Annotated in this window: 47 protein-coding genes (1 of these 47 running past the window's edge); 33 read left to right on the forward strand and 14 right to left on the reverse strand. The window is 65.8% G+C overall.

Features of this window, described 5'->3' with window-relative positions:
- The 3 genes from VM621_RS03070 to VM621_RS03080 all read left to right on the forward strand — a co-directional run.
- The coding region (locus VM621_RS03070; RefSeq protein WP_325467525.1) for a hypothetical protein at positions 1–448 on the forward strand (448 nt) is incomplete at its 5' end.
- Positions 449–1,042: 594 nt separating this feature from the next.
- Entirely contained in the window at positions 1,043–1,321 is a 279-nt protein-coding gene (locus VM621_RS03075) for a hypothetical protein (RefSeq protein WP_325467526.1), read from the forward strand.
- 324 nt (positions 1,322–1,645) lie between these two features.
- Positions 1,646–2,140: a hypothetical protein gene (locus VM621_RS03080; RefSeq protein WP_325467527.1), complete on the forward strand. Its 495-nt coding sequence runs from the start codon at positions 1,646–1,648 to the stop codon at positions 2,138–2,140.
- 156 nt (positions 2,141–2,296) lie between these two features.
- On the opposite strand, the gene VM621_RS03085 is transcribed toward VM621_RS03080, so the two are convergent.
- Positions 2,297–2,929, reverse strand: coding sequence for a hypothetical protein (locus VM621_RS03085; protein ID WP_325467528.1), 633 nt, complete (start codon positions 2,927–2,929; stop codon positions 2,297–2,299).
- A gap of 226 nt (positions 2,930–3,155) precedes the next feature.
- On the opposite strand from VM621_RS03085, the gene VM621_RS03090 reads away from it, so the two are divergent.
- The 3 genes from VM621_RS03090 (at position 3,156) to VM621_RS03100 (ending at position 14,769) form a co-directional block, all read left to right on the forward strand.
- Positions 3,156–4,508, forward strand: coding sequence for a TolC family outer membrane protein (locus VM621_RS03090; RefSeq protein ID WP_325467529.1), 1,353 nt, complete (start codon positions 3,156–3,158; stop codon positions 4,506–4,508).
- A 59-nt stretch (positions 4,509–4,567) separates the two neighbouring features.
- Positions 4,568–5,074 (forward strand): GNAT family N-acetyltransferase, encoded by a 507-nt coding sequence (locus VM621_RS03095; RefSeq protein WP_325467530.1) that lies wholly within the window; start codon positions 4,568–4,570, stop codon positions 5,072–5,074.
- 446 nt (positions 5,075–5,520) lie between these two features.
- Positions 5,521–14,769: an autotransporter-associated beta strand repeat-containing protein gene (locus VM621_RS03100; protein WP_325467531.1), complete on the forward strand. Its 9,249-nt coding sequence runs from the start codon at positions 5,521–5,523 to the stop codon at positions 14,767–14,769.
- 301 nt (positions 14,770–15,070) lie between these two features.
- Here the strand turns inward: VM621_RS03100 and VM621_RS03105 are convergent, their stop codons facing one another.
- The 5 genes from VM621_RS03105 to VM621_RS03125 form a co-directional block, all read right to left on the reverse strand.
- Complete coding sequence (locus VM621_RS03105; RefSeq protein WP_325467532.1) at positions 15,071–16,408, reverse strand: epoxide hydrolase; 1,338 nt, start codon at positions 16,406–16,408, stop codon at positions 15,071–15,073.
- Between the two features lie 175 nt (positions 16,409–16,583).
- Complete coding sequence (locus VM621_RS03110) at positions 16,584–18,830, reverse strand: alpha-galactosidase (RefSeq protein WP_325467533.1); 2,247 nt, start codon at positions 18,828–18,830, stop codon at positions 16,584–16,586.
- A gap of 20 nt (positions 18,831–18,850) precedes the next feature.
- On the reverse strand, positions 18,851–19,756 hold the full coding sequence (locus VM621_RS03115) for an aldose 1-epimerase (RefSeq protein ID WP_325467534.1): 906 nt from the start codon (positions 19,754–19,756) through the stop codon (positions 18,851–18,853).
- A complete protein-coding gene (locus tag VM621_RS03120) occupies positions 19,753–22,548 on the reverse strand; it encodes a TonB-dependent receptor (protein ID WP_325467535.1) in 2,796 nt (931 codons plus the stop codon). Before VM621_RS03120 ends, VM621_RS03115 begins: the two co-directional genes overlap by 4 nt.
- 173 nt (positions 22,549–22,721) lie before the next feature.
- Positions 22,722–23,432 carry a FadR/GntR family transcriptional regulator gene (locus tag VM621_RS03125; RefSeq protein ID WP_325467536.1) on the reverse strand — a complete coding sequence of 237 codons (711 nt, stop codon included), beginning with the start codon at positions 23,430–23,432 and terminating at the stop codon, positions 22,722–22,724.
- A gap of 169 nt (positions 23,433–23,601) precedes the next feature.
- On the opposite strand from VM621_RS03125, the gene VM621_RS03130 reads away from it, so the two are divergent.
- The 7 genes from VM621_RS03130 to VM621_RS03160 all read left to right on the forward strand — a co-directional run bounded on the left by VM621_RS03130 (position 23,602) and on the right by VM621_RS03160 (position 31,241).
- Complete coding sequence (locus VM621_RS03130; RefSeq protein ID WP_325467537.1) at positions 23,602–24,678, forward strand: nitronate monooxygenase; 1,077 nt, start codon at positions 23,602–23,604, stop codon at positions 24,676–24,678.
- Positions 24,679–24,901: 223 nt separating this feature from the next.
- A complete protein-coding gene (locus VM621_RS03135; RefSeq protein WP_325467538.1) occupies positions 24,902–25,915 on the forward strand; it encodes an HlyD family secretion protein in 1,014 nt (337 codons plus the stop codon).
- Entirely contained in the window at positions 25,912–27,447 is a 1,536-nt protein-coding gene (locus tag VM621_RS03140; protein ID WP_325467539.1) for a DHA2 family efflux MFS transporter permease subunit, read from the forward strand. Before VM621_RS03135 ends, VM621_RS03140 begins: the two co-directional genes overlap by 4 nt.
- Positions 27,437–28,894 carry an efflux transporter outer membrane subunit gene (locus tag VM621_RS03145; protein ID WP_325467540.1) on the forward strand — a complete coding sequence of 486 codons (1,458 nt, stop codon included), beginning with the start codon at positions 27,437–27,439 and terminating at the stop codon, positions 28,892–28,894. The genes VM621_RS03140 and VM621_RS03145 overlap by 11 nt, the downstream gene beginning before the upstream one ends.
- Positions 28,895–28,897: 3 nt before the next feature.
- Positions 28,898–29,479: a TetR/AcrR family transcriptional regulator gene (locus VM621_RS03150; protein WP_325467541.1), complete on the forward strand. Its 582-nt coding sequence runs from the start codon at positions 28,898–28,900 to the stop codon at positions 29,477–29,479.
- 29 nt (positions 29,480–29,508) lie between these two features.
- Positions 29,509–30,168 (forward strand): M24 family metallopeptidase, encoded by a 660-nt coding sequence (locus VM621_RS03155; RefSeq protein ID WP_325467542.1) that lies wholly within the window; start codon positions 29,509–29,511, stop codon positions 30,166–30,168.
- Between the two features lie 83 nt (positions 30,169–30,251).
- Positions 30,252–31,241, forward strand: a complete 990-nt coding sequence (locus VM621_RS03160; RefSeq protein ID WP_325467543.1) for a glycoside hydrolase family 43 protein — start codon at positions 30,252–30,254, stop codon at positions 31,239–31,241.
- Positions 31,242–31,550: 309 nt separating this feature from the next.
- Here the strand turns inward: VM621_RS03160 and VM621_RS03165 are convergent, their stop codons facing one another.
- A complete protein-coding gene (locus VM621_RS03165) occupies positions 31,551–32,966 on the reverse strand; it encodes a glycoside hydrolase family 19 protein (protein ID WP_325467544.1) in 1,416 nt (471 codons plus the stop codon).
- A 280-nt stretch (positions 32,967–33,246) separates the two neighbouring features.
- Between VM621_RS03165 and VM621_RS03170 the strand changes: the two genes are divergently transcribed.
- The 4 genes from VM621_RS03170 to VM621_RS03185 all read left to right on the forward strand — a co-directional run bounded on the left by VM621_RS03170 (position 33,247) and on the right by VM621_RS03185 (position 38,073).
- Entirely contained in the window at positions 33,247–33,831 is a 585-nt protein-coding gene (locus VM621_RS03170; RefSeq protein WP_325467545.1) for a TetR/AcrR family transcriptional regulator, read from the forward strand.
- A 176-nt stretch (positions 33,832–34,007) separates the two neighbouring features.
- Positions 34,008–34,502 carry a (2Fe-2S)-binding protein gene (locus tag VM621_RS03175; RefSeq protein ID WP_325467546.1) on the forward strand — a complete coding sequence of 165 codons (495 nt, stop codon included), beginning with the start codon at positions 34,008–34,010 and terminating at the stop codon, positions 34,500–34,502.
- A complete protein-coding gene (locus VM621_RS03180; RefSeq protein ID WP_325467547.1) occupies positions 34,499–36,772 on the forward strand; it encodes a xanthine dehydrogenase family protein molybdopterin-binding subunit in 2,274 nt (757 codons plus the stop codon). The genes VM621_RS03175 and VM621_RS03180 overlap by 4 nt, the downstream gene beginning before the upstream one ends.
- Positions 36,769–38,073 (forward strand): c-type cytochrome, encoded by a 1,305-nt coding sequence (locus VM621_RS03185; RefSeq protein ID WP_325467548.1) that lies wholly within the window; start codon positions 36,769–36,771, stop codon positions 38,071–38,073. The genes VM621_RS03180 and VM621_RS03185 overlap by 4 nt, the downstream gene beginning before the upstream one ends.
- Positions 38,074–38,084: 11 nt before the next feature.
- On the opposite strand, the gene VM621_RS03190 is transcribed toward VM621_RS03185, so the two are convergent.
- Both VM621_RS03190 and VM621_RS03195 read right to left on the reverse strand, forming a co-directional pair.
- Positions 38,085–39,005: a patatin-like phospholipase family protein gene (locus VM621_RS03190; protein ID WP_325467549.1), complete on the reverse strand. Its 921-nt coding sequence runs from the start codon at positions 39,003–39,005 to the stop codon at positions 38,085–38,087.
- A gap of 106 nt (positions 39,006–39,111) precedes the next feature.
- Entirely contained in the window at positions 39,112–40,137 is a 1,026-nt protein-coding gene (locus VM621_RS03195; RefSeq protein ID WP_325467550.1) for a class 1 fructose-bisphosphatase, read from the reverse strand.
- Between the two features lie 134 nt (positions 40,138–40,271).
- On the opposite strand from VM621_RS03195, the gene VM621_RS03200 reads away from it, so the two are divergent.
- From VM621_RS03200 to VM621_RS03230, 7 genes are all read left to right on the forward strand, one after another.
- Positions 40,272–40,457 (forward strand): hypothetical protein, encoded by a 186-nt coding sequence (locus VM621_RS03200; protein ID WP_325467551.1) that lies wholly within the window; start codon positions 40,272–40,274, stop codon positions 40,455–40,457.
- Positions 40,454–41,092, forward strand: coding sequence for a glutathione S-transferase family protein (locus tag VM621_RS03205; RefSeq protein WP_325467552.1), 639 nt, complete (start codon positions 40,454–40,456; stop codon positions 41,090–41,092). The genes VM621_RS03200 and VM621_RS03205 overlap by 4 nt, the downstream gene beginning before the upstream one ends.
- A gap of 69 nt (positions 41,093–41,161) precedes the next feature.
- Positions 41,162–41,866 (forward strand): YafY family protein, encoded by a 705-nt coding sequence (locus VM621_RS03210; protein WP_325467553.1) that lies wholly within the window; start codon positions 41,162–41,164, stop codon positions 41,864–41,866.
- A 45-nt stretch (positions 41,867–41,911) separates the two neighbouring features.
- A complete protein-coding gene (locus VM621_RS03215; protein WP_325467554.1) occupies positions 41,912–43,648 on the forward strand; it encodes a DUF885 domain-containing protein in 1,737 nt (578 codons plus the stop codon).
- Between the two features lie 278 nt (positions 43,649–43,926).
- Positions 43,927–44,328, forward strand: coding sequence for an MbcA/ParS/Xre antitoxin family protein (locus VM621_RS03220; protein WP_325467555.1), 402 nt, complete (start codon positions 43,927–43,929; stop codon positions 44,326–44,328).
- The gene (locus tag VM621_RS03225; protein ID WP_325467556.1) at positions 44,325–45,035 is read left to right on the forward strand and encodes an RES family NAD+ phosphorylase; all 711 of its coding nucleotides are present in this window, start codon (positions 44,325–44,327) and stop codon (positions 45,033–45,035) included. The genes VM621_RS03220 and VM621_RS03225 overlap by 4 nt, the downstream gene beginning before the upstream one ends.
- Positions 45,036–45,052: 17 nt before the next feature.
- A complete protein-coding gene (locus tag VM621_RS03230) occupies positions 45,053–45,760 on the forward strand; it encodes an SGNH/GDSL hydrolase family protein (RefSeq protein WP_325467557.1) in 708 nt (235 codons plus the stop codon).
- 284 nt (positions 45,761–46,044) lie between these two features.
- On the opposite strand, the gene VM621_RS03235 is transcribed toward VM621_RS03230, so the two are convergent.
- A complete protein-coding gene (locus tag VM621_RS03235; RefSeq protein WP_325467558.1) occupies positions 46,045–46,329 on the reverse strand; it encodes a hypothetical protein in 285 nt (94 codons plus the stop codon).
- A 34-nt stretch (positions 46,330–46,363) separates the two neighbouring features.
- Positions 46,364–47,251: a phenylalanine 4-monooxygenase gene (phhA, locus tag VM621_RS03240; RefSeq protein ID WP_325467559.1), complete on the reverse strand. Its 888-nt coding sequence runs from the start codon at positions 47,249–47,251 to the stop codon at positions 46,364–46,366.
- 143 nt (positions 47,252–47,394) lie between these two features.
- Here phhA and VM621_RS03245 point away from each other — a divergent pair, with 143 nt between their 5' ends.
- The 9 genes from VM621_RS03245 (at position 47,395) to VM621_RS03285 (ending at position 53,172) form a co-directional block, all read left to right on the forward strand.
- Positions 47,395–47,874, forward strand: coding sequence for an Lrp/AsnC family transcriptional regulator (locus VM621_RS03245; RefSeq protein ID WP_325467560.1), 480 nt, complete (start codon positions 47,395–47,397; stop codon positions 47,872–47,874).
- 83 nt (positions 47,875–47,957) lie between these two features.
- Positions 47,958–48,758 (forward strand): lysophospholipid acyltransferase family protein, encoded by an 801-nt coding sequence (locus VM621_RS03250; protein WP_325467561.1) that lies wholly within the window; start codon positions 47,958–47,960, stop codon positions 48,756–48,758.
- Positions 48,755–49,756, forward strand: a complete 1,002-nt coding sequence (locus tag VM621_RS03255) for a YheT family hydrolase (protein ID WP_325467562.1) — start codon at positions 48,755–48,757, stop codon at positions 49,754–49,756. The genes VM621_RS03250 and VM621_RS03255 overlap by 4 nt, the downstream gene beginning before the upstream one ends.
- A 52-nt stretch (positions 49,757–49,808) precedes the next feature.
- Positions 49,809–50,432, forward strand: a complete 624-nt coding sequence (locus tag VM621_RS03260) for a YbhB/YbcL family Raf kinase inhibitor-like protein (protein ID WP_325467563.1) — start codon at positions 49,809–49,811, stop codon at positions 50,430–50,432.
- A gap of 119 nt (positions 50,433–50,551) precedes the next feature.
- Positions 50,552–50,710 (forward strand): DUF1328 domain-containing protein, encoded by a 159-nt coding sequence (locus VM621_RS03265; protein WP_082878844.1) that lies wholly within the window; start codon positions 50,552–50,554, stop codon positions 50,708–50,710.
- 69 nt (positions 50,711–50,779) lie between these two features.
- Positions 50,780–51,169, forward strand: coding sequence for a hypothetical protein (locus tag VM621_RS03270; RefSeq protein WP_325467564.1), 390 nt, complete (start codon positions 50,780–50,782; stop codon positions 51,167–51,169).
- A 110-nt stretch (positions 51,170–51,279) separates the two neighbouring features.
- A complete protein-coding gene (locus VM621_RS03275) occupies positions 51,280–51,678 on the forward strand; it encodes an ABC transporter ATP-binding protein (RefSeq protein WP_325467565.1) in 399 nt (132 codons plus the stop codon).
- Position 51,679: 1 nt separating this feature from the next.
- Entirely contained in the window at positions 51,680–52,009 is a 330-nt protein-coding gene (locus VM621_RS03280) for a hypothetical protein (protein WP_325467566.1), read from the forward strand.
- Positions 52,006–53,172, forward strand: a complete 1,167-nt coding sequence (locus VM621_RS03285) for an AI-2E family transporter (protein ID WP_325467567.1) — start codon at positions 52,006–52,008, stop codon at positions 53,170–53,172. The genes VM621_RS03280 and VM621_RS03285 overlap by 4 nt, the downstream gene beginning before the upstream one ends.
- Before the next feature lie 10 nt (positions 53,173–53,182).
- On the opposite strand, the gene VM621_RS03290 is transcribed toward VM621_RS03285, so the two are convergent.
- The 3 genes in view from VM621_RS03290 to VM621_RS03300 are tightly spaced (at most 2 nt apart) and all read right to left on the reverse strand, a layout consistent with a single transcriptional unit that may run on beyond the window.
- A complete protein-coding gene (locus VM621_RS03290; protein WP_325467568.1) occupies positions 53,183–53,956 on the reverse strand; it encodes an SDR family NAD(P)-dependent oxidoreductase in 774 nt (257 codons plus the stop codon).
- The gene (locus VM621_RS03295; RefSeq protein WP_325467569.1) at positions 53,953–55,386 is read right to left on the reverse strand and encodes a TolC family protein; all 1,434 of its coding nucleotides are present in this window, start codon (positions 55,384–55,386) and stop codon (positions 53,953–53,955) included. The genes VM621_RS03290 and VM621_RS03295 overlap by 4 nt, the downstream gene beginning before the upstream one ends.
- 2 nt (positions 55,387–55,388) lie before the next feature.
- A protein-coding gene (locus tag VM621_RS03300; protein WP_325467570.1) for a multidrug efflux RND transporter permease subunit crosses the window boundary here: on the reverse strand, positions 55,389–57,671 show its 3' portion. 909 nt of this gene lie beyond the right edge of the window; only the last 2,283 of its 3,192 coding nucleotides appear in the window; its start codon lies off the right edge, out of view; the stop codon is at positions 55,389–55,391.

Here is a 57,671-nt window from a genome sequence, read left to right on the forward strand (position 1 = left end):
CGCCGCGCGCGAGGCCATGCACCCGGACGACCCCGGCCGGCACATCGCCTCGCCGCATCCGCTCGCGGTCACGAGCCCGCGGGCTACGGTACCCAAGGCGGGCGACGATCCGATCTACGCCGCGATCCGCGGGCAGCTACCAATGGACGTCTCCGACGACAAGGCGGCCGAGCCGGCCTTGCAGGCACGCCGCCTCGGCATCCATCACCCGAACCAGCTCGGCGACATCGATATCGAGGAGCGACGCATCGTCAGCGCCGGCATGTATGGCGGCCCGGTCATCGACTTGTCGATCGACACGCCCGCGCCACCGAAAGAGGAAAGCCTCGCCCAGGCGACGCAGCTCGACCAGCAGGCGGTGGCGATGCAACAGGAGAAGGACATGCAGATGCAAATGCAGATGCAGCAGGTGGCCATGCAGCAGTCGGGGCCGGTCATGAGCCTCTAGCGAACTCAGTCGATTCTGAGTTAGAAAATTCACGAGCCCCGACCGCGAACGCATCAAACAATGTCACGCAACACCTTCGGTTGCGACTACAGACAACCCACCATTGTTTTTGCTACGTTCGTTTCGTCGCCTGCGCTGCCGGTATCAACGTCCCGCAGGCGATCACCGCTTCAAGCGGCGAAACGCGAACCAAGGGTGCGACAACACCCTTGGTTCGCTAACCAGAACCAACTACACGAGAGTCGATCATGGCTAACACCGATCATACGGTACCCGCTCGCCCGCTGAATCCCCCAGGCGGCATCCCCATCGTTTACCGGGCCCTCTGCGAACCTCGCAGACACGGTTGAAGAACCACGGCGCAAGCCGTTTTCCTGAGCATTTTCTCGGCCGTGCCATCCGGCGCGTACCCGTGTGCTCCCCGAAAACGTTCTGACGCCGCCACACACGTCATCAATCCCGCCGCCCGGCGTCCGGTCACGGACAGCCGATGCACCCGCGAATCCGTTGATCCGCGGCACACCGTGCTGAGCTCGGCGTGCCGCACCTCGGGTCGCGAGCGGCGCCCAGAAGAGACAAACACCTATGAGCCCCATGAAGAACCGTCATGCCGACGGCACCGTCAGCTATCACGCCGATCCCGAAGCCACATCCCACCAGCTGTTGAACGAGGCCACGCAGTGGCTGCAATACGCGCGAGGTCTTGCCGGCCTGCTGGCGGACCTGATCCACGAAGCCGATGCGATGGACTGCCAACGGGTAGCTCTTGGCCTGGAAGCCATCGGTGCGCTGACCTATATGGGCATCCAGTGCACCGCCCAGGCGCACGTCCGCATGTGTTGGGAAGGGGGTGCCAAAGCGGGGGCGGACTGACTATCGGCAACCACCGGTCTGGCGCCCAGCTTCCGGAGGTCCGCCTCTTAGGAATAGGAGCCGTTGACTTGGGTGAACTCGAATCGCTAGTTTCTGCGAACAACCGTTACGGCTTCTTTGCACCTGACGACTAATACGCTGCGAAGGATTGTCCAAGCTCGTCGCTACCGTGACGTGGTTCGCAACGGCTACGACAATGCCACACGATACCGATGGCAGGGACAAGCCGGTGCATCTCGGCCAAGCGAGTCGCACACTGCTTTTAGTGCCGGAGCGGGCCAGAATGACGGCGTCCGCCGTCGAGGGAAAGGATCGACTGGAATCATGATGGCAGAAGAAGAGTTCAATGGCGCTGAGTACCTAACCCGATGGCGGCGGATTGCACGTCTACTTCTTCACGCGCGCTCCTTGGTACTGACGCAGGGGTCCGCCGTTATCGTGAAGTGGGACGGACACCGCGACACCGGGAGGATCTACACCGTCGTGTGGGAAGGGGACGCAGACACGGGCTCCCGTTTCAGAGCGGAAACCGACGACCTGGAGAAGGCACTCATTCAGGCATTTTCTCCGGACATAAGCAGCGAGTTCGAGGCAACGAGCTCAATCGCCGACCTCCTCGCCAAGATTGACAGCGCGGCGCGCCGACATCTCGTTGTCAGCATCAGGATGAGCCGAACTCAGGACGCTGTGAATGATCACTTGGTTATCCTCGGCCAAGGGAAGAGGGGATTGGTCTTCGATCACAAAAGCGAGAGCCTGGTTGCGGTGCTTAGAGAAGCCGTCGGATTCATTGAGAAGGAGCCGGTCGCGAAGAACTAAGCGAGCGCGGCGTCTCGAACGCTCGCCACTCCCTCCCGACGCAGCTGGGCCGAGAACACGTTGCAGGATGCGCGACGTTCGCATCAGAAGCTGACCGGAAAGGAGCCCGGATCACAGCGATCGGCCACCACTTCATGTACACGCCCGGGGAACCTCCTAGAAGTTCAGTCCCAAGGGGCGATTGCAGTTGTACTTCTCCGCCTCTGCTTTCACGTCGGCGGGGGAGAGATGTCGCTCGCTCAATTCGCTGGCGCTGATACTCTGCAAGACCTCGACGTCGATGCAGTGATGATCCGAGACCCCGAACAAACGTTGGGCGCTCCTTATGACTGCACCAACGCCCTGATTCATCGGATCAGTTAGTTCGATGCCGGGTGCGACTCTTGTACCCGAACCGGGCACGCCTCTGACGTCTCGGGAGTGCTGTGCGTCGAACAATCGCTGTTGGAAACCGCCCTCCCCGGCAGGAACCCGGCCCGCCACGTTGTGATCGGAGGCAGCAGGACTGGCGTTAGACGTCGTAAATAGTGGCGCGGGCGATGTGTTCGTACTAAGGACGTCTGGATACGCACCGGTGCGCGTCGTGCGTTGAAGCGATCGTCGCTTGGCCTTCGCCAATGGCACGCTGCGAGGAATGACGACCTCAGCACTGCGAGTCACAGACGGAACCAGACGCAGTTGAAGCATCGTCGCATCTGCATCCGCAGCGGGCGCCCCATCCATCCATAGCGAGGCCGGCCTTAGAACCACTATGAGCAGGCCAATGTGGCAGCCGATTGCCGTCGCCATGGCGAGGATCCGTCGCGCCGAAAGGCTAGCTCTATCCCTCGACTGACCGCCACTGTCCGCCTGTCAGCGTCCGCGGACACCGTCTGTTCTCCCTTCTTGGCCCGCGCCCGCGCGTTGTGAGCCCGTTTCAGGGCCGCCCTGGACCGCCGCGAAGCCCCTGACCAGTCCCCGGCACGGGAATTGCACCGAGGTCGGCAAGCTCAATGGGTGCTCAAGGGAAACACACATGCAAACACGGACCTTGTCGGCTGTCCTTGCCGGCCTGCTCACCATGACCGGCCTTCCCGCGGTGGCTCACGCGGAAGACCTCATGGACATCTATCGCGAAGCGGTCGCCAACGATCCGCTGCTCGCGAGCGCCGACGCGCGGCGCCTCGTCGTCGCCGAAGGGGTACCCCAGGCCCGTGCCGCGTTGCTACCGCAGCTGTCGGCGGGGCTGAGCCTGCAGCAGTTCCACCCGAGCTTCTCGAACGGCACGAACAGCGACGGCACGCCCAATACAGGCGGCGATGGTCACAGTCGCCAGCGCGACCTCACGTTGTCCCTCAACCAGACCGTGCTGGATCTTTCCAAGTTCGCCCGCGAACGGCAGGCGAAGCAGACCGAGGAAGCGCAGGAGGCGACGTACGAGGGCGAGCTGCAGGATCTCTATGTCCGCTCCACCAGCGCGTACTTCAACGTGCTCGTCGCGGACGATCAGGTCCAGGTGTTTCGCTCGTACGAGGATGCATACAAGCAGTCGTTCGATCAGGCGACCATCAAGTTCGATCAGGGCCTGGCGCCGGAGGCCGACCTGACCCAGTCGAAGGCCTATTACCTGCTGATCAAGTCCGAGCGCATCGATGCGGAGAACCGGCTGAAGGACGCGCGACGTGCGCTTCAGCAGTTGACCGGAAAGGAACCCGGCCAGTTGAAGACGCTCCGCGAAGACCTCCCCATGGAGGCACCGACGCCCGACAACGCGGCCGCCTGGGTCGACCAGGCGATGCGCCAGAACCCGTCGGTCATCGCCGCCAACCATCTGGTGAGTGCCGACGAGCACTCGATCAACGCCGCACGCAGCGGCCACCTGCCGACGCTCAACGCGGCCGTGGGTTACGACAAGGTCGGCGCGTGGTCGAACGCGGCGCGCGGCACGGCCGCCTACGGCCCGGGTAGCACGACGATCGGCCTGGTGCTTTCGGTGCCGCTCTTCAGCGGCGGCCTGACCCAGTCCCAGGTGCGCCAGGCGATCCATCAGCGCGATGAAGACCAGAGCGATCTCGAATCGGTCCGACGCCAGACGGCGCGCGATACGAACAATTACTTCAACCTCGTGGTCGCCGGGATCGGCCAGGTGAACGACGCGCGTGACGCGGTGGACGCCGCGAAGAAGTCGCTGGCCTCCCTGCGTGCCGGCTACGACATCGGCACGCAGAGCCTGACCAACGTGGTGGTGGCGATTGAAATCCTCGCCCAGATCCGTACGCAGTACACCGCGTTGCGCCACAACTTCATCCTCAACAAGCTCTTGCTCAAGCGCAGCGTCGGTGCGGCCGAGCTGAAGGATATCGAGGAGATCAACCGCCTGCTGCAGTAGGTGGTCGAGGCCGGGTCCGGCGCGCTACCCTTCACTTCCGCACCGGCAAGTCACCTTCCATGGCCATCGAAACGGATCGACTCGTCATCGACGAATTCGGACTCGGCGACGCACCCTTTATCCTCGAGCTGCTCAACGAACCCGACTTCATCAAGTACATCGCCGACAAAGGCGTTCGGGACGTCGCCGGTGCCGAGCTGTACCTGTCGGACGGTCCGCTGAAAAGCTATGCGAAGCACGGCTTCGGTCTGTACAAGGTCACGTTGAAGTCGGACGGTGCACCGATCGGCATGTGCGGACTGATCCGGCGCGACACGCTCGCGTTCCCCGACCTCGGCTATGCCTACCTGGCCAGCCACCACCGTCGCGGCTATGCCAGCGAAGCCGGGGCCGCCGTCCTCGGTCATGCCCGCGGGCGGCGGCAGGTAGAAAGGGTGGTCGCGATTACCTCGCTGGACAACGACGGGTCCATTCGCGTGCTCGAGAACCTCGGCTTCCGCGACGAAGGCGTTATCGACATACCGGGTTACGACACCCCGAGCCGCTACTTCGTCAACGATCCTTGATGCCTTCGGGCTTATCGACACGGATATTCGGCAAGAAGCCATCGGTCGCCTCCGCATCGACGGCTCACCGCATCGGCGAGTCGCTTCGTCACCGGAACGCGCGAAGCGACGCCGACAAGGCCGTTGAAACGGGTCTGCGACCCTATGGGCCTGCATCGCGCCAAGGCCAACCCTCGCATGTCGCTGCCGTATTTGTAGACAAATGCAGAAAACGCACAAACGCTGGAAAAGCGGCAAAAGAACACCCAAAAACCATCGCCGTATTTGTGCACGCGCCGCTCGGAGCGCTCGCATAGGCTGACCGCGCACGTCGGCCTCGTGCGTTGGGGGCCGGTCCGGCGTCTTTCAATCGGACGTCCTTAATTAGCGACCCAGGCAACTGGCGTCGTCGCTGAACTGCGGCCGGAATTCCTGGAACGGGAAGGGTCGGACTGACCGGGGGTGGTATGAAAAAGCGTCACGTAGGAAGCGTTCGTCGTCCGCTTGCCAAGGGCATCTATCTTGCGATTGCATCGGCACTGGCGCTGCCTCTGCTGAGTGACCCTGCCTATGCCGCCTGTACCCAGGCCGGAGCGATAGTCACCTGCTCGGGTGGCCCCTCGTTAGTCAACTACGTGATTCCGACGGACGGCGTCACGGTCAACGTGCAGTCGAACGGCTTCCTGGCCGTGCCGCTACTGCTCGGCGGAAGTGCGCTCACGCTTTCCGGCAACGGCATCACGCTGAACAACCAGGGCACGATCGATCCCTCGCTCGCCGGCGGACTCAGTCTCGGCGCCACGGGAGCGATCCTTGGCAACGCGACGGCGGGTGGCAACACCATCAACGTCAACAACAGCGGCACGATGAACGGTCTGTTCGATGCCACTTCGTTGCTCGGCATCGGCGGCCAGGCCCTGGTGGTGCAGAACGCCACCGGTGGTGTGACCAACATCAGGAACGACGGTACGTTTGGCGTATCGCTGCTCGGTCTGGGCACTATCACCACGGTGGCGGATGCACCGGCGATCCTTTCCTATGGTGGCGGCCAGACGAACTTCATCAACTCGGCGTCGCATACGATCACCGGGCGCATCGGTTTGGCCGCGTCGGGCACCCCAGGCGCCGGCAATACCTTCGTCAATGCGGGAACGATCAACGGCAGCCTTTACATGGGCGATACACCGACCGGCAACACGTTCACCGCGGTAAGCGGTTCGAGCGTGCTGAACGCCGGCGTGGGCGTAAACCTCAGCATTCTTTCGATCAATGTCAGCCTCGCCGGTGCAGGCCAGGTCGATGGCGGCCTGGGCGCGAACAACCGCTTGCTCTTGCAGAATGCCGCCACCGGCACAGGGTCGGGCACCGGCGGTGCCGTGTCGACGATCAACGCGGCGAACTACCTGCATTTCCAGCATCTGGTCGTGAACAGCGGCACCTGGAATCTGCAAGGTGCTGCTGTCACCGGCGACGCCACGATCAACGATGGCCTGGTCAATTTCGACAACGCCGGCGTATTCGGCAGCGGCCAGATGACGGTCAACGGCGGTGCGATAGCTGCGTCGACGGCGGGACTGTCGCTGGCGAACGCCGTCAACCTCAACGCAGGGCGACTCGAGCTGGCCGGCACGAACGCGTTCGGCCTTGCCGGAGTGCTCTCCGGCGCGGGCGGCCTCACGGTCACCGATACCGCCGTGGTGACACTGGGCGGAGCGAACCTCTTTACCGGCGGCGTGAACCTCAATGCCGGCGGGTTGCTGCTGGGCAATGCGGGTGCGTTGGGCACCGGCGCGCTGACGGTCGGTGGCAACGCCACGTTGAATACCACGGCGGCTTTCAACCTTGCCAACGCGATCGCCGTCAATGCGGGCAGCACGTTGACGCTCCCCGGCACGCAAGCGGTGACGTTGAACGGTGCGCTGTCGGGCGCCGGCAATGTGGTGAAAGCAGGTGCTGGCACGCTCACGCTCGGCGGTGTCGACAGCATGACCGGTGGTCTCTCGCTCACCGGCGGTTCCCTCGCCGTCGGTGCCGGTGGCCTGCTGTCGCCGACGCAAGCCCTGACGCTCGCCGCAGGCACCTCGCTCGATATCTCGGGCGCCGCCAGCAACCAGGCGGTCGGCTCACTGGCGGGCCTTGGCGGCGCGGTGAACCTCGGCACGAAGTCGTTGACGCTCGGTGGTCTGGGCAATACCGCCTACGCGGGGACGATCGCCGGCAGTGGCGGTCTGGTGAAGGTGGGCACCGGTGTGCAGACACTCACCGGGAACAGCACCTTCACCGGTGGCGTCGCCTTGAACGGTGGCGGTCTGCTCCTGGGCAACGCGAACGCGATCGGCAGCGGCGCGCTCAGCGTCGGCGGCGCGACGACGCTCGATGGCACCGCCCCTTTGACGCTGGCGAACGCCGTCAACCTCAATGCCGGTGGCTCGCTGAATCTGCTCGGCGGACAGCCGCTGGTGCTCGACGGCGTGGTCTCCGGTGTGGGCGGCCTGGTGAAGAACGGCGCATCGCTGCTCAGCTTGAATGGCGCGAATACGTTCGGCGGCGGCACCACCGTCAATGCGGGTGGCCTGCTCCTGGGCAACAGCGGCGCCCTTGGCAGCGGTGCGCTGACCGTCAACGGCGCGGTGACGCTGGACGGCACGGCGCCGTTGAGCCTGGCCAACGACATGAACCTCGGCACGGGCGCCGTGCTGAACGTGCTCGGCGGTCAACCGCTGACCTTCGGCGGCACGCTGGCGGGCACGGGCGGTCTGGTCAAGAGCGGCGCATCCACGCTGACCCTGACCGGCGCCAATACGTTTACCGGCGGTCTCAACATCGCGGCAGGCACGGTGGCACTGGGCGCGGGTGGGCAACTGGCGGCGACCGGGAACGTGACACTCGGCGCGCCGGGCGCCGGCTTCGATATGTCCGCCGCGGGTAACCAGACCATCGGCGCGTTGTCGGGTGTGGCGGGCAGCACGGTCAACCTCGGTGGCAATGGGCTCACCTTCGGCGATGCGACCAACCAGACCTTCGCCGGCGTCATCGCCGGCACGGGCTCGATCACCAAGACCGGCGCCGGCACCCAGACGCTCGGCGGCGCCAACACCTTCAGTGGCGGCGTGAACCTCGACCAGGGCGGCCTGCTACTCGCCAACGCGGGTGCGCTAGGCACCGGCACGCTTACCGTGAACGGCCCGGGCACCCTCGACAGCACGACGGCACTCAGCCTCGGTAACAACGTCGACCTTGCCTCCGGCGCGCTGAACCTGCTCGGCAGCCAGGCGGTGACGTTGAACGGTGTGGTGTCCGGTACCGGCAGCCTGATCAAGGACGGTGCTTCCGTCCTCACGTTGAACGGCGCGAATACCTTCAGCGGCGGCACGACAGTCAACGCCGGGGGCCTCGTCCTCGGCAACGCGAATGCCTTGGGCTCGGGCGCTCTCACCGTCGGCGGCGCCGTGACCCTGGACGGCTCCGCGCCACTCACCCTCGCCAACGTCGTGAACCTCGACGCCGGCAGCGCCCTGACCTTGCCGGGTGCGCAGGACATGACGCTCGGCGGTGTGATCTCGGGCCCCGGTAGTCTGACCAAGAACGGTGCTTCGCTACTCACATTGAACGGTGCGAACACCTTCTCCGGTGGCTTGAACGTCAATGGCGGCGGGTTGTTGCTCGGTAACAGCAATGCGATCGGCACGGGCGCGCTCAACGTGGGTGGCGCCGTCACCCTGGATGGAAGTGCCGCGCTCAGCCTCGGCAACGCGATCGACCTCGGCGGCGGTAGCGCGCTGAACGTTCTGGGTAGCCAGGATGTCGCCCTGGGCGGTGTCGTTTCAGGAACGGGCAGTCTCACCAAGAACGGTGCCTCGGTCCTTTCTCTCACCAACGCGAACACCTTCAGCGGCGGTGTGAACCTCAATGCCGGCAGCTTGTTATTGGGCAACGATGCCGCGCTCGGCACGGGGGCACTTGATGTCGGTGGCAGCGCCTCCCTGGATACGAGCGGCGCGCTGAATGTCTCCAATAACGTCGCTCTCGCCGCGGGTGCGAACCTCAGCGTGCTGGGCAGCCATGCGTTGACCCTGGCCGGCGCGCTCTCCGGCGCCGGCAGCCTCACCAAGAGCGGTGCCCAGACGCTGACGCTCGGCGGTGCGAACACATTCACCGGTGGCACCACGATCGATGCCGGTACGCTGGCTCTCGGCGCTGGCGCCAGTCTGGCCGCAGGCGGCGCGGTAACCCTGGCAGGGGCGGGTGCCGTACTCGACATCGCGAGCGCCGGCGTGCAGACCATTGGCACCCTGTCGGGCGTCGCGGGTAGCACGGTCGCCCTCGGTGGCAACACGTTGAACTTCGGCGGCGCCGGCAACGCGACATTCGACGGCGCCATCAGCGGCAACGGCGCGTTGGTGAAAGCAGGCGTCGGTGTGCAGACGCTCGGCGGTGCCAGCACGTTCAGTGGCGGCCTGACCTTGAACGCCGGCGGCCTCGTCGTCGGCAACGATGCCGCGCTCGGCACGGGCGCGTTGACCGTCGGCGGCACAACGACGCTCGATGCGAGCGGCCCGGTCACCCTGGCAAATACCCTCGTGCTCAACGCGGGCCTGACCGTGCTCGGCAGCAACGCGTTGACCCTCAACGGGGCCATCAGCGGCACCGGCGGTCTGACCAAGGACGGCCTCGCGACGCTGACTTTGAACGGTGCGAACACGTACACGGGCGGAACGAACATCAACGCCGGCACGCTCGCGCTCGGCGCGGGTGCCAGCCTCGCCGGCAGCGGCATCGTGAACCTGGCGACGGGGGCCACGTTCGATCTCTCGGCAGGTAACGGCACGCAGACCTTCGGCACCCTGACCGGTGGCGGTACGGTCAATCTCGGCGCGAATTCGATCACCGTCGGTGGTCCGACCAACGGCGTCTTCAGCGGATCGATCGCCGGCACCGGTGGCCTGATCAAGGAAGGGACCGGCACCGAAACACTCACCGGCAGCAATACCTATACCGGCGGCACGCTGATCAATGCGGGCACGCTGGCGCTCGGTGCAGGCGGTAGCCTTGCGGCCACGGGTGCGGTGAATCTCGCGGCACCGGGCACCGGATTCGATATCTCCGCCGGCGGCAACCAGTCGATCGGCGTGTTGAACGGTGTGGCCGGAAGTACGGTGACGCTCGGCGCGAACACGCTGACGCTCGGTGGCATCGGGAACGGCGCTTACGATGGCCTGATCGCCGGCACGGGTGCTCTGGTGAAGAACGGAGTCGGCGTACAGGAGCTCGGCGGCGCCAACACGTTCAGCGGTGGCGTCACGCTCAATGCCGGCGGCCTCTTGCTCGGCAACAATGGCGCTCTCGGCACAGGTGGTCTGGCGGTCAATGGAAACAGCACGCTGGATACGAGCGCGGCGCTCAACCTCGCCAACGCCATCGCGCTGAACAGCGGCAACCTCGACCTGCTCGCCAGCAACGCGCTGACGCTCGGTGGCGCGATATCCGGTGCGGGCGGCTTGGTCAAGGACGGCGCGGCAACGGTCACGCTCACGGCCGCGAACACCTACACCGGCGGGACCACGATCAACGCGGGCACCCTGGCCATCGGCGCGGGCGGCAGCCTTGCCTCGACCGGCGCGGTGAATTTCACCGGCACCGGCACCCTGGATATCTCGGCAGGTGGCAACCAGTCCATCGGTTCGCTGGCGGGTGTCGCCGGTAGCGCGGTTGCCCTCGGTGGCAGCATGCTCACCCTGGGCGGTGCGACCGACACCACGTTCAACGGAAGCATCGGCGGCAGCGGCGGATTGGTGAAGAACGGTGCCGGGGTGCAGACCCTCGGTGGCGCGAACAGCTTCACGGGCGGGGTCACGCTGAATGCGGGTGGCCTGGTTGTCGGCAACGACACCGCACTCGGAACGGGTGCGTTGACCGTGGGGGGCGCATCGACACTGGATGCCGCCAGTGCCGTCACGCTGGCGAACAACGTGGTGCTCGACGCCGGGCTGACGGTGCTCGGCAGCAATAACCTGACCCTCAACGGCAACCTCAGCGGTACCGGCAGCCTGACCAAGGACGGCGCGGCCACGCTGACGTTGAATGGCACGAACACCTATACCGGGGGCACCAACATCAACGCCGGCACGCTGGCGCTCGGCGCAGGCGCGAGCCTGTTCGCCAACGGTGTCGTGAACCTCGCCACGGGCGCGACGTTCGATCTCTCGGCCGGCAATGGCAACCAGACATTCGGCACACTCATCGGCAACGGCACGGTGAATCTCGGCAACAACTCGCTGACCGTGGGCGGGCCGACCAACGGCACCTTCAGTGGTTCGATCGCCGGCACGGGTGGTCTGATCAAGGTCGGTACCGGGACCGAGACACTCACCGGCACCAACACGTATACCGGTGGCACCACGATCGACGCGGGTACGCTGGCGATCGGTGCGGGGGGCAGCCTTGCTCCCACGGGCGCGGTGAACCTGACCGCGGCGGGCACCGGCTTCGATATCTCCGGCGGCGGCAACCAGGCCATCGGTGCACTGAACGGCGTCGCCGGAAGCACGGTGACCCTCGGTGCCAACGCGCTGACCTTGAACGGTATTGGCAATGCGAGCTTCGACGGCAGCATTGCCGGCTCCGGCTCGCTGGTGAAGAACGGCCCGGGCACGCAGGCACTGGGCGGCGCGAATACCTTCAGCGGTGGCGTGACGCTCAACGCCGGTGGCCTTATCGTCGGCAACAATGCGGCGCTCGGCACGGGTGCGCTGACTGTCGGCGGTGCGTCGACGCTCGATGCCGTCAGCGCCGTCACGCTGACCAACGCTATCGCGCTCGACGCGGGGCTCACCGTACTGGGCAGCAACGACCTGACGCTCGCCGGCGCGATCGCGGGTACCGGCAGCCTGACCAAGAACGGCGCGGCGACGCTCACCCTCACAGGCGCGGACACGTACACCGGCGGCACGAACATCAATGCCGGCACGCTGGCGATAGGCGCGGGCGGAAGCCTGGCGCCGACGGGGGCGGTAAACCTGACCGGCACCGGCGCTTTCGACATCTCGGCCGGTGGCAACCAGACCATCGGCACGCTTGCCGGTGTCGCCGGTAGCACGGTTGCCCTCGGTGCGAACTCGCTCACGCTGGGCGGCGCGACCGACACCACGTTCGATGGCAGCATCGCCGGCACCGGAGGCCTCGTGAAGAATGGTGCCGGCACGCTGGCACTGGGTGGTGCGAGCAGCTTCAGCGGCGGGGTGACGTTGAACGCCGGTGGCCTGAACGTCGGCAACGATGCGGCGCTCGGCACGGGCACCCTCACGGTCGGCGGCGCCGCTTCGCTGGATGCGAGTGTGGCGACCACCCTGGCGAACGACATCGCGCTCGACGCGAGCCTGACCCTGCCAGGCAGCAACGACCTCACGCTCGATGGTGCCATCAGCGGTGCCGGCGGCCTCGTCAAGCACGGTGTCGCCACGGTGGCGTTGAACGGCAACAACAGCTTCACCGGCGGCACCACGGTCGATGGCGGCACGCTGGTCGTCGGCAGCAACACGGCCCTGGGCACGGGCGGGCTCGCGATCGACGGCGCTACCCTGGAAGCCGGCACTGCGGTGACCCTCGGCAACGATGTCGCCATCGGCAGTAACGGGGCGACCGTGCAAGGTCCCGACGACCTCACCTTGAACGGCAGCCTCAGCGGTGCCGGCGGTCTCGACAAGGAAGGCGCGGGCACCCTCAGTCTGGGCGGCTCGCTTGCCGGCTTCAGCGGCGGACTCACCGTCAACGGCGGCATTCTCAACGCGAGCAATCCGTACACCGGAGGCATCGTCGTCGGCCCGAGCGGCACGTTGAACCTCGATGCTTCCGGCAACGCCGTCACGGTCACCGGACCCATCGGCGGTACGGTGAATGTCGGTGGCAACAGCAACATCGACGTCGCCTACGGCGAACTGCCCGGCGTGACCGGCACGGTCAACGGTACGGCGCCGGGTTCCACGCTGAATATCACCGGTAGCGGCGAAGCCAGCCTGCCGGGTGGCGTGTTCAACGGCATCACCCACCTCAACGTCGGCGCGGGTACCTTGTCGGTGAACAGCGGCACGTCGGTCACCTTCGCCGGTGGCAGCACGATCGGCGGCACGCTGGTGGTGAATGGCAACCTGGGTGGACCGGCCACGATCGGTAGCGGTGGTGGACTGGTCGGTGGCGGCACGATCGGCGGACCGGTGACCGTGAACGGTACGGTGGCACCGAGTGGCATCGGCGGCGCGAGCGGTGCCGCGGCCGGTACCGGCGTCGCGGGCACGACCTTGACCGTGGGCGGCCTGACGCTTGGCGCAGGATCCACCACGCAGGTTCGCACCACCGCGGGCGGGACCAGCGACAGCATCGATGTCAACGGCACCGCGAACCTCGGTGGCCAGCTGGTAGCCACGCCTTCGGCGGGAACCTATGGCCCGAGCACGAGCTACACCATCGTCAACGCCACTGGCGGTATCACCGGTACGTATGCCGGCGTCACCCAGAACACACTGCCGTTTCTCGATACGCGTGTGACGCAGCAGGGTAACCAGCTGATCCTCACGCTGAGCCAGGCCGGTTCCGGCAACGGTACCGGCGGCACGCCGTTCGACCAGTTCCCGGGCCTCGGCGGCAACCAGCAAAGCGTGGCGGCGGCGCTGCAGCACATCGCCACGTCGGGCGGTAATCCGCTGCCGACCCTGCTCGGCTACGCACGTGGCCTGCGAGCCGACCAGGCCGTCGCAGCCTTCGATTCGCTCACCGGCGAGACCTACGCCTCGGCCGCGAACGCCGAACTCAGCGGCCAGAGCCAGTACCAGGACACGCTGTTCTACCGGCTGAAGCTTCAGCGCGACACGGGCGAACAAGGCTCCGCGGTCTGGGCCGAACCGTATACGTCGAGCAGCGATTTCGATCGCAGCGCCGATGTCGCCCACACCGACTACCGCATCCACGGCGTCATCATCGGTGCCGACGCGGCGCTGACCCCGGACCTGCGCCTGGGTGTGCATGCCAACCTCGCCAATTCACGCACCGAGGTGGACCGCCGCGGCGATTACACCGACGTGGACCAGGCGTCGATCGGTCTGCACGCGCTCTACTTCAATCAGCAGCAGTGGTGGGTGGAAGGCTTGGCCTCGTATGGCTGGCAGAACGCCGACAGCAATCGTCGTATCGTCGTCGGCCCCTACCATCCACAGGCCACCGGCCGCTACGACGGCAAGACCACCAACGCGGCGCTGGAAGGCGGGTATCGTTTCGAACTGGGACGGGCCATGCATCTCGAGCCCTTCGTCGGCGCGTACTACACCAAGGTCAAGTACGACGCCTTCACCGAGAAGAACGCCGGCGACGCCGACCTGAGAGTGGGACGCAGCGATGCGAGCAGCCTGCAGTACGGCGCCGGTCTGCGACTGATCGGCGACGTCGACCTCGGCGTGGAGGGTACCCGCCTGCATCCCATCGTGCTGGTGCGCTACCTGCACAACACGAAGACCGATACGGCGACAGTGAACAACGCCTTCGCCAGCGAGCCGGCGGACAGCTTCCTCGTGCAGGGCTCGCGCCCGGTGAGGAACCACTGGCAGGCAGGCGTGGGCATGAGCTTCGACATCACGCCGAAGGCCAGCACTTACGTTTACTACAACGCGGATGTCGCGTCGCACAGCACCAGCAATGCGGTGAACCTCGGCGTTCGCTGGAACTTCTGACGGCAGGACAGCAGTAAGCAGGAAAGCAGGACAGCAGGACGCCGGGACGGCTGCCGCCGCGGCAATGTTGTGGGAGCCGCTTCAGCGGCGATAGAGGGTGCGATAACCTGGCTATCGCCGCTGAAGCGGCTCCCACATGTCGGCGCTTCTTGCTGCTCCCACCTGTCCGGGCTTCTTGCTGTTTCCCCATGACGGGGCTTCTTGCTGCTCCTACCTTTTCGGGCTTCTTGCTGCTCCTACCTTTCCGGGCTTCTTGCTGCTCCCACATGACGGGGCTTCCTGCAGCCGAGAAGCTTGCCGCCTAGCGAACCGACTTGAACGCGGCGCGCAGTTCCTCGGCGAACAACTGCGGCTGTTCCCAGGCGGCGAAGTGACCGCCCTTACCCACCTGATGGTAGTAGTACAGGCTCGGATACGCGGCCTTGCTCCAGCTTTCCGGCGCCTTGTAGATCTCGCGCGGGAACACGGTGATCGCCACGGGTACCTTGATCTCGTTGGTACGTTGGGTGACCGAGCTGAAGTTATTGTTGTTGTTTTCCCAGTAGAACCGCGACGAGGACGCGCCGGTATTGGTCAGCCAGTACAGCGTGATGTCGTTGAGCATCTCATCCCGCGTGAGGACTCGCTCGGGGTTGCCGTCGCTATCGCTCCACTGGCCGAACTTCTCGTACATCCAGGCTGCGAGACCGGAAGGCGAATCCGCCAGCGAATAGCCGATGGTCTGCGGACGCGTGACCATCATCGCGCCGTACGCGGCGTTGCGACCGAAGAAGCCGCTGAGCGACTGATAAGCCTCTTTCTCGTCGGGCCCGAGTTCGGCCGGTATCGGGTCGCCGGCGTTGATCCCTTTGACGAGGTTGCCGGGAATGGTCGCCGGCATATTGAGATGGATGGCCAGCAGACCCTTCGGTGCCTGGCGTGCCAGTGCATCGGAAATCACCGAGCCATGGTCGCCGCCCTGGGACACGTAGTGCTTGTAGCCGAGGCGCTTCATCAGTACGTCCCACGCCCGCGCGGTGCGTTCCGGATTCCAACCCAGCTCCGTGGGCTTTCCCGAGAATCCGTAGCCCGGGATCGAAGGAATGACCACGTCGAAGGCGTCTTCGGGCTTGCCGCCGTAGGCCACCGGGTCGGTGAGGGGGCCGATGGTCTTGAGGAACTCGAACGTGGAGCCGGGCCAGCCATGCGTCAGGATGACGGGCAGGGCATGCGGGTTCTTCGAGCGCACGTGGATGAACTGGATATCGACGCCGTCGATGGTGGTGACGAACTCCGGCAGTGCATTGAGCTGGGCCTCGGCCTTGCGCCAGTCGTAATCGGTGCCCCAGTACGTGACCAGCGCCTGCACGCGCGCGAGCTGCACGCCCTGCGATTCGTCCTTCACGACCTCCTTGTCCGGCCAGCGGGTTTCGGCGATGCGGCGGCGCAGGTCGTCGAGCTGTTCCTGTGGCACATGGACGTGGAAGGGACGGATGCTTTCGTCGACCTTGGTCGTACCGTTGGCGGTCGTCGCGGCGTCGATGGCATGCGCCGGCTGGGCGTAGACCGACGGTGCAAGTATCGCGAAGCCGAGGGCGAGGGCCAGGGTGCGCTTGGCGAAGGAGGCGTGGCGGGCGGCGGGGTGCTGTGCGGATGACATCGTCGTGCTCCTTTGATCTTCCATAGAGTGAGGGGCTGCGACGAGTGCATTGCCGCGGCGTGTCGACAGTCTATGGAGCGCATCCGAGCTCCCTCGTGTCCGCGACGAGGGATATTTGCAACACTACGTATCGACGACCGGTTCGTATACAAACCGGTACAAACGGCATCCGGCCTTATCGTTTCCCGTCGCGCTCGAACACGAGTCCCGCCGCCTGGAGGTCACCCTTCATGACGAGGTCGACACCGTGCTCCATCCAGTACGTACCGCTCGCCACCTCCGGCGTGCCCGGGGCGGCCGTGCCGTGGATGCTGCGATATCGATAGCGCGCCGTCGGGTCGAGACCACGCAGGCGCAGGGTCGGGAACGGTCGGGCTTCCTCGCCCTGTCGCTGGAACGCGAACAACACCGCCTGGCTGCCGTCACCGGCGACGGATTCCGTCGCGGACCACGGTGCGCGTCCCTGCGGGGACAGCAGGCGATAGAGCTCGCCCTTCTGCACCGTGCCGCGGATCGTCTTGTACTCGGCGATGTAGTGACGGGCCGTCGCCTCGTCCGCCGCCGTCCACTCGAGCAGGTTCGCACCGATGCCCAGGCCACCCTGCATGGATGAAAGGAAGCGGAAGTCGAGCGAGCTGGTGCGGTTGTTCACCCAGTTCGGCGAGCCGGTGACCCACGCCATCATGGTCGCCGGCGCATACGCCTGGCTGAAGCCGTCCTGGATGGACAGGCGATCGGAGGGGTCGGTGTTATCGGAGGGCCAGACTTCATCGGTGAGCGACATGATGCCGAGGTCGACGCGGGCACCGCCGCCGGAGCAGGACTCGATCTCGACCTTCGGGTGGCGCTTGCGCAGTTCGCGAACGATGGCGTAGAGGTTGTCGACGTAAGCGACGTAGACCTTCTGCTGTTCGTCCGGCGACATCTGCGGCCAGCCCGGCTCGGACCAGTTGCGGTTGTAGTCCCATTTCAGGAACTGGATATCGTTGTCCTTGAGCAGGCCGTCGAGCACCTCGAGCACATGGGCCTTCACGTCCTCGCGTGCGAGGTTGAGCACGAGCTGGTGGCGCCCCTCGCTGCGATCGCGGCCGGGGAAGTTCAGTACCCAATCGGGGTGCGCACGGTAGAGATCGCTATCGGCGTTGATCATCTCCGGCTCCACCCACAGGCCAAAGCTCATGCCGAGCCCGTGCACCTTGTCGATGAGCGGTTTCAGGCCGTTGGGAAACTTGGTGCGGTTGACCGCCCAGTCGCCGAGGCCGGCGTGGTCGCTATTGCGCGCGCCGAACCAGCCATCGTCCATGACGAAGCGTTCCACGCCGAGCGCGGCCGCCTTCTCGGCAAGGCGCATCTGGCCGGCTTCGTCGACCTCGAACTCCGTGGCCTCCCAGGAGTTGTAGAGCACGGGTCGTAACGGGGTGCGCGACCCTTCCGGAAGGACACGGTCGCGCTCGAAGCGGTGGAGCAGCCGCGACGCCTCGCCCATGCCTTCGCGCGTATAGCCCGCATAGAAAATGGGCGTGTCGAGCGCCTGGCCGGGCTGCAGCTTGTAGCCGAAGTCGAAGGGGTTATAGCCACCTATCACACGTACCTGGCCGAGGATGTCCTCGTCCACGCGAATGCTCCACGAGCCGCTCCAGGCGAGGGCACCGAACCAGACATCGCCGTGGGTCTCGCTCCATGGGCCATCGCGACCGATGGCGAACCAGGGATTGTTCTCGTCGCCCGTGCTGCCGCGGCGGCTCTCGAGCACGGTTGCGCCGGGTGCGATAGCGCGGGTCTGCAGGTGCCACTCACCGGCCCAGGTGCCGGTCAGGTAACGCAACGAGTAATCGCTGCCGCGTGGCAGGTTCCACGTCGCCGAGGCGGCGCTGTCGACCACCAACGACTGCTGGCCGGTGTTCTCGATGTGCGCGGAACGGCCGACGATGCCGGTCGCGGTATCGGCGGTGTAACGCAGGGTCACGCCGACCCCGGCCTGGGCGTCGCGCAGCAGGATGGAGAGCCCACCGTTCTCGACCCTGTAGCTGTCGTAGCGAAGCACGAGGTCGCGGTTGCCGTCGGCGAGGCGAACCTTCAGCGCCGGCGTGGCCGTCATGGCGCCGCCCCAGCCGGCGTACTCCTGCGGCGAAAGGCTGCCGGCGGGGTCGAACGACGAACGCTCCGGCGCCGGCATCGCCGGGCCGAGCGGATCGCTCGTGGGCAGGCGGGCGCCCCAGTAGAGCGTCTGCAGCTTGCCTTGCGCATCGACGCCCATGGCGTACGTGACATCCCCGGCATCCAGGCGGAATACCTTGTGTGCGGCGTCGTAGGTCGGTGAGGCGTTCGCCGTCGACGACGATCTTGTCGCCGCAGCCGCGGGCGTGAGCGCGACGCTGCCCGCAACGAGCAGGGTGAACCGGACGATCGTGGCGGGACGCATCAAGTCTTCAACCTCTCAGTTCATTGGGTGTCATCGGCGGGGACGGCTTCCACGCGGAATACAAAGGCGTGCTCGAGGCTCTCCCCCGGTGCGAGCAGGGTCATGCCATTCGCGGTCGGCCCTCCCGGAAGATGCACGGCATTGATCGGATGGTCCACCGGTTCGAAACAGAAGAAGTCTTTATCCGCCGGCGTATAGAGAACATAGGCGTCGACATCCGCTTCGACGTGCAGGCGCAGCGCGCGGCGGGGCCATTCGATAGTGGCCCGCCCGGTCCAGCCGGTAAAGGCGTGGTTGAGGCCGCTGGCGGGCAACGCGCGGTCCACGGAGAAGTCCCATGGCCCCGGCACCCCCTCGTGGCGGGTCGGCAGCGGATCGCGGCCGTCGTTGAGCCAGATCCCTGTCGCCGGTGCCAGCAACCGTGCCTCGCCGTGCAGCGGGAAGAACGGATGCAGGCCGAGACCGAACGGCAGCGGGGCATCGCCGGTGTTCGTGACATCCAGGCGTACCTCGAGCGCGTCGCCGTCGAGGCGATAGTGAAGGCCGGCGCGATACGAGTAGGCATCCCGCACCGTTTCGACCAGCTCCAGATGCGCCGCATCCGCGTCGTGCCGGCGGACGTGCCAGCGTCGCTGCCAGCCGCTACCGTGGATCGGGTAGGCGTCGTCGTCGCGGTTCAGCGGCAAGGCCACGCGCCGTTGCCCCACGAAAAAGCCGCCGTGGGCAATGCGATTGCTCCACGGCAGGAGGGGGTAACAGGCAAGTCGGTTCGGTTCGTAGCAACCGGGCGACCGCTCGGCATCACCGAGGCAGGGCCGCATCAGCGGTACCTCCTCGCTTCCGCCGAGCCAGTCGAAGCGTGCGATGCCACCGCCTGCCGAAGGCAGCAGGCACACACTCAACCGGTCATTGCACAACGGGATCACAGCGAAGCGCGCACACCGAGGAAGAAGGTACGGCCATTGGCCTCGGCATAGCTCTGGCGATCGTCGTACACCTGGTACTGGAAGATGTTCTCGTTCGTCAGGTTCGTCGCGTCCATGAACAGCGAGACGTGCTCGTTGAGCTTGTAGCTGGCGCTCAGGTCCAGCTGGCCATAAGCCTTCACCGACGTCGGCTGGCTCTGGTTGCCGGCGATCGAGGCGAGGTACTTGGCGCGCCAGTTGTATGCCACTCGCGCCTCCACCGGCCCCTTCTGGTAGTACAGGCTCGCATTGTAGGAGTTGCCGATGCCCGGCACCGCGAACTTGCCCGCATTGGCCAGCTTGTCTTCGCTGATGGTCGCGTTGCTGGTGACGTAGGTGTAGTTGGTCGCCACGCCCAGGCCGTCGAATGGCGCGGGCAATCTGGTGAACTGGTAGTTGAACGTGAACTCCGCGCCCTTGATCGTCGCCTCGTTGAGGTTGACCGGCTCGGTCAGCTGGAACGGAAAGCCCAGCAAGGTCGTCTGGGTGGTGATCAGGGTGCTGAAGTTGCTGACCTGCTTGCGGAACAGGTTCAACGCCGTATAGCTGGTGTCGTTGAAGTACCACTCGACGCCGGCGTCGTAGTTCTTCGACAGGTAAGGCTTCAGCTGCGTATTGCCGCGCGTTACCGTCTGGTCCTGCGGGCGGAAGCTGTACGACGCCGATGCGGCGAGGTTGCTGAGGTCCGGCCGGGTCAACGTCTTGTACGCCGCGGCGCGAAAGATCACGTTGTCGAGCAGGTTGAGCTTGAAGTTCGCCGACGGCAGCCACTCGTGGTAGTCGCCGTTCTGCGAGATCGGGCTCAACGTGCCGTACGTGGGAATCGCGTTGGTCGGATCGTTCGGGTTCACCGCAATGCCGACGATCGGCACCGAGTACGCGTACGAGGTCGTATTCGTCTTCGTATAGCGCATGCCGACGTTCAGGCTCCACGGCATGCCGCCATCGCCTTCGAGCGTGGCCATGCCGTAGGCGGAGGTGATCCGCTCCTTGATCCGGCTGTAGGTGTTCGGGTCCGGCAGCGAGGTGAAGCCGCCACCGTTGGCGTCGAGCTGCGCCTTGAACGCGGCCGCGTTGGGCAGCTGGTTGTAGGCGGCGGGCGTCGCCAGGTACGCGAAGAGCTTTTTCACGTCGTAGGTGACCCAGTCACGCGGGAAGCCGGGCGAGGCACCATCGACCAGGTTGCCGGCATGGAAGATGTGCGCGTCGACCGCGTCGGGCGGCACATCCACGACGTAGCCGCAGTACTCGGCGCAGCCGAAGCTGTTCGGCGTGTTGTACGTCACCTCGGTCTTGGTGCGGTTGGCGTTGGACAGGCCGAAGTCGATGCGCGAAAGGGTGCCGTCGAGGAAGCTCTTGCCCAGGTGCAACTGGTTCTCGAAGATCTTGTCGCTGACGTTCGGGCTCTGCGTACCCTGGTTGGTGACATGGGCATGCAGGTCCGAGACGTCTGTCGTCGGTAGCAGGCCGGTGTAGCTGCCCAGATGGTCGGCACCGTTGTTGGTCCAGGTCGGATTGACTCCGACGTTACGCGTACCGAGCACCACGAAGTAGCCATCCTGCGACTGCTTGTTCCATGCGCCCGAGGCCGCGCTGTCAAGATCCAGTTCCATCGACGGGTCGATCTGCCAGGTGATGTGGCTGCCGAACTGCGTGTTGAACGCGTCGCGCGGATTGGCTTCCTGGGCGTAGTCGTTCGACATGCCGCCCGATTGATTCATGACGAAGTTCTGCGCGGTACCGTTCGCACCGGGCGTGATCGATTGGATGATGCCGGTATTGGTGTAGGAGCCGAACGCGTTGTACGTCGAATCGACCTTGTACTCGGAGAACAGGCCGTCGAGCTTCACGGTCACGTCGTCCAGCGGCTTCCAGTCGATGGCTCCCGTGAACGAGGTGCGCGTACGCGTCTCGTTGATGACCTGACCCTGCAAGGTCTGCGGCAGCGACACGTTGGTATAGGACGGATTGATCCGCGAGAAGTCCTGGCTCTGCAGCCAGCCCAGGGTATCGATGGACTGCTCGACGTGGTCGCGCTTGTAGTAAACCGCGGAAGCCAGCCAGCCGAACGTATGGTCCGCGTTGGTGTTGCCGATGACGCCGGAGACCTTCGGTGTCGTCTTGCTCGCGAGGCCGCCGCCGATGCTGTCGTTGACACCGGCCGCACTACCCGACGCATGCCAGCCGTTGAAGTCGAACGGGCGCGCCGTGACGATGTTGACCGTGCCGCCGATGCCGCCTTCTTCCAGGTCCGGCGTGCTGGTCTTCTGCACGATGGCCTGCTGGATCACTTCGGAGGGCAGCACGTCGAAGTCGAACGCGCGGTCGCTGGCCGCGGTGGGCATCGTGCGGCCGTTGAGCAACACGTTGACGAAGTTCGGTCCGAAGCCGCGCACGGTGATCTGGTTGGATTCGCCGCCGCTGCGGTTGACCGATACGCCGGGCACGCGCTGGAGCGCGTCCGCCACGTTCTGGTCGGGGAACTTGCCGGCCTCTTCCGCCGACACCGAATCCACCGTATTCACCGCGTCGCGCTTGGTCGACTGCGAAAGGAACAGGGACTGCAACTGGCCGGTGACCGCCACGCCGTTGAGGTCGGTGACGACCTTGCCATCCGGCGTTCGCTGCGACTCCTGGCTGGCGGTGGCAGGCGCATCCTGCGCATGGACCGGCATGAGACCGCCGACGAAACAGATGCCGAGCATGCCCGCCAGTGCGTTGCGCACCGACAGCGCGAGTACCTTCCGCTGCATTCCTTACTCCCCACATTTGGATGGATGCTCGGCGCACGGTTCCCCGGGGATGCAAGTCGCCTTGCCTCCGCTATCCGTTATCACTCGCCGATCAAGATTGTCCTGTGGGCCAATTGTAGTATTTTATTATTATATGTCCGCAAGCTGCGGCGCACCATTTCCCCGGCCGCCGCTCAGGGCCTGGTCTTGCCGGTGCCGCGGATGTTGGCGCGCGACTCCGCGACCATGTCGAGCATGGCCTTTCTCGCCACTTCCGGCTGCCCGCGGCGGACTGCCTGGTAGACCTTCTCGTGATGCGGCAAGGCCGACTTGAAGTTTCCCGCGTTGCGCGCGGAGAGCAGGAAGAAGGTGCCCAGCGCCGTCTCGATCACCGAGAACAGCGACACCATCAACGAGTTGTTGGTGGATTTGAGCAGGATCTCGTGAAAGGACAGGTCCGCCTCCGCCCAGGCGTCCAGATCTTCCGAGGCGGCCATGGCGTCGTAAGCCGCCTTGAGTTCGACGACCTGCGCATCGGTCCGACGTCTTGCCGCCGCGGCGGCCGCCCCAGGCTCGATCAGCTCGCGCATCTCGACCAGTTGCTCGACAAAGCTGTCGGTCGGCATCGAGGCGCAGCGCCAGGCGAGTACCTCGGCGTCGAGCTGCTTCCAGTGAACCGCCTCGCGCACGCGGGCACCTGTGCGCTGGCGAGATTCGATCAGGCCCTTGGCGACCAGCACCTTCATCGCCTCGCGTAGCGCGGTGCGGCTCACCTGCAACTGCTCGGCCAGCAGGTCCTCGCGCGGAAGTCCCTCGCCGGGGGCGAGCTTGCCGCTGACGATGAGCTGGCCCAGTTCGTGGACAACCTGGTTGTGGAGGCTACGTGCGCCCACGGGCTTCACCATGCATTGCTCCTGTGACGATTCGCCCGGGGCATACATCGTACGGGGTGGAAGCAACGAAAGAGAAGCGACCGCGCGCGCGATCCGTCGCCACCGCCGATCTGCGGTATCCTGATCCCCTTGCGTTGGCGTGCCCACCCGCGTGCGTCGATGCCCGTTCGCAGGAATGGCCATGACTGCCTGGATCGACCGCCGCGCCCTCGACCTGTTCGCCATCGAGCACCCCCTGTTACTTGCGCCGATGGCGGGATCGGGTGGTTCGGCACTCGCCATCGCCGTCGCACGCGCAGGCGGTCTGGGAGCGATTCCCTGCGCTTCCATCTCCCTGGAGACGATAGCCGCGGAAGTCGCGACGTTCCGCGCCGCTGTGCCGGGCGCCAGGATCAATCTCAACTTCTTCGCACACAGGCCTGTCGCGCCGACCGCCGCGATGACGCAGCGTTGGCTCGACCGTCTGGCACCGTACTTCGCCGAATACGCCGTGGATGTTTCCAAACTGCCGAAGGCAGGCGGACGTGCCCCCTTCGATCCCGCGATGGGCGCGCTGGTGGCCGACCTGCGTCCCGAAGTCGTGAGCTTCCACTTCGGTCTTCCCGACGATGCTCTGCTGGATCGGGTGAAGGCCACCGGCGCGACGGTGATCGCCACCGCGACCACTGTCGCGGAGGGTCGCTGGCTCGAAGCCCGCGGTTGCGACGCGATCATCGCCCAGGGCTACGAAGCCGGTGGGCATCGCGGCAACTTCCTCACCGATGACATGACCACCCAGCCCGGTACGATCGCGCTTGTCCCGCAGCTGGTCGATGCGCTGAACGTGCCCGTCATTGCCGCGGGCGGCATTGTCGACGGTCGCGGCATGGCCGCAGCGCTCTGCCTGGGCGCGTCCGCGGTGCAGATGGGGACGGCTTTCCTTCTCTCCGAGGAAGCGACCAGCGTGGCGACACACCGCAACGCCTTGCGCACCGCCCGCGACGACACGACGGCGGTGACCAACGTCCTTACCGGGCGGCCAGCACGCGGCATGGTCAACCGGATCATGCGGGAACTCGGTCCCCTGTCGTCGGACGCCCTGCCATTCCCCTTGGCGGGTGGCCCGTTGACGCCGCTCCGCGCCGCCACGGAGCCGGACGGGGTGGGCGACTTCCAGCCTTTGTGGTCGGGTCAGTCGGGCGCGTTGGCGCGGGAAGCCCGGGCCGAACAGATCGTTGCGGACGTGGTGGTACAAGCAGCGCGGCTGCTTCGCCTCTAGGCGTTCCGCCTTCGGCAAGACCCGTTCCACGGGATCAGGATCTGGACAAGGGCCGCCGTAAGGCGGCCTCTTCACGTCGGACGAAAAAAGTCGCTCGCAGGACTTGAGATTACGCATATCATCTTCATTAAAAGTACGTTCGTAATTCAACCTTCCAGCAGGTACCGCCGTGGCCGCCGTCATCGACACTCCCGTCCCCCGTGCAACGGGACGAAAAAAGAGCTTGAAAATCATCGGCCTGGTTGGCCTCGTCGCGGTGGTTGCCCTGTACGGCATCCACTGGTGGACGACCGGACGCTTCATCGAGGACACCGACGACGCCTATGTCGGGGGCGACATCACGGTCATCGGCTCCAAGGTGCCCGGGTACATCCAGACCATCGCGGTGACCGACAACCAGGCGGTCCACCGGGGCGATCTCCTGGTGAAGATCGACGACCGCGACTACAAGGCGGCGTTGGAGAAGGCCGAGGCGGCAGTCGCCGCGCAAGAGGCGTCCCTGCGTAACCTGGATGCCGTCGCCCAGTTGCAGCACAGCGTGATCGCACAGGCGCAGGCCGGCCTTGCGGCGGCACAGGCCGAAGCGAATCGCTCGAAGCTCGACGACCAACGCTACCGCGACCTCGCCGGCCGTTCGGCGGTTTCCATCGAAAGCGCGCAGCGTGCGCAGGCCGACTTCCAGACGGCCCATGCAGCGACCGACCGCGCCGTGGCGGCGGTGCAGGGCGCAGAGCGACAGCTCGACGTGATCGACACGCAAAAGCACCAGGTCGAGGCGGCGCTGAGTCAGGCGCGCGCCGAAGCGGACATCGCAAGGCTCAATCTTTCGTACACCGAGTTGCGCGCGCCGGTCGACGGGGTGATCGGCAACCGTCGCGCGCGCGTCGGCACCTACGCGGCGGCGGGGAGCCAGATGCTGGTCGTCGTTCCCGCGCATGGGCTCTGGGTCGATGCCAACTTCAAGGAGGACCAGCTCGCACGCATGAGCGTGGGGCAGGTGGTCGATGTCCGCGCGGACGTTCTTCCGGGCAAGATCTTCAAGGGACACGTGACTAGCCTGGCGCCGGCCACGGGTGCGCAGTTCAGCGTCCTGCCGCCGGAGAACGCGACCGGCAATTTCACCAAGATCGTTCAGCGCGTGCCGGTTCGCGTCACCCTGGACGGTAACGACGGCGATCTTGGCACGCTGCGCCCGGGTCTCTCCGTCACCGCGACGATCGACACCAAAGCGCCATGAGCCCGGTCGCTCATCTCACCCAGGGTCAGAAAATCTTCGCGTTCGCGAGCATGTGCCTGGGCATGTTCATCGCGCTACTCGATATCCAGATCGTGTCGGCGTCCTTGCGCGATATCGGTGGCGGTCTTTCGGCAGGTGCCGACGACACCGCCTGGGTGCAGACGAGCTACCTGATCGCCGAGATCGTGGTGATTCCGCTGTCGGGCTGGCTGAGCCGGGTGTTATCGACACGCTGGCTGTTCGCGGTCTCCGCGGCCGGTTTCACGCTGACCAGTCTACTGTGCGGTCTCGCCTGGGATATCCAGAGCATGATCGTCTTCCGCGCGCTGCAGGGCTTCCTCGGCGGCTCGATGATCCCGATGGTCTTCACCACCGCCTTCGTCTTCTTCGAAGGCAAGAAACGCGTCGTCGCCGCGGCGACGATCGGTGCGCTCGCCTCGCTGGCGCCGACCCTCGGCCCGACCCTTGGCGGATGGATCACCGATCACTATTCCTGGCATTGGCTGTTCTTCATCAACCTGATCCCGGGTGCGTTCGTCACGATCGCGGTGCCGATCCTGGTCAAGATCGACGAAGCCGACGTCTCGCTGCTCAAGGTGGGCGACTGGCTCGGCATCGCACTCATCGCCGCCTTCCTCGGCTGCCTCGAGTACACGCTCGAAGAGGGGCCGCGCTGGAACTGGATGCAGGATGCGACGATCCGCACCACGGCATGGATCGCCGGGATCTCCGGTGTGCTCTTCGTCTGGCGCGGACTGACGGCGGAGCACCCGGTGGTGGACCTGCGCGCGCTGAAGGACCGCAACTTCGCCCTCGGCTGCTTCTTCTCCTTCGTCACCGGTATCGGCCTGTTCGCGACCATCTACCTGACCCCGCTGTTCCTCGGCCGCGTGGAAGGCTATAGCGCGCTGCAGATCGGCAAGGCGGTCTTTTCCACGGGCGTGTTCCAGATACTGACGATTCCGATCTACTCGATGCTCGCCAACCGCGTCGACCTGCGCTGGCTGCTGATGGTCGGCCTGGCCTTGTTTGCCGCCTCGATGTTCGAGTTCACGCCGATCACGCACGACTGGAGCGCCACCGAGTTGCTCTTCCCGCAGGCGCTTCGCGGGATGGGCCAGCAACTGGCGGTTCCGCCGACGGTGACTCTCACTCTGGGAGGGTTGCTGCCCTCGAAGCTCAAGCAGGCGTCAGGCTTGTTCAATCTCATGCGCAACCTCGGCGGCGCGATCGGCATCGCGGCCTGCGCCACGATCCTCAACGATCGTACCAACCTGCATTTCTATCGACTGGCCGAGCACCTGACGCCCGCCAACGAAGCGATGAACACCCTGCTGCCCAACCCGGCGGATGCCGAGAACTACACCGCCTCCTTGCATTCGCTCTGGCAACTGACCTTCCGTGAGGCACAGACGCTGACTTACAGCGATGCCTTCCTCTCCATCATGGTGTGCTTTGTCATCGCGACGGTCATGGTGCCGTTGATGCGCAAAGTGCAGCCGCCGAAAGGACCTTCCGCCGATGCGCACTGACTTCCTCCTCGTCCTGCTGGCCGTGGGCCTCGCAGGTTGCACCGTCGGTCCCGACTACATCCGACCGGACGTCGCCACCCAGCCGACATGGCACGAGGCCGATGCCCTGGCCGCGCGCGGGATCGCCGCCCCTGCGCCTTCGCTCGATGCGTGGTGGAAAGGGTTCGACGACCCCGAGCTCGTCACCATCGTCGATCGGGTGATGGCGCAGAACCTCGACCTCGCCGCCTCGACCGCGCGCGTCGAGCAGGCGCGCGCCGTCGCAGCGCACGCGCAGGCAGATCGGATGCCGAGCGGCAGCCTCGACGGCAGCGTGGTCCGACAGCACCAGTCGACCAGCAGTCCGCTAGGCAAGATCGCCAGTGCATTCCCCGGCTACGAGCGCGCACAGACGATCCAGGACGTCGGTGCGGGAGCCAGCTGGGAACTGGATATCGCCGGAGGTCTGCGTCGCGGCGCGGAAGCGGCCGACGCGGAATACCAGGCAGCGGAAGCCACCCACGTCGGCGTGCGTATCTCGCTGGCGGCCGAGGCCGCCGACGCGTACTTCCGCGTTCGAGGCGCGCAGGAGCGTATCGCCATTGCGCAGGCGCAGATCGAGAACGAAGCCGGGCTTGTCGACCTGGTACGCCTGCGCGCGGAGCACGGCGTGGGCACGGCGCGCGAAACGGCGCAGTCCGAGGCAGTGCTGTTGCAGGCCCGGGCGACGATCCCACCGCTGAAGATCGAACTCGAGACCCAGCTCAATCGCCTCGACGTGCTCATGGGCGCGGCGCCGGGAACTTACGCCGCCGAGACCGGCGGTGCGAACAAGGCGTACGTCGTTCCCGGCGTGGACACGGCCGGTGGCCCGGCCGCGCTGCTCCGCCGCCGCCCGGACGTGATCGCCGCCGAGCGCGAGCTGGCCGCCAGCAACGCGCGGATCGGCGTGGCGGTTTCGGAGTATTACCCGTCGATGTCGTTGTCCGCCCTGCTCGGCTTCAGCACGCTCGGCAGTGGTCATCTGCTGACCGGCGCGGCCTTCCAGCCCCAGGGCGCGCTTGGTCTGCACTGGCGTCTGTTCGACTTCGGTCGCGTCGATGCCGAAGTCCGGCAGGCAAGGGGCGCAAACGCCGAGGCGCTGGCGAGGTATCGCGCGTCGATGTTGCGCGCCACCGAAGACGTGGAGAACGCCATCGTTTCGCTCAGCCAGCTCGAAGCCCAGCATGCGCTGCTGGCCGATGAAGTGGATGCGCACTCGCGCGCCCGCGATGCCGCGCAGGATGCGTACAAGGGCGGGGCGATCAGCCTGATCGAAGTCCTCGACGAAGACCGCCAACTGCTCGCCTCGCGCGATCTGTTGGCCCAGGTCCATGCGAACGACGCCCGTTCCGCGGTAGCCGCCTTCCGTGCCCTCGGCGGTGGCTGGGACGCACCGCGCGACGATGTCGCCAGCACGGAGCACTGAGCCATGCGCTACGACAAGGAACACAAGAACCAGACCCGCCAGCGTATCGTCGAGACTGCCGCCTTTCGCTTCCGCGAGCATGGCATCGAAGGCGAGGGCGTGAAATCGCTGATGGCGGCGGCGGGGCTGACCCAAGGCGCCTTCTACAATCACTTCGCGTCGAAGGAAGACCTGACGCGCGAGGCGGTGACTGCCGCCCTCAAGGAGCGGGTGGCCCGGCTAAGGTACTGGATCGACACGGGGCAGGGGCTCGGCGGTCTCATTCGCAGCTATTTCTCGGTCCGCCATCGTGACAACCCGGGCCTGGGTTGCCCGTCGTCGGCCATGGCTGCCGAAGTCGCACGGCATTCCACTCCGGTGCGCGAGGCCTTCACGGCGGGAGTGAACGAGTTCATCGAACTCGCCGCCACGCAATGGAGCAGACTCGCGCCCGCCGAAGCGCGCTCTCGCGCCATCGCCTTGTACGGTCTGATGGCCGGCACCATGCAGGTGGCCCGTGCCACCCATGATCCCGCCATGTCGGAAGAGGTATTGGCCGCCGGCCGGCGCGCAGCGCTCGATCTTGCGGGCATCGACGAGGGATAATCGGCCCCTCACTTCAAGCTGGATGGGCCATGGCTGTCGCGACCGCCGAGAACGTCGGCAAGCGCTTCTCCCTCGAACGGATGCTCGGTGCCCGCGAGCAGTCGTGGGCTGCCCTGCGCGACATCGCTTCGCGCATCGTGCCGGGGATGAGCGAGGCGGAAGCCATCGCGCTCGCCGGCGAGCGTCTTGCCGCCGCCGGCATGCAACGCATCTGGCATCCGAGTATCGTCCGCTTCGGCGCGAACACGCTGAAAACGTTCCGGCAGCGCTCCGCGCCGGATACGGTACTGGCGGCGGACGACATCTTCTTCATCGATCTGGGCCCCGTCTTCGATGGCCATGAGGGCGATGTCGGCGACACGTTCGTGGTCGGTCATGACGCCACGATGCAAGCCTGCGCGGAGGCCTCGCGCGAACTCTTCGAACGAACCGCGGCGCGCTGGCGCCAGGGTGTGACAGGCGTTGCGCTGTACGACTACGCAAGCAGCGAAGCCGGGGCCATGGGTTGGCGGCTGAACCATGCGACCAAGGGGCACCGTGTCGGCGACTACCCGCACGCCGTGCACAAGGCGGGTGCGCTCGGCGGCTTCGACGCCGTCCCCGTGCCGGGACTGTGGATCCTGGAGATCCAGATCGCCCATCCGAGCTTGCCGGTCGGCGCCTTCTACGAAGACCTGCTGATGGCGTAACCGGTTCTGCCAGGCCGTCCTCCCCTTTAGACGGCCAGACCCGTTAGGATCGAGCGTTCGATAACACCGAACCGGAGATCGCGATGGGGTTTCGCAAGATGCTTGGAGCTGCGGCATGGGCCGTGCTCCTTTCGACGAGCGCACTGGCAGCGCCGCCTCCGGGATACGCCGGCAACCCCGTTTTCCCGGGCTGGTACGCCGATCCCGAAGCGGCGATCTTCGGCAACCAGTACTGGATCTACCCGACCACCTCGTTGGCTTACAGCGAGCAGGTAGGTTTCGACGCGTTTTCCTCGCCGGATCTGGTGCACTGGACGAAACACGCCGACGTGCTCGACATCAAGGCGATCCCCTGGGCGAAGAAGGCGCTATGGGCGCCGGCCATGGTCGAAAAGGACGGCAAGTATTACTTCTTCTTCGCCGCCAACGACATCCAGAGCGACAAGGAGCTGGGCGGCATCGGTGTGGCGGTGGCCGACAAACCCGAAGGCCCGTTCAAGGACCTGTTGGGCAAACCGCTGGTCGGCGCCTTCCACAACGGCGCACAGCCGATCGACCAGTTCGTCTTCCGCGACGACGACGGCACGTACTACATGATTTACGGCGGTTGGAAGCATGCCAATATCGTCAAGCTCAAAGCGGATTTCACCGGCGTCGAGCCGATGTCCGACGGCACCGTGTTCAAGGAAATCACGCCTGGCCCGGAGTACGTCGAAGGCCCGCTGATGTTCAAGCGCAACGGGCACTACTACTTCATGTGGTCGGAGGGCGGCTGGGGCGGGCCTAATTATTCGGTGGCCTATGCCATCGGCGATTCGCCGATGGGTCCCTTCAAGCGCATCGGTACGATCCTGAAGCAGGATCCGAAAATCGCCACCGGAGCCGGGCATCATTCGGTGTTCCATGTGGCCAGGGACGACAGCTGGTACATCGTCTATCACCGGCATCCTCTGGGCGACACCAAGGCCAACGACCGCGTCGTCGCGATCGATGTGATGTCGTTCGACAAGGACGGCACGATCGTCCCGGTGAAGATCACCAACGAAGGTGTCAAGGCGAATCCGCTGCGCTGATCCGGATCAGCGCACGGTGACGATGCGTAACTGCATGACGCGCGCATGGAACCGCGCCGTTGTAACCGCCTGGGTCCCTGTGGGAGCCGGCTTCGCCGGCGATCCCGCGGCAGCGGGCCGGGCTGCCGCGAGATCCCATCGCCGCTGAAGCGGCTCCCACAGGGAGACCCCCTGACGGTGCCCCCACAGGGAGACCCCCTGAATGTGTTCCCACAGGGAGACCCACTGAAGTTGCCCCACAGGGCCCCCCCTGAAGATGCAGCCACAGGGAGACCCCCTGAAGGCGCCCACAGGGGGCGTCAGGCCAACTTAATCGCGCGTGTCGTCGACGATTTCCACATCGGGAAACGCCTTCCGCACACACGCGACATAGTCACCCGTCTTCAGCCCCGAGAACGGCGTCTGGTAGCCGACCAGCTTGCAACCGGCCTGCTCGGTCCAGTTGTTCTCCCAGTAGATCGGCAAGGCCCCGGCACCGCCTTCGGCGAACTGCTTCATTCCCTTGCAGCCCAGCACTTCATCGGCCGGCACAGGCACGCCGAGGGTGGCGGCAAACGCGCGGTAATACGTGATGCGATTGGCCGACTGCGCATGTTCCGCGCTGCCACCGCACTCCACACCGCCGTTGATGATCTGCGTGGTGACGCCGAAGCCGGGCACCAGACCGGCAGCCCGATCCGCATCGTTGGGCTGCCAGGTGCCGTCGATCACGTGCAGCATCGATGGCTTGGGCGGCTGCGGATAGGTGAAGAAGAACGTCGCGCTGGCGAGATTGAGCCAGGTGTCGGCCACCCGCTCCGGTGCGTCGAGCAGCGGGCGGACATCCCCGTACATGGCTTCGGAGAAGGGCCCGTAGTTGAAGTTGTACGACAGCTGCTTGGCGCCCCGGCCGAAGTAGCTCTTGAACGCCCCGTCCGGGTACTTGCCGCACGGCCAGGTCTCTGCGATCCAGCCTTCCACCTTGCACTCGCCGTTGTAGCCGTCATGCGCGCCCTCACTCCAACCCATCTCGCGGACATAGGCGAGGGCCTGCCGATATTCCTCGATCGGACGCCACGATTCATGCGCGCCCGTCTCCTGCGCGAAGTGAGCGAACATCGTGGCGAGGGTCTTCCGGCAGATCGCCTCGGCATCGCGACCGTCCGTGTAGTCGTCGCAGATGGCGGGAAACTTGGCGACGGCCTGGAGGAAGCCGCGATAGGTGTATTCCGGCGCGCGCAGCGGAAACAAGTAGTCGAAGCGCGCCTCGTCGACGATCGCCTCGACGCGACGCACGTTGCCGGGATTGCCGGCACGGTGCGGTGCCACCGCTTCGACGCTCGCGTTGTCCAGCGTGCGAACAGACGCCCGCACGGCGGTCATCAGCGGATCGGAGGTCATCCGCGCCTCGTCGGCGAGCAGCGTGCTCAGGAGCACCTTGCCGGGCGTGCCGGGGTCTGGATTGCCCGGATCGACGGGATCTTCGCCCGGGCAGCCGGTGGGGGACCCCTGCGCGACACGTTCCCAGGGTGTATCCCAGGGATTCGGCGCGCTATCCACTTCGGCGGGCGTATGGCCGGTCTCCACCCACCACTTGGCCCGGAATACCTCGTTCTCATAAGCGACGACGCAGTTCTCGGTATAGGTGCGCGCCGGACTGTAGTCGAGCGCTAAGGAGAGACTGGGTGCGACGAGCGCGAATAGCGCGAGGGCCGGGCGTGTCGCCCGTTGGTGCACGATCTTCATGATGGCCTCCATGCGGCATTTGACATCGGGGTGCACTGCGCCATGGCAGCGCGGGGTCACAGTAGATGTCGTCGCGTGGCGTCGAATATCGGATACGTCTGATTTTTGGCTACTAACCGTCACGTACTCGGTCGGTCGCACCACTTTCGTCAAACCTGTGAATTTCATCGCCCACGGGCCCGCCGCAGCGCACCATGACAGCCGACATTTCAACCCGCAAGGATTGGCTACAATCGGCTCACGGGCAGGGGACGACGTCCCCAAAGGGAGTAAGTGAGCAATGCGTTACGAGAAAGGTCATAAGGAGCAGACTCGGCAGAAGATCGTCGAGGCGGCCTCCGAACGTTTTCGCGCCGACGGTATCGATGCCGTTGGCGTGGTCAGCCTGATGAGCGATGTCGGCCTCACCCAGGGCGGTTTCTACAACCACTTCGGGTCGAAGGAAGACCTCGTCCGGGAGAGTGTCGCCAACGGTGCCACCAGCGCCGCCGAGCGGATGGCCGCGCGGATCGCCGCCTCGCGTGGCGAAGGGTACCGGGCGCTGGTCAACGGCTATCTGTCGGCCGAACACCGCGACCATCCGGAAACCGGCTGCGTCGCCGCCGCCTTGTCGGCCGAGATGGGGCGACGCCCGGTCGAGACGCGGGCCGCTTTCACCGAGGGTTTTGCCGAGATGGTGGAAGTGATCGCCGGTACGTTGCCGGACACGGTGCGCGGCAAGCGTCGTCGCACGCTGTCCATGGCGGTGTTCGCCTCGATGGTCGGTTCGCTGTCGTTGTCGCGCGCGGTCTCCGAGCCGGCCCTGTCGGACGAGATCCTGTCCCTGGGTCGCCAGGCCGCGCTCGAGCTGATCGAGGCCGGCTGACCGGCGCGCTGGGACGGGCGGCTTCCCCGGCGTCCGTCCCGGCGGCCACATCGCGGTGGTTCTATCCAAAAAACGCCGATTCCGACGGAACGCACGCTCCCTCATCGGCGTAACCTGACAGCCTGCTTGTGAGTCAGCCAATGGGACCGTCGCGTCCCACCAGCCGGGGGAAGACCATGGTTACCTTGCGCATCAATGGCGAAGATCGTCAGGCCGACGTCCCGCCGGACATGCCGTTGCTCTGGGTGCTGCGCGATGTGATCGGCCTGACCGGCACCAAGTTCGGCTGCGGTATCGCGCAGTGCGGCGCCTGCACGGTGCACATCGATGGCCAGCCGATCCGCTCGTGCCAGATGCCCGTATCGGCGGTCGGAGACCGCGCCGTGACCACCATCGAGGCCATCGGCAACACGCCCGAGGGCGCGAAGGTGCAGCAGGCCTGGCTCGCGGTCGACGTCGTGCAGTGCGGCTACTGCCAGTCGGGACAGATCATGTCCGCCACCGCGCTGCTGGCGCGCACGCCGAACCCCACCGACCGGGATATCGATGCCGCGATGTCCGGCAACATCTGCCGTTGTGGCACCTACGTCCGCATTCGCGAGGCGATCAAACAGGCCGCGACCGGACAGCCGCAGGGGCTCCAGGTGATCGTCGACGGGAGCGTCGCATGAACGCGCGTATCCGTGGTGAGGACGGCATCGACGAAGGGCGTCGCGGTGCGCTCAAGCTCGCCGGTGGCGGTCTGGCCGTCGCCTTCCTGTGGACGGCGGGCCTGGGTCCGGCCTTCGCGCAGATGAATCCGCGCCGGCAACCCGCGGACGAAGCCGCGGCCATCGCCGACGGCAATCCGCCTTTCGCGCCCAATGCCTTTATCCGTATCGACGCCGACGGCAGCGTACGACTGGTGATGCCCAGCGCGGAGATGGGCCAGGCCATCTACACCGGCATCTCCATGATGCTCGCCGAAGAGCTCGGCGTCGGCCTCGACCAGATCAAGGTCGAGCATTCGATTCCGAGCGATGCGCTTTACGGTATCGCCCTGCTGGGCGGCGGCCAGATCACCGGCGGATCGACCAGCACCCGTGGCCAATGGCAATCGTTGCGCGAAGCGGGTGCGGTCGCGCGCGAGATGCTGGTCGCGGCGGCGGCGGCGCAGTGGCATGTCGATCCCGCCAGTTGCTCGGTATCGCGCGCCACGATCACCCACGCGGCCTCGGGACGGACACTCGGCTTCGGCGCGGTGGCCGAGGCGGCGGGCAAGTTACCGCAGCCCGCCAGCGTGACGCTGAAGGACCCGAAAGACTTCACGGTCATCGGCAAGCCTCTGCGACGCGTGGATTCGCCGGACAAGGTCAACGGTGGCACGCAGTTCGGTATCGACGTGAAGGTACCGGGGATGAAGTACGCCGCCGTGCGCACGAGTCCCGAACTGGCCGGCACGCTCGGTCGTCTCGACGACACGAAGGCGCGCGCGATCCCGGGCGTGGTCGACGTCGTCAAGCTCGACAACGCGGTGGCCGTGATTGGCGAGCACTACTGGGCCGCGCAGCGTGGCCTGGATGCGCTGGAGATCGAGTGGCGTCACGGTGTCAACGAGCACCTCGATACGGCCACGCTGATCGCCGCCTTGCAGGAAAGCTCGCGTAACGGGCCCGCTCTGGTCGGTCGCAAACCCAAGGGCGAGGCGGCAGCCGGTGGCAAGGCGGTGGAGATGACCTTCGTCTCGCCGATGCTCGCGCATGCGCCGATGGAGCCACTCAACGCGACCGTGCACGTGACGCCGGGCAAGTGCGAGATCTGGACAGGCACCCAGGTGCCCACGCGTGTGCAGAAGGAGGCCGCGCGTATCTGCGGTATTCCGCTGGAAGCGGTTACGGTCGACAACCAGTACCTCGGCGGCGGTTTCGGCCGGCGCCTGGAGACCGATCAGGTCGAACAGGCGGTCGCCTTCGCCAAGCAAGTGTCGTATCCGCTGAAAGTGATCTGGAGCCGCGAGGAGGACATCCGTCACGACCGCGTGCGTCCGCTCTACTTCGATCGCATCTCGGCCACCCTGGGCGACGACGGCAAGCCGACCTCGTGGAAACACCGTATCACCAGCGGCACCGTACTCGGGCGGTGGTTGCCCGCGGCGCTGGGCAAGGACGGCATGGACAGCGACGCCATCGAGTCCGCCGCGGACTTGCCCTACGACATGGACAACGTGCTCGTGGAGTGGGTGTACCACGTGATGCCGCCCGGGCTCGTCGTCGGTTGGTGGCGCGGCGTCGGCCCGACACACAACCTGTTCATCGTCGAGAGTTTCATCGATCACCTCGCGCACACCGCGGGCAAGGATCCGCTCGCCTACCGTCGCGCCCTGATGAAGCCCGGCTCGCGTCCGCTCGGTGTCCTCGACCTGGCCGCGGAGAAGATCGGCTGGGGCAGTCAGCCCTTGCCCGCGCGCGTCGGCCGCGGCATTGCCGTGGCCTCTCCGTTCGGTAGCCATGTGTGTGCCATCGTCGAGGTCGAAGTCACGGCGCAAGGCGTGGTTCGGTTACGTCGCGCGGTGGTCGCCGTGGACATCGGTATCGCGATCAATCCGAGTTCCGTCCAGGCCCAGGTGCAGGGCGGGCTGCTGTTCGGGTTGAGCGCGGCGATGTTCAACGGCATCACGCTGAAGGACGGCATGATCGAGCAGAGCAACTTTCACAATTACCGTTCGCTGCGCATCAACGAGACACCGGCCATCGAGGTGTATACCGTGGACAGTGGCGAATCGCCCGGCGGTCTCGGCGAAGTCGGCACCGCCATCGCCGCACCGGCACTTGCCAATGCCATCTTCGCGGCCACCAGCGTGCGCCTCACCGAGCTACCGGTGACGCGTACGTCGCTGGTCGAATCCGCCGAGGCGCTCAAACACGTCGCCGACATCGGTACCGGCAAGGGGGACATCGCATGAAACGCTTTCTCCTCCTCGTCGTGCTCCTCCTTCTCGTCGGTACGGGGGCGTACTTCGTCCTCAATCGCACGGATCCGGCCGCGGGTACGGCGCCATCGATCGTCGGTGCGCCGGCGAATGCCGACCCCGTCGCGCGCGGCGAATACCTGGCCCGCGCCGCCGACTGCATCGCGTGCCATACCGTGCCGGAGACCGGCAAGCCCTTCGCCGGTGGCCTGCCGTTCAAGCTGCCGTTCGGGACCATCTACTCCTCCAACATCACCGCCGATGTCGAAACCGGCATCGGTAGCTGGAGCGACGACGACTTCGTGCGCGCCGTGCGCGAGGGCGTGCGCAAGGACGGCAGGCATCTGTATCCCGCCTTTCCGTACACCGCCTACACGCAGCTGAGCCGAGCGGACGTGCTGGCGATCAAGGCCTATCTGTTCACCCTGCCGAAGGTAAGCCAGCCGGAGCGGCCGAACGACCTGGGCTTTCCGTTCAACCAGCGCTGGGCCATGGGGTTCTGGAACGCGGTGTTCTTCCGCAGCCAGCGCTTCGCGAACGATCCGTCGCGGACACCGCAATGGAATGCCGGTGCCTATCTGGCGGGCCCGCTGGGTCACTGCGCGGAATGCCATACGCCGCGCAACCTGGGCTTCGGCCTGAAGCACGGCGAGTCGCTGGCCGGTGCGGAGCTGCAGGGCTGGCGCGCCTGGAACATTACCTCCAACGACGCCCACGGTATAGGCAAGTGGAGCGATGAAGCGCTCACCCAGTACCTGCGCACCGGCCATGCCGACGGCCACGCCTCGGCGATGGGGCCGATGGGCGAGGCGGTCGCGCATAGCCTGCAGTTCCTGACCCCCGAAGACACGGCGGCGCTGGTGGCCTGGCTACGCACGGTCCCGGCGCGCGAGGGATCGGACCCGATCACTGTCGACCCGACGCCGAAGGGCGTGGTCGCGTCGAGCGCCGCGGCACCCGGTGCGGACGAGGCCAACGCCGACTCCGAAGGCCAGCGTCTGTTTGAGGGCGCCTGCGCCAGCTGTCACCAGTGGAACGGCGCGGGGCAACAAACACCGTACGCCGGCCTCGCCGGCACGCGGGGCGTGAACGATCCCAAGGGCGCCAATGTCACCCAGGCCATCCTGCACGGGGTGACGATGCGCATCGGCGATACCGACGTTTACATGCCGGCCTTCGGGCACGGTTACAGCGATCCCGAAGTGGCCGCGCTGGCCAACTTCGTCATCGGTCACTTCGGCGGCAAGCAGGGCGAGGTGACGGCGGAGGACGTGGCCAAACGCCGCCAACTGTAGAACCGCGCCGGTCAGCGCGCCGGGATGGGCGGCTTGCCCATGGCGGCGGTCTTCTCGGCGATTTTCGCCTTGATGGCGGGAATCGCGGCAAGCGCCGCGCGCTCGCCCTCTAGGATGGCCACGTTCTTCTGGTCGAAGTCGGTCGGGCCGATCTGGCCGACCTTCGGCCGGATCACGATATCCGCACGCCGCAGCTCCTGCTCGGCCAGCTTGCGACCCATGATGGTGATCGACTGGCCGACGATGCCGACCATGCCGGCGGGATTGCTGCCGTCGGGGCGCGCCGAAATGTCCACGGCGATCACGATGTCGGCACCGAGCTGGCGCGCGGCATCCACCGGGACGGGACTGACCACGCCGCCGTCGACGAAATGCTTGCCGTTGATTTCCACCGGCTCGAACACACCGGGAATGCTGCTCGACGCGCGCACGGCCTGCCCGGCGTTACCGCGGACGAAGATCGCGCGCTCGCCCGTTTCCAGCTCGGTGGCCACCGCCGCGAACGGCGTGCGCAGCTTTTCGATCGGCGTGTTCTTCAGCAGGTCGTTGACGTAATCCTGGAGCTTCTGTCCCTGCACCATGCCGCCGGAGAAAAAGCGAACGTCGCGGATCTTGCCCTCGTCCAGCGAGAACGCCGTTTCCTGCAACTGGAACGCGTCCATGCCGCTGGCGTAGAGCACGCCGACGACACTTCCCGCGCTGGTGCCGGAGACGGCATCGACGTGAATGCCGCTGGCCTCGAGCATCTTGATCACACCGATGTGTGCAAAGCCTTTCGCGGCCCCGCCGCCCAGCGCCAGGCCGATGCGCGGTTTGGCCGCCAGCACGGGTACGGCGTTGTCCAGGCGGGCATCCGGTTTCGATCCGCCAAAGCAGCCGGTGAGCAGGGCGGTCAAAAGCAGCGGGAGCCAGGTGCGGGCGCGAAGCGTCATGGAGGCGAACCGAGAGGGGGCTGGCGGATCATCGGGCACCATGGCGGCGCATCGATGACGGGTAAGTGGCGAAAGCCGGGCGACGAGACGCCGCCCGGCCCCTGGTTCAGTCGCGGGTGTCGTCGGCTTCGACGTGGTAACGCGTGGCGATCTCGATCTCGTGCTTCGAGCCGAGGAACACCGGCACGCGCTGGTGCAGGGCGGTCGGCTGCAGGCTCATGATCGGCTCGCGACCGGTGGTCGCGGCGCCGCCGGCCTGCTCGACGATGAAGGCCATCGGATTGGCTTCGTACATCAGGCGCAGCTTGCCGGTGCCGCCCTTGGCGGTGATCTTGGCATCCAGCGGATAGATGAACACGCCGCCGCGGGTGATGATGCGATGGACGTCGGCGACCATCGAGGCGACCCAGCGCATGTTGAAGTCGCGGCCACGCGGACCGGTGGAACCGGCGAGCAGTTCGCCGATATAGCGTTGCATCGGGGCTTCCCAGTGGCGCTGGTTCGACATGTTGATGGCGAACTCGGCCGTCTCTTCGGGAATGGTGATGTTCCGGCGTGTCAGCACGAAGCTGCCATGCTCACGGTCGAGGGTGAACTCGTGCACGCCATGGCCGAAGGTCAGCACCAGCACGGTGCTCGGGCCGTAGACCACATAGCCGGCGGCGACCTGGTCGGTGCCCGGCTGGAGGAAATCCTGCACCTTGGGTTCGGTGACTCCATCCGGGCAGCGCAGCACCGAGAAGATCGTGCCGACCGACACGTTGACGTCGATGTTCGACGAGCCGTCGAGCGGGTCGAACAAGAGCAGGTGGTTGCCCTTGGGGTAGGCGTCGGGGATCGGCTGCGGGTCTTCCATCTCTTCGGAGGCGCAGGCGGCGAGGTGCCCGCCCCAGGCGTTGGCCTCGAGCAGGATCTCGTTGGAGATCACATCGAGCTTCTTCTGGGCCTCGCCCTGCACGTTGTCCGAGCCGGCGTTGCCGAGCACGCCGCCGAGCGCGCCCTTGCCGGTAGCCACGGAGATGCGCTTGCAGGCGCGGGCCACCACCTCGATGAGCAGGCTGAGCTGGGCGTTGATATGCCCCTCGCGCTTCTCTTCGATCAGGAACTGGATCAGTGAAATCGGTTTCGTCATCGGGACGGACTCAGGCGCGAAAGCACGCATTGTCCGGATGCCGGGTGAACGGCGCCAGAGGGCTGCTGACAGAACGCTGTCAGCAGCCCCCGCGCAGACTCTCCCTCTACCGAAGCAAGGGAGAGGGACGTCGCATGAATCGCTTTCTCGATCGTCTCGCCGTGCTCTATGCACCGCTCGGGCGCCGCGGGCTGCTGATGGATGGGCAATACCGCTTCGCTCCCGATACCGGCCGGCCGCCGGAATCGCGGGCCGGATCGGCGCCTGCCCGGCCGGGCTCCAGGACATCCACGAAGACCACCAGGGAATTGCACGCATGAATGCCAGTCGGATCAAGTTCCACCACGCGCCGAACAGCCGTTCGGGGAGCACGCTGATGCTGCTCGAAGAGCTCGGTGCGCAGTACGACATCCATGTGATGAACCTGGCCGAGGGGGAGCAGCGGCAGCCGGCGTACCTGAAGGTCAATCCGATGGGCAAGGTACCGGCCATCGAGCATCTCGGCGGCCTGGTCACCGAGCGGCCGGCGATCTTCACCTATCTCGCCGATCTCTTCCCGCAAGCCGGTCTGGCCCCGGGGCTGGGCGATCCGCTGCGCGGCCCGTACCTTCGCTGGCTGGCCTTCTACGGCTCCTGCTTTGAGCCGGCGGTGATGGATCGCTTCATGAAACACGAGCCGGCGCCGACGTCGACCTGCCCCTATGGCGACTTCGATACCGTCATGGACATGATCGAGGCCCAGCTGAGCGCCGGTCCCTGGCTGTTCGGCGACCGCTTCACCGCCGCGGACATCCTCTGGGCCAGCGCGCTGGACTGGACCATGCGCTTCGGCATCGTGCCGCGCCGCGATGTCTTCGAGGCGTACGTGGCCCGGCTGATGGCCCGGCCGGCCATCTGCCGGGCGACCGGGCAGGACGCTGCGCTGGCCCGCGCACAGACCCTGGCCGTCGCCTGAGCGCTCCGACGTGCCGGCCCATGACCTTCGCCGCTTCCCGCGCACCGCGCGGGAAGCGATGATTCGGGGATGCGCCGTGCAGACCGCCTGTTCCTCATCATCAATGCCCTGCGTGGGCGGCGTACCGCGTTGCCTGCGCGCCAGCTGGCGAGCACGCTCGAGGTCTCGCTGCGCACGGTTTATCGCGATGTCGCCGATCTGCAGCTTTCCGGGGTTCCGATCGAAGGCGAGGCCGGCGTCGGGTATGTCCTGCGCAAGGGCTCGGACATCCCGCCGCTGATGTTCTCCGCCGACGAACTCGAAGCCCTCGTGGCCGGAACGCGCTTCGTTCGCGCGTTCGCCGGGGAACGTCTGGCACGGGAAGCTCAGGCGGCCCTGATCAAGATCGAGGCCGTGCTTCCGGCCGAGCTCCGCGAGCGCTCGGCGCAGTCGAAGATCTTCGCGCCGATCTGGCGCGATCCGTTCCAGAACCAGGTCGCCGCGATGCTCGACCGGTTGCACGCGGCCATCGTCGGCCATTGCGTTCTGTGCCTGGACTACCGCGATGCCGAGGGGCGCACGTCGACGCGCGAAGTCGAGCCGCTTTGCCTGTCTTTCTGGGGCGGCGCGTGGACCCTCGGCACCTGGTGTCGTCATCGCCAGGCGTTCCGCAATTTCCGGCCGGACCGTATCGAGGACTGCCGTAACGAAGGCGAGACGTTCACCGATGTGCCGGGACGGGACCTGAAGGCCTACCTGGATACGATGCGCGGGCATTACGCGGGACTGGAATGAGCGGGGAATGCGATGATCGGGGTTTTCCCGCCAACGGTCTCCTGCATGTCCCCCTGGATCCGCGCCATCGCCTTCGCCGGTTTGTTTGCCGCTACCGCCCACGCCGCCACACCGTCGGCGTCGCCGGACGAAGCCTTCAAGGGCATCTATACGAAGGAATGGACCTGGCGTAACGGGCAGGCGGGCATCCTCACCTCCGGCGAGGCCCAGCCCGGCGATGGACGCCTGGATACGGTCGACGCCGCCAGCCAGGCCAAGCGGCTCGCCTATTGGAACGACGTGCTCGCCCAGCTCGATCGCATCGATCCGCACAGCCTGAGTGCGACCTCTCGCGTCGACTATGCGGTGTACCGCGAGCAGATCTTCAACCTCGCCGCCGCACAGCGCTTCGCGCAGTGGCAGATGCCGTTCAACAGCGATTCGGCGTTCTGGTCCGACGTGGGCTATGTGATGCATGGCGACGACCTGCGCACGCGCGAGGACTACCGGCACTACATCGAGCGCCTGCGCCAGATTCCGGCCTACATGGACCAGGAGATCGCCAACATGCGCCTCGGGCTGGCGCGTGGTTTCACCGTGCCGCGCGAGGTGCTCGACGGGCGCGACGTATCTATCGCCGCCGTGGCCGGGTTGAAGAGCCCGGAAGACAGCGCGCTCTACAAGCCGTTCAAGGCGCTGCCCAAGGCCATGCCGGCCGCGGATGCCGAGTCCCTTCGTGCCGACGCGCGCAACGCTATCGCCCAGGGTGTCATACCCGCGTACGGCAAGCTGTTGACCTTCTTCCGCACGGAGTACGTGCCGAAGGCGCGACGCACGCTGGCCGCGGAATCGCTGCCCGACGGCAAGGCCTACTATCGCCAGCAGATCCGCGAATACACCACGCTGGACCTCACGCCCGACGAGATCCACGCGATCGGCCTTCGCGAGGTGGCGAAGATCCACGAGGCCATGCTGGAGACGATGAAGGACACCGGCTTCAAGGGCGACTTTCCGGCTTTCCTGCAATTCCTGCGCACCGACCCCCAGTTCTACGCGAAGACCCCGGACGAACTGCTCATGCGCACGGCCTGGGTGGCCAAGCAGGTGGACGGCAAGCTGGGCAACTACTTCGGCCTGCTGCCGCGCCAGCGTTTCGCCATCGAGCCGGTGCCGGCGGATATCGCGCCGTACTACACCTCCGGCCGCGGCGGTGCGGACGTCTATCTGGTCAACACGTACGATCTGCCGTCGCGCCCCCTGTTCAACATGCCGGCTTTGACCCTGCACGAGTCCATGCCGGGCCACGCGCTGCAGCTGGCCCTCTCGGCCGAGCAGGATGGCTTGCCGCCGTTCCGTCGCGATGGCTACATCTCCGCCTATGGCGAGGGCTGGGCCCTGTACTCCGAATACCTCGGCGAAGAGATGGGCATCTACCACACGCCCTACGAGCACTTCGGTTACCTCACCTACCAGATGTGGCGTGCCTGCCGTCTCGTCGTCGACACCGGCATCCATCATCTGGGCTGGACGCGCCAGCAGGCGATCGATTACCTCACCCAGAACACGGCCTTGAGCCAGCGCGAGATCGCCAACGAGGTGGACCGCTACATCAGCTGGCCCGGACAGGCCCTCTCCTACGAACTGGGTTACCTGAAGATCCGCGAGCTACGCGAGCGCGCCGAAGCCCAGCTTGGCGAGAAGTTCGATCTGCGGGCCTTCCACGACACCGTGCTCGCGGTGGGTTCGGTGCCGCTGCCGGTGCTCGAGCAACACGTCGACAGCTGGATCGCCTCGAAAAAATAGGTTCTTCGCGGAAGTCCGGGGACGCCGAAGGAATCGGTTCACTCGCTTCGCGAGTGCTTGGTCTCAGCGGCTGATGCCGCGGCGGGCTCGGACCTGTCTGAGCAGCGAGGGTGGGCGCCAAGGTCTCCCCGCGAAGCGCCCAAGTGTAGAGAACGATGGCGCAGCCGAGCCCGCGAGGCCGAACCAAAAACCAGCCCTGCCACGGCTAGCCAATCGTTTCCGTGAAATCGGTCTACAAATGGAGTACATTAAGAGATAACTCCACAGGTAGAGCAACGATGCACTCCGTCATCCATGCCGAACCCACGCCCACGGGCGACCTGGGCGGTCCCGCGCTCCGGGCCTTCTTCGCCCTGGCCGAGCGTTGGAAGCTTCGTGTCACCGAGCAGCGCACCCTGCTCGGTGACCCACCCGAGTCGACCTACTTCAAGTGGAAAAAGCAGCAGGACGGCGCCCCCTCGCGGGACGTCATCGAGCGGATCAGCTACCTGCTCGGCATCTGGAAGGACCTGCAGATACTCTTTCCCGACCCCGCCCAGGCCGACGCCTGGCTGCGCAAGCCCAACGACGCCTCGCTGTTCGGCGGTCGCCCCGCCTTGGAGCGCATGTTGTCCGGCAACGTGGCCGATCTCTATGTCGTCCGTCAGTACCTCGACGCCCAGCGCGGCTGGAACGGATGAGCGCCGGCGAGCCAACACCTCCTTTGCGGCGCATCCGCTGGAGCCACGCCTACCGCATCGTCCCCAGCCGGTTTCCGCCGGTCGGTCTGTTCGACCGGATCGCCGATCCGAAGGACATCGACGCGGTGATGGCCATCGAGTCGCTGACCAATCCGCGCCTGCGCGATGAAATCGGTGCGTTGAGCCTGGTCCCGCCGTCGCGCCGCGTCTCCGGCCCGGGCACGACGCCGATCATGGCGGCCTTTGCGCATATCCCGCCGGAAGGCAGTCGCTTTTCCGACGGCCACTGGGGCGTGTTCTACGCCGCCCACAGCGTGGCGACGGCGATCGAGGAAACGGTATTCCACCGCGAAGCCTTCCTCGCCGCGACGCATGAACCGCCCACCGACGTCCAGGTGCGCTGCTACAAGACCGCCATTGCCGGCAAGCTGCACGACATTCGTGGCGGTTGGGCGGCCGAGCACGCTCCCGACTCGTATGTGGCAAGCGTGAAACTCGCCCGCCGCCTGCGTGACAGCGGCTCCAATGGCATTGCCTACGACAGCGCGCGCCATGAAGGCGGCGAATGCGTGGCGCTCTTCTATCCCGATCTGGTGGCGCCCTGCGTGCAGGCCGAGCATCTCATCTATCGCTGGAACGGCATCCGCGTCGAAGCGGTCTTGAAGGTCACCCCCGTGGAGCGTCAGGGTTTACCTCGTAGACCGTAAGCAGTTACGGTCTACGCATGACACGCCTGACGATTCTTCTCCTTCTTCTCGTTTTTTCCTGTGGCGCGGTGGCAAAGGAGTCGGACCACGCCAAATGGAATGCCGACATCCAGGCCTTCGAGGCCTCGGACAAGAGCCAGCCCCCGCCGGCCAACGCCGTGCTCTTCATCGGCAGTTCGTCCATTCGCTTCTGGAAGACGCTGGGTACCGACTTTCCCGGGTATCGGGTGATCAACCGCGGATTCGGCGGATCCGATCTGGACGACGCGACGGCGTTCGCCGATCGCATCGTGACGCCTTACCGTCCGGCGGCCCTGGTGATGTATGCCGGGGACAACGATCTCCAGGGTGGCGACTCGCCGGAGCAGGTCCGCGACGACTTTGCCGCTTTCGTCGGCAAGGTGCGCCAGTCACAGCCCGATCTGCCGATTGCGTTCATCGCGATCAAGCCCAGCGTGGCGCGGGCCGCCTTGCTGCCGAATATCCTGCGGGCCGACCAACTGATCCGCGCCTGGGCGATGACCCAGAAGAACGTGGCTTTCCTCGACGTGGTGCCGGCGATGCTCGATGCGCAAGGCCAGCCCAGGCCGGATCTGTTCATTGAAGATGGGTTACATATGAACGCGAAGGGCTACGCCCTGTGGGTTGCGCAAGTCACCCCCTGGCTCGCGGAGCACGCGATGCGCGCTGAAGATAAACGCAGGCAAAACGCGCCTACCCCGTAATGCGGGAACTTCACGCGATCGCCCTTATCTAAGTCTGTGATCGCCGAGAGGCGACCTGTTGTCAGACGACCGGTTGTTATTGGTCTATCTGTCCCGGGTCCCGCTATTTCCCCTGATAGCCTGGACCCGACACCGACCCCGGCAGCTCCTCCCCTGGCTGCCGGGGTTTTATTTTGCCCGGAATCCGGCAAATCGGGCCGCGACGGTCTGTGGGAGCACACAAAGGAACGGGCGGGCGAGTCAGCGACCCACCCGCCCGTCAGGGCAACCCCGCCATGTTTGGCTCACACCGTGCGGCTGCGGCTCGCGTAGGGCCGGATCGAGGTGTCGAAGGCGCGCCAGCGGCCGTCATTGCCTTCGATGTTCAGCACGATGTCGGAGAACGCGTTGGCCTGCTCGATCCGACGGGCCTCGCTTATTGCGCATTCCAGAGCGTCGTCCCGTGAGCAGAACTCGCCATATTCGGCTTCGTTCTTCTGCAATAGCCAGAGACCCGGACCGACGGACTCGAACGGAATATCGAAGACGACCACGATGGACACACCCTGTTCAGCGGAAAGTAAGTCCATCGTAGAACGCCGTTCGTTAGGCTGCCGTTGAGATTCAGTTGTCCGCGCCTGAAGCGAAGCCCTCGCGGGTGCCCTTATGGAACACGTGGTCGGTCACAAGCACCTCGCCCGCCGCCACGGCAGAGCGCTCGGCGAGCTTCGCGTAGATTGGCGTGAAGTCCGGGCCGGTCGCATCGAACAGCTGCGCGAAGTCGTCGATGACGAAGTACGTCTGCTGGAAGGTATCGATCCTGTAGCGGGTGTTCATCACACGCTCCAGATCGAAACCGATGCGGTTCGGCGCCGCGGAGTCGATCGAATAGACCGATTCGCCCTTGGAGCTGACGATGCCGGCGCCATAGATACGCAGGCCGTTGTCGGTCCGGATCAGTCCGAACTCGACGGTGTACCAGTACAGGCGCGTGAGGTTCATCAGCGCCTCGGGCCCGATCGCGTGCGCCTTCATGCCGCCCTTGCCGTATGCCTGCATGTAATCGGCGAACACGGGATTGAGCAGCAGCGGCACATGGCCGAACAGGTCGTGGAACAGATCCGGCTCGGACAGGTAGTCCAACTGGTCCGGCTTGCGGATCCACCAGCTGACCGGGAAGCGACGGTTGGCCAGGTGGTCGAAGAAAACCTCGTCGGGCAGCAGGCCTTCCACGGCCACGACCTCCCAGCCCGTGGCCTCGCCCAGCACCTTGTTCAGCTCGGAGAATCGCGGAATACCGCCGTCGCCGAGGCCGAAGCGCTCGACGCCGTCGAGGAACTCCTGGCAGGCGTAAGCAGGCAACAGCTCGCGCTGGCGCTTGTACAAGGTGTCCCAAACCTCGTGGTCCGTCTTCGAATAGCTCTCCCACGGCTGCTCCACGGTGCCGGTCGCGTAGACGGGCACGTATCCGCGGTCGGTCTGCTGGTGTTCGACGCGACGGGGGGTGTCCATGGCGGGCCTCCTTGGGCTGCAGTGCGGGTGGTGATCTAGGCTTCAGCTTAGCGAGGAAGCGCCGCAATAGGCTTGTGTTGTTGCGCTAAAAGGCCGCCACTGTGCAACAATGTGCCGGCGTAGACGATCATGGCGAAACAATCATGCAAGCGACCCTCGACCGCACCGACCTGCGTATCCTCGCCACCCTGCAAACCCATGGGCGGATCACCAACGCCGAGCTGGCAACCGAGGTCAGCCTCTCGCCCTCGGCCTGCCTGCGCCGCGTGCAGAAACTGGAGGCCGACGGCGTCATCGCCGGCTACGGGGCCCGCCTGGAACCGCGTTCCCTCGGCCTGGGCCTGCAGGCCTTCGTTCGCGTGCAGCTCTCCCGCCATGAAGCCGAGGCGATCGACCGGTTCACCGTGCAGGTGGCCGGGTGGGACGAGGTGGTTTCCTGCTTCGCGCTCACCGGCGACATGGACTACCTGCTCCAGGTCTACGTCGCGGATCTGGACGGCTTCTCGCGCTTTCTGCTCGATCGGCTGCTGAATGCCTCGGGCGTGGCCGACGTCAACACGAGCTTTGTCCTGCGAACGGTAAAGGCTTCGACCGCCTTGCCACTCGCTAACGTGCCTGTCTAGCACGTCGCAAGCCCGCGTGACTTAAGAACAAACGCAAGTTCCTCTAGCGGCACAGCCCGGCCATCGTTAATCTTGCTTTCTCGATGGAAGCCACCTCTGCCAACCTGAGTTCCCGCGACCGCATGCGTCCGTTTCGCTATCTGTGGCGAATCCCGCTGGTGTTGCTGCATATCGTGTTCGCCATCCTGATCTGCACCTTCGTGCTGAGCTGGTCCAACGGGGTGATGAAGAACGGCCGCGAGCCCTTCGCCCATCGCGCGATCCGCCTGTGGTCGGTGCTGCTGCTTCGCATCTTCGGCTTCCGCAGCCGCCGCTTCGGCACGCCACTGCCCGATCCGGTCCTGTTCGTCGCCAACCACACGTCCTGGCTGGACATCACGCTGATGCATTCGCAGCGCGCAGCCTGCTTCGTCGCCAAGGCCGAAATCGCCGGCTGGCCACTGGTCGGCTGGATGGCGTCACGCGGAGGCACCATCTTCCACCGCCGTGGCAGCAACCACTCGCTGGCATCGGTCATGGCGGTCATGGTCGAGCGCCTGCACGAGGGCCGTTCGGTCGCCGTCTTCCCCGAGGGCGGCACCGGCCATAACGGCGTGCTCCGTGTGTTCCATGCGCGTATTTTCCAGGCCGCGCTCGACGCCGAGGTTCCGGTGCAGCCCGTGGCCCTGCGCTTCGCGCGCCAGGGCCGTCGGGTCATCGACGCCGGTTTCCGCGAGAACGAGACCTTTATGGGCAACGTCATCCGGCTGCTGGGCGAGGCCCCGCTGGACGTGGAGGTTCATTTCCTCGAGTCGGTGCCGGTATCGGCCGATGGCCGTCGGCGCATGGCCGAGGCCTCGCGCGAACGCATCGCGCTGGCCCTGGACACCGATACGCCCGCATGAGCCTGCCCAAAGGCTCAGACTTCCTGCCGCCGTGGCCGCTGCGCAGCGGGCACATCCAGACCATGCTTTCGTCCAGTGGCGTTCGCCGTCGCCTGTTGCCCAGGCGGGCGCACCAGGTGCAGGTGGATGCACGCGAAGTGCTGGTCGATGTCGGGCAAGGCGACCGGCTGAGCGGCCGTTATACCGCGCAGACCACCGGTCGCGAGTCGCGGGGCCTCGCCATCCTGTTCCACGGCTGGGAAGGCAGCGTCGACTCCACCTATGTGCTGCAAACCGGCAGCCGCCTGCTCGAAGATGGCTGGGACGTGTTCCGCCTGAATTTTCGCGACCACGGCGACAGCCACGGACTCAACGAAGCCCTGTTCCACTCCTGTCGCATCGACGAGGTGGTCACCGCCCTTGGCGAGATCGCCCGGATGTTCCCGGCGAAGACGATCGGCGTCGCCGGTTTCTCGCTTGGCGGCAACTTCGCCCTCCGCGCAGCTATGCTGGCGCCCGCGCAAGGCGTGCCGCTGGACTACGTGCTCGCGGTCTGCCCGATCGTCGATCCGGCCGAGGGCCTGTTCTCGCTCGAGAAGGAAGCGCCGTGGATCTACCACGCCTATTTCATGCAGAAATGGCGACGGTCGCTGCGCCTGAAGCAGGAAGCCTTCCCCCAGCAGACCTATTTCGAGCTCAACGAGCTCAAGCAGAACATGCGCGAGCTGACCGCTTCGCTGGTCCTGCGGCACACGGATTTCGGGTCGCTCGAGGCCTACCTCGACGGCTACTCGATCGCCGGCGACCGACTGATGAACATGCATGTTCCGGCCACCATCCTCACCTCGAGCGACGACCCGGTCATCCCCATCGGCGCTTTCCGCGCCTTGCGCCTTCCGCCGAATATCGAACTCGACATCGCCCGCTACGGTGGCCACTGTGGCTTCATCCGTGATTTCGGCATGACCAGCTTCACCGACGACTACATCGCAGCCCGTTTCGACGCCATCGCCCGCTGATCCCCACCATCCCCGGGCGTCCGACCATGCGTGAAGCAACCTGGAGATCCCCATGCGCCTCAAAAGCGACAGCATCGAGAACGGCAAGCCCATCGCGGCCACCTACGCCTTCATGGAGATCGGCGAACCGATCAAGCCTGCAGGAAATGTCACACCCCACCTTGCCTGGACCGAGGTGCCGGCAACCGCGAAGTCGTTCGCCATCGCCGTCATCGATACGGACGTGCCGTCCAGGCCGGACGACGTCAACGTGGAAGGTCGCGAGGTGCCCCGCCACCTGCCGCGCGTCGAGTTCGTCCATTGGCTGATGGCGAACATCCCGCTGGAATGCCGCGAACTGGGCGAGGGCGCCTGTGGCGAAGGCGTCGTCGCGCGCGGCAAGAAAGATCCGGTCGGCCCGCCGGGCTCGGTGCAGGGTCTCAACGACTACACCGGATGGTTCAAGGGCGATCGCGACATGGAAGGCCATTACCACGGCTACGACGGCCCGTGCCCGCCCTGGAACGATTCGATCGCACACCATTACCACTTCCACGTCTATGCACTGGACGTCGACACGGTGCCGCTTGAAAACGGCTTCTCCCTGGCCGAATTGAGGGACGTGATGAAGGGGCACGTCGTGGACGAGGCCGTGATCACCGGGACCTACTCGCTGAACCGGAAAGTCAAAGCGTGACGAGAGGGTGAAGGTCGAGGCTGAACGACTTTTGAGCATGGCGTGCCGACTTCACGCGGCCTGCGCGGTGGCCGGGACTAAATGGGTTCCGCGCCATCCACCCACTGGAGTACCCGACCATGCTGCACTACGCCCTCGTCTTCCTCGTCATCGCGATCATTGCCGCGGTCTTCGGCTTCGGTGGCATCGCGGGTACGGCTGCCGGTATCGCGAAGATCCTCTTCATCATCTTCCTGATCCTGGCCATCATCTCGTTCTTCCGCGGTCGCAGCGTGTAGTCGCGGAATGACCTTTACCTCACCTTTCCTGTTTTACGTTGCACCACCCCGTTCCCGGAGAACTTCGTCATGAACAAGCCCGCCGACCACGTCGCCAACGCAGCGACCGCCGCCGCGAATACCGTTTCGGCCGCCGAGCGCATCGACGCCAGCGCCGAGCGAGTGAAACAGGCCACCTCCGACACCATCGACCGCACCAAGGACGCCGTGGATCGCGCCGCGGACAAGGTCGAGTCGTCGCTGCACCACGCCACCGACAAGGCCGCCTATGGCGCCACGCGCGCCGCCGAGAAAGCCGAAGAAGCCAAGCTTCGCGGCAAGGAAGCCTACGGTGAGGCGGTCGACACCGCCAACGACTGGCTCGACACCGCCCGCGACTATGTTCGCGAGAAGCCGGTACAGTCCATCGCGCTGGCTATCGCCGCGGGCTGGCTGGCCGGTCGCATCCTGCGCAGCTGAACCACATCTCCCCGGGGGCAAGACGCATGTTGGAAGACGGTCCCTCGGGGCAGAGCTCAGTGGACGACCCGATGCCGGGCGCGGAGGCGCCCAGCTCGTCGGGAGTGAAGATGCCCGCCTGGTTCGACGACGTGCGAAAGCTCGGCGCCGGACTGAAGCGTCTGTTCTCGGCGCAACTGCGCCTCATCCTCGCCGAGCTCGGCCTGGCCCGGAGCGGCATCACCTTGATGCTCTTCATGGGACTGGCGGCTATCGTCTTCGCGGTCGCCCTCGGATTCACGTTGCTGGCGTTGGCCGGGTGGGGACTCGCCCAGTGGTTCGGATCCTGGGCGTGGGCGCTGGCGGCGCTGGCGGGTCTGCAGCTGATCCTTCTCGTCCTGGCGATCCTTGTGTTCCGGCGGGCCATGCACTGGCTGACGCTCCCGGCCTCGCGGGCCGAACTGGCCACGCTCGCCCGCGAAGCGGCAAAGCAGGGCAAGGCCGAAGGCGAGCTGAAGGTGGAGGGCTGACGTGGGCATTTTCAACAGCTTGGCGAAAGTCACCAAGGCGCGCGCCGAAGTCGCCCTTGCACGGGAAGCCACCGTACAACCCGCCGCCGCGCTCATCGCACGCGGCTACGAGTATCCGCTCACGGTGCTCGGTATCGCGGCCGGTTCCGGCGTGCTCCTGAGTAGCATCAAGGTCAATCCGCTGGCCGTGCCTGGTGTGAGTGGGCTGGTTGCCGGTGGGACGGCCGACATCATCGGCAAGGTGATCTCCATGGCCGCGGGCAGCTTCCTCGGCGACTTCGCCGGCGATACCGCCGACGCCACGGCCGATGCCGCCGACGAGGTCGCGTGAGCGACTTCCCCAGCCCCGTTCCCGCGCCGCTGCCATCGACGGCGCCACCCGGTGTGGCCGTGTCGTCGCTCGCCGTGGCGCGCTCGCGTCGTAAACCAGGTAGCAGCCGGAGCACGCGGCGGATATCGCGTCATCTGCGCGCGATCCGTATCTCACTCACCGGCATGATCCTGCTCGCCACCGTCTATACGGTGGCAATCGGCAAGTCGTTGCTTGTCCCGTTGGTTCTTGCCGCCTTCATCGGACTGGCGTTGAACCCCATCGTCGTGGCCGCCGCGCGCATTCGCCTGCCGCGCTGGTTCGCCGCGGTGACGGTCATGCTGCTGCTCGGCGTCGGTCTGGTCTCCGCGGTGGCGACGCTGGCAACCCCCGCCTTGAACTGGTTCCATGAAGCGCCGACGGCGATGCGCACGTTCGCGCCGAAGATCAAGCCGCTGACGCAACAGATCGAGGCGGCGAGCCGGGCCACGCAGAATCTCGTCGGCGGTACGGTCGCGCGCAACGCACCGGCGGCCAGTAACGATTTCGCCTTCACCGCCTGGGACATCGTCGCCGGTGCGCCGAAGGTGCTGGCCAGCGTGCTTACCGTGGCGCTGCTGGTGTTCTTCTTCCTCGTGTACGGCGACGAGATCCTGCGGCGAGCCGTGGAGATATCGCCGACGTTCGCGTACAAGCGACACACGGTCAGTATCGTGCGCAGCATCCAGACCGAAGTGTCGAGCTACCTGCTGTTGACTGCCGCGATCAACGTCACGCTCGGGCTGGTCACCTCGGGCATGCTCTATCTGTACGGCGTACCGGACCCCTTGCTCTGGGGGTCGGTCACGGCGATAGCGAACTTCATTCCCTACGTGGGCGCCATCACGACGACGACGATCCTCTCGGTCGTCGGTGTGCTGCACTTCCAGGAACTCGGGCCCGCTTTGTTGCCTGCCGCGACCTTCGCCGGCATCACGGCCATCGAAGGCAACCTGCTTACGCCGATGCTGCAGGGTCGCCGCTCACGGCTGAGCCCCGTTGCCATCCTGCTCTGGTTGCTGGTCTGGGGCTGGATCTGGGGCATCCCCGGTGCGTTGCTCGCGGTGCCGATGCTGACCTGCGTCAAGCTCATCACGGCCAGGTTGCGCGGCTGGGAATGGTTTGCGCACATGATCTCGCGCTGAGGCCCGCCGCCTACCAGGCCAGCCTCGCGTGATCCCGGAACAACCCGCCGTTTACCGACTCACGCTCCGAAAGAAGCGCAGCCCAGACGATGCCTTCCGCGCTTTCGGCGACGGGACGCCCGCCGCTGCCGCCGAGCGCGGTCGCCGTCCAGCCCGGGCACACCGCATTGACAAGAATGCCGCTGCCTTCCAGCTCGTGCGCGGCGACCTGGGTATAGGCGTTGAGCGCGGCCTTGGAAATGCGATACGCCGGCGCCGTCTCGCCGCACATGTTGCTGACGGCACATTCGCTCGAAACATTGACCACGCGCCCATAGCCATGGCGCCGCATCAGCGGTAACGCCGCCGCGGTAAGACACCAGGCACCGAGCAGGTTCGTATCGAATGCGCCGCGAATAGCCTCCAGGTCCGGCTTCGACACGCGCGCGTCGTGGTCGAAATACCCACCCGCATTGTTCACGAGTATGTCGAGCCGGCCGAAACGACCATCGATATTGGCGATCGCCGCTTCTATGTCGGCCGCGCGGGTCACGTCGAGCCTGACCGCATAGGCGTCACCGCCCATGTCACGGACGGTTTTCACCGCTTTCTCGCCCCTGGCAGGCTGGCGCATGCCCATGAAGACGGTGACGCCGAGCGAGGCGAGCTGTTTCGATACCTCAAGTCCGATACCGCGATTGGCACCGCTCACCAGCGCGACGCGCTGGGTGAGCGGTGGCTCCACGGCGGTCGGGTTCGATCGCTTCGTCTGTACGGGCAGGCGATGAACCTTCGCGGAGCTCATGGGGCTTTCGCAACCTCGCTACACGTGCTGTTGCCGCAGGCCTGCCAGCCACCGCCGAGTGCCTTGTAGAGCGACACGGCGCGGGTGTTGATCCCGGCTTCCGCCTCGGCAAGCTGATCTTCCGCGGAAAGTTGCGTACGTTCCGCGTCGAGCAGTTCGAGGTAGTCGGTACGGCCGGCGTCGTAACGGAGCTTGGCCAGCTCGGCCGCACGACGGCTTTCCTTCGCCTGCACGACGAGCTTCTCGACACGCAGGCGTTGCTGGTTGAAGCCGACCAGGGAGTTGTCCACGTCTTCCAACGCGCCGAGCACGGTGCGGTCGTAGTTGGCCTGCGCTTCCTCCGCCCGGGCACGCGCGCCCCTGACCCCCGATGCCACGCGCTGCACGTTCAGGCCCGACCACGAGATGCTCGGTGCGAGCGACCACGCCCGCGAGTCGGCCCCGCCGAAGTCGTTGCTGCGACCGGCGAGAAAGCCGACGAAGCCGCCCAGCGTGATGTGCGGGAAGTAATCGGCCTTGGCGACGCCGATGCGGGCATTCGCCGCGGCAAGCTCACGCTCGGCGACGCGGATGTCCGGACGACGCTGCAGCACCTCGTCGGCACCACCGATCGCGAGGCTGACGTCGATCGGCTTGAACGTCGCCGGCGAGAGGTCGATGTCGAGCTCGCCGGGCCGCTCGCCGAGCAGCACCGCGATGCGGAACCGATCGGCCTGGGCCTGGGTCTCGAGCACGGGCAGCTGCGCCTCGACGGCGGCGAGGCGGGCCTTCGCCGAGGCGAGATCCTGCTCCGCACCGGTCCCGACTTCCACGCGCGCATTGATCACCTTCAGCGAATCCTGCTGGTTGGTGATGTCGCGCCTGGCCACGTCGATGCGCAGCTGGGTGCCACGCAGGTCGAAGTAGTTGCGGGCCACTTCGGCGAACAGCGTGACCTGCGCGTCCTGCAAGGAGGCCTCGCCGGCACCGGCATCCGCACGGGCGGCCTCGACCGAGCGACGGATGCCGCCGAACAGGTCGAGTTCCCAAGAGGCGTCGAAGCCGGCCTGGTAGGAGGTGATCGTCGTGCGCCGGTCGGTGAAGCCCGGCTGCTGTTCACGAGCGCGCGAATAATCCACGCCGGTTTCGATATCCGGAATCTGCTGCGACTTCGCGGTGCCGAGAGCCGCGCGCGCCTGCTTCAGGCGGGCGACCGCGATCCTCAGATCCGGGCTGCCTTTTGCCGCACGGACGATAAGGCTATCCAGCGTCGGATCGCCGAACTGCTTCCACCATTGCGCCTGGAAATCGGTGCTGGTCTGCTGCGCCGGGTCGACGCCCTGCAGCGTGACCGGCGCTTCCTTCGGCGCGTGATAGTCGGGGCCCACGCTCGCGCAACCGGCGAGGACGAGGGCGGCGAACAGGGCCGTACTACGGAGGATGGTTTTCATGATCACGACTCCCGGGCCGCGTGTTCGAGGAGACGGCGCTCACGGCGTGCAGCGCGATTCGCCGCCGAGCGTTCGTTCCAGCCGCGGATCAACACATAGAAGAGCGGGGTGAAGATCAGGCCGAAGAAGGTGACGCCGAGCATGCCGGCGAACACCGCCACGCCCATCGCATGACGCATTTCCGCACCCGCGCCGTGCGAGGTGACCAGCGGGACCACGCCCATGATGAAGGCGAACGAGGTCATCAGGATCGGACGCAGTCGCAGGCGGGCCGCCTCGAGCACGGCATCCACGCGGTTCATGCCTTCGATCTCCGCTTCGCGAGCGAACTCCACGATCAGGATCGCGTTCTTGCAGGCGAGGCCTACCAGCACGATCAGACCGATCTGGGTAAAGATGTTGTTGTCGCCACCGGTGACGATCACACCGGCGATCGCCGACAGCAGCACCATCGGTACGATCAGGATGACCGCGAGCGGCAGGCTCAGGCTCTCGTAGAGGGACGCCAGCACCAGGAACACCAGCAGCACCGACAGCGGGAACACCAGCACCGCGGTATTGCCGGCAAGGATCTGCTGGTATGTCAGTTCGGTCCATTCGTAGCTCATGCCGTTGGGCAGGCTCGCGTTGACCAGCTTCTCCATCGCTTCCTGCGCCTGACCCGTGCTGTAGCCCGGTGCCGCGCCGCCATTGATCTCGGCGGTGGGATAGCCGTTGTAGTGCTGCACACGATCCGGACCGTTGGTCTGGCGCATGGTCAGGAACGAGCCGAGCGGCACGAGGTCGCCGGCGGCGTTGCGGGTCTTCAGGCCGACGACATCGGACGGCTCGTGGCGGAACGACGGCTCGGCGGAAACGTTCACCTGGTAGGTGCGGCCGAAACGGTTGAAGTCGTTGACATAGAGCGACCCCAGGTACGCCTGCATCGTCTGGAACACATCACCCAGGTCGATGCCTTCGGACTTGGCTTTCTCGCGGTCGATATCCGCATCGAACTGCGGCACGTTCACCTGGAAGCTGCTGAACAGGTGGGCGAGCTCCGGCGTCTTCTGGCTGGCGCCGATGATGCCCTGGGTCTGCTTGAACAGCTCGTCGAAGCCGAGGTCGCCACGATCTTCCAGCTGCATGCGGAAACCGCCGATCGTGCCGAGGCCGTTGACCGGCGGCGGCGGGAAGATCGCGATGTACGCACCCTGGATGGAAGCGAACTTGGCATTGAGGCGCGCGACGATGGCATCCGCCGAGAGGTCCTTGTCGCGACGCTCCTCGAACGGCTTCAGGGTCACGAAGACGATGCCCGAGTTGGTGCTGTTGGTGAAGCCGTTGATCGACAGGCCGGGGAACTGCACGGCACTCGCCGCACCCGGATCCTTCAGGGCGATGTCGCCCATCTCGCGGATCACCGTTTCCGTGCGGTCGAGCGAGGCGGCGTCCGGCAGCTGGGCGAACGCGACCAGGTACTGCTTGTCCTGCGGCGGCACGAAGCCGGTCGGGGTCCGCGCGAAGCCGAGCACACCCAGGCCGACGAGGCCGGCGTAGAGCACCAGCATCACCACGGCGAAGCGAAGGATCTTCTTCACGCCGCCGACGTAACCGTTGGAGGCGCGCTCGAAGGTGCGGTTGAACGGACGGAAGATCCAGCCGAGGCTACGGTCCATCAGGACCGTGAGCTTGTCCTTGGGCTCGTCGCGGCCCTTCAGCAGCAACGCGGCAAGCGCCGGGCTCAGGGTCAGCGAGTTGAACGCGGAGATCACCGTCGAGATGGCGATGGTCAGGGCGAACTGGCGATAGAACTGACCGGTCAGGCCGCTGATGAAGGCGGCCGGCACGAACACCGCGCACAGGACCAGCGCCGTGGCGACGATCGGACCGGTGACTTCGGTCATCGCCTGGCGCGTGGCCATCTTCGGATCGAGTCCATGCTCGATGTGCCGCTCGACGTTCTCCACGACCACGATCGCATCGTCGACGACGATACCGATCGCCAGCACCAGTCCGAACAGGGAAAGCGCGTTGAGCGAGAAGCCGACCATGTACATCACGGCGAACGTACCGATCAGCGAGACCGGGACGGCCACCAGCGGGATGATCGATGCACGCCAGGTCTGCAGGAACAGAATCACCACGAGGACGACCAGGATGATCGCCTCGAACAGCGTATGCACCACGGCTTCGATCGAGCCGCGAACGAACACGGTCGGATCGTAGACGATGGTGTAATCGACACCCTGCGGGAAGTCCTTCTTCAGCGTGGCCATTTCCGCGCGCACTTCATCGGAGATGGC

The sequence above is a fragment of the Luteibacter sp. genome, from assembly GCF_035539195.1.
GTDB lineage: Bacteria > Pseudomonadota > Gammaproteobacteria > Xanthomonadales > Rhodanobacteraceae > Luteibacter.

Bases quoted from the DNA above. Each gene is read 5' to 3' on its own strand.
- VM621_RS03140 (WP_325467539.1), top strand. From the start codon at position 25,912: ATGAGCCCGGTCGCTCATCTCACCCAGGGTCAGAAAATCTTCGCGTTC.
- VM621_RS03195 (WP_325467550.1), bottom strand. From the start codon at position 40,137: ATGACGAAACCGATTTCACTGATCCAGTTCCTGATCGAAGAGAAGCGC.
- VM621_RS03270 (WP_325467564.1), top strand. From the start codon at position 50,780: ATGAACAAGCCCGCCGACCACGTCGCCAACGCAGCGACCGCCGCCGCG.
- VM621_RS03235 (WP_325467558.1), bottom strand. From the start codon at position 46,329: ATGGACTTACTTTCCGCTGAACAGGGTGTGTCCATCGTGGTCGTCTTC.
- VM621_RS03190 (WP_325467549.1), bottom strand. From the start codon at position 39,005: ATGACGCTTCGCGCCCGCACCTGGCTCCCGCTGCTTTTGACCGCCCTG.
- VM621_RS03185 (WP_325467548.1), top strand. From the start codon at position 36,769: ATGAAACGCTTTCTCCTCCTCGTCGTGCTCCTCCTTCTCGTCGGTACG.
- VM621_RS03180 (WP_325467547.1), top strand. From the start codon at position 34,499: ATGAACGCGCGTATCCGTGGTGAGGACGGCATCGACGAAGGGCGTCGC.
- VM621_RS03130 (WP_325467537.1), top strand. From the start codon at position 23,602: ATGACTGCCTGGATCGACCGCCGCGCCCTCGACCTGTTCGCCATCGAG.
- VM621_RS03165 (WP_325467544.1), bottom strand. From the start codon at position 32,966: ATGAAGATCGTGCACCAACGGGCGACACGCCCGGCCCTCGCGCTATTC.
- VM621_RS03245 (WP_325467560.1), top strand. From the start codon at position 47,395: ATGCAAGCGACCCTCGACCGCACCGACCTGCGTATCCTCGCCACCCTG.
- VM621_RS03210 (WP_325467553.1), top strand. From the start codon at position 41,162: ATGCGCCGTGCAGACCGCCTGTTCCTCATCATCAATGCCCTGCGTGGG.
- VM621_RS03095 (WP_325467530.1), top strand. From the start codon at position 4,568: ATGGCCATCGAAACGGATCGACTCGTCATCGACGAATTCGGACTCGGC.
- VM621_RS03160 (WP_325467543.1), top strand. From the start codon at position 30,252: ATGGGGTTTCGCAAGATGCTTGGAGCTGCGGCATGGGCCGTGCTCCTT.
- VM621_RS03220 (WP_325467555.1), top strand. From the start codon at position 43,927: ATGCACTCCGTCATCCATGCCGAACCCACGCCCACGGGCGACCTGGGC.
- VM621_RS03150 (WP_325467541.1), top strand. From the start codon at position 28,898: ATGCGCTACGACAAGGAACACAAGAACCAGACCCGCCAGCGTATCGTC.
- VM621_RS03100 (WP_325467531.1), top strand. From the start codon at position 5,521: ATGAAAAAGCGTCACGTAGGAAGCGTTCGTCGTCCGCTTGCCAAGGGC.
- VM621_RS03290 (WP_325467568.1), bottom strand. From the start codon at position 53,956: ATGAGCTCCGCGAAGGTTCATCGCCTGCCCGTACAGACGAAGCGATCG.
- VM621_RS03120 (WP_325467535.1), bottom strand. From the start codon at position 22,548: ATGCAGCGGAAGGTACTCGCGCTGTCGGTGCGCAACGCACTGGCGGGC.
- VM621_RS03260 (WP_325467563.1), top strand. From the start codon at position 49,809: ATGCGCCTCAAAAGCGACAGCATCGAGAACGGCAAGCCCATCGCGGCC.
- VM621_RS03205 (WP_325467552.1), top strand. From the start codon at position 40,454: ATGAATGCCAGTCGGATCAAGTTCCACCACGCGCCGAACAGCCGTTCG.
- VM621_RS03225 (WP_325467556.1), top strand. From the start codon at position 44,325: ATGAGCGCCGGCGAGCCAACACCTCCTTTGCGGCGCATCCGCTGGAGC.
- VM621_RS03215 (WP_325467554.1), top strand. From the start codon at position 41,912: ATGTCCCCCTGGATCCGCGCCATCGCCTTCGCCGGTTTGTTTGCCGCT.
- VM621_RS03230 (WP_325467557.1), top strand. From the start codon at position 45,053: ATGACACGCCTGACGATTCTTCTCCTTCTTCTCGTTTTTTCCTGTGGC.
- VM621_RS03295 (WP_325467569.1), bottom strand. From the start codon at position 55,386: ATGAAAACCATCCTCCGTAGTACGGCCCTGTTCGCCGCCCTCGTCCTC.
- VM621_RS03200 (WP_325467551.1), top strand. From the start codon at position 40,272: ATGAATCGCTTTCTCGATCGTCTCGCCGTGCTCTATGCACCGCTCGGG.
- VM621_RS03265 (WP_082878844.1), top strand. From the start codon at position 50,552: ATGCTGCACTACGCCCTCGTCTTCCTCGTCATCGCGATCATTGCCGCG.
- VM621_RS03275 (WP_325467565.1), top strand. From the start codon at position 51,280: ATGCCCGCCTGGTTCGACGACGTGCGAAAGCTCGGCGCCGGACTGAAG.
- VM621_RS03255 (WP_325467562.1), top strand. From the start codon at position 48,755: ATGAGCCTGCCCAAAGGCTCAGACTTCCTGCCGCCGTGGCCGCTGCGC.
- VM621_RS03105 (WP_325467532.1), bottom strand. From the start codon at position 16,408: ATGTCATCCGCACAGCACCCCGCCGCCCGCCACGCCTCCTTCGCCAAG.
- VM621_RS03110 (WP_325467533.1), bottom strand. From the start codon at position 18,830: ATGCGTCCCGCCACGATCGTCCGGTTCACCCTGCTCGTTGCGGGCAGC.
- VM621_RS03155 (WP_325467542.1), top strand. From the start codon at position 29,509: ATGGCTGTCGCGACCGCCGAGAACGTCGGCAAGCGCTTCTCCCTCGAA.
- VM621_RS03090 (WP_325467529.1), top strand. From the start codon at position 3,156: ATGCAAACACGGACCTTGTCGGCTGTCCTTGCCGGCCTGCTCACCATG.
- VM621_RS03170 (WP_325467545.1), top strand. From the start codon at position 33,247: ATGCGTTACGAGAAAGGTCATAAGGAGCAGACTCGGCAGAAGATCGTC.
- phhA (WP_325467559.1), bottom strand. From the start codon at position 47,251: ATGGACACCCCCCGTCGCGTCGAACACCAGCAGACCGACCGCGGATAC.
- VM621_RS03085 (WP_325467528.1), bottom strand. From the start codon at position 2,929: ATGGCGACGGCAATCGGCTGCCACATTGGCCTGCTCATAGTGGTTCTA.
- VM621_RS03250 (WP_325467561.1), top strand. From the start codon at position 47,958: ATGGAAGCCACCTCTGCCAACCTGAGTTCCCGCGACCGCATGCGTCCG.
- VM621_RS03145 (WP_325467540.1), top strand. From the start codon at position 27,437: ATGCGCACTGACTTCCTCCTCGTCCTGCTGGCCGTGGGCCTCGCAGGT.
- VM621_RS03080 (WP_325467527.1), top strand. From the start codon at position 1,646: ATGATGGCAGAAGAAGAGTTCAATGGCGCTGAGTACCTAACCCGATGG.
- VM621_RS03175 (WP_325467546.1), top strand. From the start codon at position 34,008: ATGGTTACCTTGCGCATCAATGGCGAAGATCGTCAGGCCGACGTCCCG.
- VM621_RS03075 (WP_325467526.1), top strand. From the start codon at position 1,043: ATGAAGAACCGTCATGCCGACGGCACCGTCAGCTATCACGCCGATCCC.
- VM621_RS03125 (WP_325467536.1), bottom strand. From the start codon at position 23,432: ATGGTGAAGCCCGTGGGCGCACGTAGCCTCCACAACCAGGTTGTCCAC.